This is a genomic window from Acinetobacter sp. 797_lipA, assembly GCF_058243025.1.
In genome coordinates this window covers 2997062-3053821 of the sequence record NZ_JBZAYQ010000001.1, presented here as the reverse complement: position 1 = coordinate 3053821, position 56760 = coordinate 2997062, and the positions used below count along the sequence as shown (strand labels likewise).

Genomic DNA, 56760 nt, shown 5'->3' with positions numbered 1-56760 from the left:
AAATTATTCTCCGTTTATTTATTTTGCCGTTTCGCCCGAAACGCGTTGCCCATGCTTATGAGATGGTGTGGGGCAGTGATTCTCCAATGCGAGAAATTTTGCTGACTCAAGTGGCCGCGTTACAACAGCAGTTGATTTTGCAATACCCCGAGTTTGAGCTGAATATCGTCCCTGCGATGACCTATGGCAATCCAGGCATTCAGCCCTTGCTTGCTGAGTTGAGTCAAAAGCCGCAAGATCATATTGTCCTTTTTCCTTTGTTTCCGCAGTACTCTGCAACATCTAGCGCGCCTTTATATGATGCTTTCGCGAAGTGGATTCCAAAGCAGCGTAATTTGCCGGGGCTGAGCATTATTCGTGATTATTATCAGCACCCTTTATACATTCAGGCTTTGGCGCAAAGTGTGCGTGATTTCCGTGCTGAACATGGGGGGGCTGAAAAGCTGTTAATGTCTTTCCATGGTATTCCACAGCCCTATGCCGATAAAGGTGATCCCTATGCCGACCGTTGCCGTATCACAGGACAGTTGGTGGCAGCCGAATTAGGACTGGCGGAGAATCAATGGGCAATCAGTTTCCAGTCCCGCTTTGGGAAACAAGAGTGGGTGAAACCCTATACCGATGCCTTATTGACCGAATGGGCAGAGCAAGGAGTGAAATCGGTGCAAATTATGAGTCCTGCATTTTCAGCGGATTGCTTAGAAACTTTAGAGGAACTGGCGATTCAGAATGCTGAATTGTTTTTGTCTCAAGGTGGAGAGCGGTATCAATATATTCCAGCCTTGAACAGCCGCGGAGATCATTTGCAATTGCTCAATACGCTGGTTCAAGCTAATCTTGATGCCTTAAAACAGACATTAGCCAGCAAAATGAATTGAGGTTGACACTCTATGTTGCAAGTTAAAATTGTGCCTGTAACGGCATTTCAACAGAACTGTTCCATTGTTTGGGACAGTGACAGTAAAGAAGCAATTTTAATTGATGCAGGTGGAGAACCTGAAAAACTTAAAGCAGAAATCGAAGCGTTGGGTTTGACGGTAAAAGCGCTGTGGCTGACGCACGGGCATTTAGATCATGCTGGAGCAGTCGGGGCATTAAAAAAACTGTGGGATGTCCCTGTGATTGGCCCACATAAAGAAGATGCCTTTTGGTTGGATATGATCCAAGAAATCTCGCAGCGTTATGGTTTTCCTATTCCTGAAAAAGTGGATGTCACGACATGGCTTGAAGGTGGCGAAGTCCTTAAACTGGGCAATGAAGAGTTTGAAGTGCGTTTTGCCCCTGGACATACTCCGGGCCATGTGATGTTTTATAACAAAAACTATGGTTTGCTTTGGACCGGCGACGTGTTGTTTAAAGGCTCAATTGGTCGTACCGACTTTCCACGTGGCAATCATCAGCAGCTGATTGACTCTATTCAGCGTGAATGCTTTAGCTTACCTGATGAGACGCAGTTTATTTCAGGACATGGGCCAATCAGTACGATTGGTTTTGAAAAACAACATAATCCCTTTGTGGCAGGGAAAGCAGGCTAAGCGCTTTGTGGTCTTATTGGAAAATAAAAAAAGTCAGCAGCTGCTGACTTTTTTATTTGCGAAATGGATTATGCAAAATGTGTTGGGTTTCTAGAGCCAATACGATGGAGAATAAGACCACTAATAGTCCAACCGAGAGGATCAACAGATCTTGCATATAGATGCCAAAACTGAATAGACAGATCGCAAGTAAAACGCCAATTAAAACAATAGTCTTACTCAGGATGTTCATCTTATCCCCCTTTAGGATGTTGTTTTTGTCACTTGATCATGCTGTGAGCATGTACCAATTTTTGGGGGAGTATAGTCGACGAATTATCCTTTTAAGTGAATATTAAGATCTTAAATAATGGACAATTTCTCTTAAAATATGAAAAATATCATGAAATTAAACATATTATTCTTCTGAGTTTTCTGCTTGCGGTGCATCTTGCGTTGGGAGGCGATATTCATCATTGGCCCATGCACCTAAGTCGATCAGTTTGCAGCGTTCAGAACAAAAAGGACGAAAGGCGTTGTCTTCCCATTGACTCATTTCTCCACAACGGGGACAAGGGAAAGTGTGTGGCATGATCGACTCCAGATAAAATTTTCGGATTGAAATAGGCAAAAACGTTGGCAGTTGTTAGACTGATGCGGTTTTTTTCTTAGTTTGATCTGATTATGCCGATTCGTCAATTTCAAGCCCAGCGTATGCATGCGCCTCGTGATTTTCAAATGATCAGTCCTGATCCACTGTGTGTGGAAATTGGGGCGGGCAAGGGTAAACATGCTCTATTGTTTACGGCCCATCATCCTGAGAAAAAGCTGATTGCGGTTGAGCGAACCCGTGAAAAGTTTGTGGCGATGCAGAAACAACATAGCTTAGAAGGTCAGCAGAATTTACAGCTGGTACATGCCGATGCTTTACCGTGGGTGGTACATGCCTTGCAACCGCAGCAGGTTGAACAGTTCTTTATTCTTTATCCCAATCCTGAACCGCATAATCCTGCACAGCGCTGGTTGAATATGCCGTTTTTTGAGTTTCTGATATCACGTTTACAAGTGGGCGGACAAATTACTTTAGCCAGTAATATTCCAGAATATATCGAAGAAGCACAGCAACAGTTGATTGAGGTGTGGAAGTTACCATTTGTGAAAGAGCGCATTGCTGATAGCTCAGCGCGCACGCATTTTGAAATTAAATATTTAGAACGTGGTGAGTTGTGCCAACAGTTAATCATCACTAAACCTGAAGGTTATCGCACGCGCTTTGATGCGTTTCAGGCTTTGCAAGGTCAGAATCCGCAGTCGCAATCTTCGGATCAAGCTGAATAAATCATGCCGAAGCGTATTGCAATTATTGGGGCGGGCCCAGCCGGTTTGATGGCAGCAGAAGTATTGAGTCAATATGATGTTCAGGTCGATGTATTTGAGCAAAAACCGTCTGCTGCACGTAAGTTCCTGATGGCGGGTAAAACAGGACTGAATATCTCTCATGCAGAACCTGTAGAGCAGTTTATTGGTCGCTATGATCAAGCCGAATGGTTGGCACCTTGGATTCGTAAGTGGGATGCTACATGGATTCAAGTATGGATGAAAGATTTAGGCATTGAGTCCTATGTCGGAACGTCTGGGCGTATTTTTCCGATTGAAATGAAAGCCGCACCTTTATTACGAGCATGGTTGAAACGCTTGGTTGAGTCAGGCGTCAAGTTTTACTATCGTCATCAATGCCTCAGCCTCAAAGAACATACACTTGAAATTAAGTCTTTGCTTAGCGATCAAGTGCACAACCAGAACTATGATGCCATCGTCTTGGCTTGCGGAGCGGTGTCATGGTCTCAGCTCGGTAGTGATGGCGCATGGCAAAACTGGTTGGAGGCCGATGAAATTGAGCCTTTTCAAGCCAGCAATGCTGGGGTAGAACATGAATGGTCTACCTATATGCAACCCGTCTTTGGGCAGCCACTGAAACGTATCGCGGCATGGGTAGGCGATACGGAAAAAAGTATGGGCGATATCGTCATCACCCATTATGGCCTAGAAAGTGGTTTAGTCTATAAGCAAGGTCGAGCGCTGCGTGCGCAGCAAAAACAGCTCCAACCTTTAGTGTTAACGCTTGATTTACTGCCAGATGTCACTGTCCAAGAATTGGCTGTACGCCTGAAACCCACAAAAAAACAGTCGTTAAGTAATGTTTGGCGTAAAGCTGGTTTAGATGCAGCTAAGGCGAGTTTAGTGCGAGAGTTAGTTGTAAAAGAACACTGGAATCACCCTGAACAATTGGCTCAGCAGATTAAGCAACTCCAGATTCCTTTAACTGGTTTTCGTCCGATTGAAGAAGCCATTAGTTGTGCTGGCGGTGTGCGCCGTGAAGGCCTAAGCTCGCAGCTACAATTAAAATCCAATCCCGCCGTTTTTTTATGTGGGGAAATGTTGGACTGGGATGCACCCACAGGAGGCTACTTACTCACCGCATGTTTTGCAACAGGACGGGCCGCAGGTGAGGGTGTGATGCAGTATTTGAATGTGGCAAAAAAAACGCCATAAGCGATGCAACTGAAAATCAGCTGTGCTAATTTGAATAAAAAATTCAAGGAGCATCATCATGTCGGATCTTCAGCAGTATGTGGGCAGCTGCCTATGCGGTGCAGTGACTTATCAAATTGATGGGCCGATTGGCGATATTATTCAATGCCATTGTCAAAAATGTCGCAAGGCCAATGGAACGGCATATGCAACCAATGCACCGATTGCTAAGGCGGATTTTAAACTGACCTCTGGTCAGGACGTTGTGAAAAAATATGCGTCGAGTGCAGGCACAGAGCGCTGTTTCTGTGGCAACTGTGGTTCACCTCTTGTCAGTATTAAAGCTGACACCCCTGAGTTTTACCGTTTGCGGATCGGCACTTTAGATACCCCGTTACAGCAAAAGCCGACGCAGCATATTTTTGTGGCGTCTCAAGCCGAGTGGGACAACATTTGTGATGCATTACCACAATATGCTGAACGCCCATAGTTAGAATAGATATAAATAAAAGGGATCATCGGATCCCTTTTCTTTGTCTGCGATTGAGTTAGTAGCCTGTCGACATCGTATCTTGAGCTTTAGGATACTGCGACTGCCAGTGTTCAAGCTGCTCTTGGGCATGAATGAGCTCACCGAGACCTTTCACGTTATCATATGGTGCTGCGGTTTTATCTTGGATGATTTTGGCTTGGTTATCCCAATATTGGTACATCAGAGTTTGAATGTAGCGCCCTTGTTCTGTTTTTAAATCCAGCTCTTTCAGCATATTCAGTGCAGACTGAATATTGTCTTGTTGACGTGTTTTTGCAAATTCATCCGTGAGCGTGCCTGCCTCACGCATTTTCATCAGTTCATCTTCCATTTCATCACTCATGCTGCTAAAGCGCTGGTCATAGTCGACCAAGAGCGCAATATCGTGTGGATCATTGGCTGTTTTTGCAAAACTTTTGATAGGTTCAGAGCTGAGTTCTTGCAGAATTTTATCATCGCTTGAAAGCGTGTCTTGCTCAGCACGTTCATTGGCTTTGTTACAGCCTGTGAGGATTAAGCTGCCACCTAAAAGAAGCGGCAGTAGAACCTGTTTTAATGAAAGAGTATGTGGGTTCATATCGGTGTCCTATTATTCTGCTATTTTTTGAAAGTGATAGGCATAGGTGATGTAAGGAAAACTGATTTCGTCTTGTGGCTGTTTGCCCGTGTACTGCTGCACAATTTGCTCAAACTGATGTTTTAAATCCTGCTGTTGCGCCTTAGGCATTGCGGCAATAAAGCTGGTCGAAAGGAGACGTTTTGAGACCACTTGTTCTACTGTACCTGTTTGCTGCTGTGCAAACTGATGCAGGCTTTTGAGCTGAAATAAGTGTTGATGTTCAAAGACTTTTTGCCATAGCCCACTATGATAACGTGGAGTCTCTCCTTCTAAAGGAGCGAGTCGTTCTGCGAGTGCATTGACCCAGTCGACTTGAGTGTCGCGTTGGTTCCAGACTAAGCCCAAATGTCCTTGCGGTTTTAGGACACGGTGAATTTCCTTTAAACTGTCCATGTTGGCAAACCAGTGGAAGGCCTGCGCAGATAAAACTGCATCGATACTTTGCGATGGTAGGGGAATATGGTCACTAAAGGCTTGTAATGTTTCCACCTGTGGGTAAGCCAGTTTGAGCTGAGCTAACATTTCGGTAACAGGTTCGATGGCAGTGAGCTGTCCACTATGTGGAATCAGATAAGGCAGAAACTTTCCTGTACCCGAGGCAAGATCAATCACACGTGAATTTGCGTTTAAATGCAGTTGCTCGGTGAGCCAAGCATGGATCTCTTCTGGATAACTTGGACGCACTTGTTGATAAAGTTCAGCAGCTGCGCTAAACCCGTGTTGTGCTGCAGGATGGAGTAATTGTGTCATATTTTGCGCTTTTTTATCTGCTCTGCATCTATAAAATAACACATTTGGTTCGATGAAATCGCTTATGCTGTATGGAACGAACATGACCTCACTTTATAGGAATGAAATCTCTCAGCATGGACATGGCGAAACAAATTATTTTTGAAGACGAACAGATTCGTGTCATTTTTTTACAGGGTTCATCGGACGAACTTATTTTCTCTTTTGGCGACCTGATTACCCGTGCCAAGGGAACGTCGATCAATGCAGAAAAGTCGCTAGCCAAGTTTGGCTTTAATGTGGTTGGCATTATGCCGAAACAGAAGTCATGGTTTCCAGAGTCTTCGATGTTGGCGATGTTAGAGGCAATTCGCGCTTGGATTGCCCCTTTTCAAACCCGCATTGCCTATGCAGGGTCGATGGGCGGCTATGCAGCGATTAAATACTCTAAACTGCTTGGTTTTAAGCGCGTAGTAGCTTTGGTGCCGCAGTATTCGATTGACCCAGAACAGGTGACGGATAACCGCTATAACATGTTCTATCAGCCTGAGCTGAACCATGACATGCAGGTTCAGCCGAAAGATGTCTCGGCAGAGTGTGAATACATTGTTATTTATGACCCTTACTGCCCTGAAGACCGTGCGCATTATGAAAAATTACAAACGGTCGTACCGAATCTGAATACCCTGAACTTACCTTTTACAGGGCATGATGCGATTGCGGTTTTGGCCAGTTCCGATTTGCTCCATGATTTTTTACGTCATGAGTTTGATGCGCCGTATTTTTATAAAAAAATTCGTGAAGTGAAAAAGAACAGCAAGTTTTACTACCGTAAAGTGATCGAAAACTTGTTGCCGCGTCATCGCTTTTCTTTGGGGCGAATTCTGAAAAATAATGAGCTTGAGTTAGACGGTCAATTTTTTGATGCCAAACTAAAACAAAGCATTATTCGCGAGTTACTCAGCAATCGACAAGTGAGCCAGACGGATCTGTTGAAATTGGGCATTCAGGTCAATTTACCGCAAGAAAATAGCTGTCAGTTGATGGATAGTTTTGGACATGGTTTGGTGTTCAATATGATCAGTCAAAAGATTGAAAGCTATGCACCAGATGCCATTGCACTGAATCATAAGTTTCTGCTGCCGATTTTTGCCAAGGGTAATGGACTGGTCCACATTTATTATAATGACATGCGCTATACCGTGGTAATGAATGACCGTCAGATGATGAAGTTGGTGCATGAACAAGCCGAATTGAGTGCTGGAATGCATCCATTGTTAATGAAAAAATACAGTGACTATTATCTGATTAGTTATAAGCAGTTTAACTTTAGCTGTGATGAATATGGTGGCTTTGATTTGGTCGAGGATATTCCAGAAACAGCGCAGTTTTTGGTGTCAAGCGATGCTGAATCAGATGTGTTTCTATGATGCATTTATGTGATTTATTCATATAGGGCTTTGGTCTAAGGCTAAGCGCTTGTTTTCCGTCCTATTTGGTTTAATATGAAAGTATTGTTTATCTTTTAAACAATACGGATAAAGATCAAATAGGGTGGAAGCAATGCAAAGACATTGGTCGGCTGTATTTATAACATTACTGTTTATTTCAACATCACAAAGCGTACTGGCACAAAGTTTAGACCCAGCTTATCTGACATTCGGTGGTGGCCTCATTCTCCTGCTAATCCTAACGTTTTATGTGATTAAACAGATCAGTATTTCTATTCGTATTCATCGTAATAAGCCCGTTAAATAGCGGGCTTTTTCTGTGTGTTGCGGCTATTTTTAAGTGGTGAAGACAGTGTTTACATTGAAAAGTAGGGCTGAGTTAGTTTAAATAAGCGCTCTATCATTATGCAGAACAACTGGACGTGAGCAATGAAAGCCGTATTTTTAGATTATGCATCCTTAGATAAAAATGATTTGGACTTTCAAGCACTGCATACTGTTTTTGATGAACTGATCCTTTACCCAAGTACCGATGCTGAGACACTTGTCGCCCGTGTAATAGATGCAGATGTGATTATTAGCAACAAAGTAATGGTAGATGCCGATACCCTAAAACAATGCCCTCAGTTAAAGTTGATTTTAATCTCGGCCACAGGCACCAATAATATCGATTTGCAGCAAGCCAAAGCGCAAGGTGTTGTGGTGTGTAATTGTCAGGGTTATGGCACGGCAGCGGTGGCACAGCACACTTTGATGTTGATGCTTAACCTTGCAACCTCATGCTTGCAATATGACCGTGCGGTGCAGCAGGGTGAATGGAATAGAGCTTCTCAGTTTTGTCTATTAGACTACCCAATTATCGAACTTTCCGGCAAGACATTGGGCATTTTAGGTTATGGCGAATTGGGGCAGGCAGTGGCTAAACTCGCTGAAGCATTTGGTATGCAGGTTTTAGTGGGCAATTTGCCGAACCGTCCACATGCTGACTCAACACGAGTAGGCTTTAATGACTTACTGGTACAATCAGATTTTGTCAGTCTGCATTGTCCATTAACCGATGACACGCGTGACCTGATTGATGCTCAAGCTTTCGCAAAAATGAAAAAAAGTGCCTTTTTAATTAATTGTGCACGGGGTGGAATTGTCAATGAAGCAGCTTTGGCAGATGCGTTAAAACAGGGTCAGATTGCGGGCGCAGCAACTGATGTGTTGACCGTTGAGCCACCCAAAGAGGGTAATGTTTTATTGGAGGCTCGTCTGCCGAATTTAATCATCACACCACACAACGCGTGGGGCAGTGTCGACGCACGTCAGCGCATGGTGCAGCAGTTGCTGGAAAATGCTCAAGCTTTTCAAGCAGGGCAGCCAATCCGTCTGGTGAATTAAAGCAAATAATGACAACTAAAAAGCCCATCAATTGATGGGTTTTTTTGATATTAAAGCTTAGTCACTTTAATTTCTTCTTCTACTTGAGCAGGTGTAAAGGAAGACGGTGCTTGGGTAATCGTGGGTTCATTCATTGTTTGGGGTGCGGCAGGCTGTGCAGATGAGACTGAAGGCGCTTGAACCGCAGGAGCATCTACGGGTGCTGATGACGGTTGACTCAAGCTGCCTTGGTAAATGGGGGCAGGTTGATCGGTTTGACCAGTAATCACTTGCTTGGTTTCATGCAGCTTTTTATTCACATTTTGGGTGACTTGCTGTCCTGTTTCTTTGGCTTGTTCTGCGGTGTTGTTGGTGATGGTTTTTGCACTGTCCAAAGCTTGGTGTGCAGAAGGGCGAATTTTTTGGATGCCTTTTTCTGTAGCAGTCCCGACTTTTTCCGCCGTGTTAATCACACCTTCTTGAGTTTTATAAGCCCAAACGTGAAAGATGTTGGGGTTTTTACCATAAGGCGTAATTGGCTTTTGCGTTTGCTGAGTGGTGGTTTCTGTTTGTGCCCATACACCTGCTGTTGTCATTAAAAGAGCGCAGAAGAGTGTTGTTTTCATCATGTTCATAGAGCAGTGTACCTCTTGGGCTATCGTGCATAAATCAGCGTTTTAGCATAAAGCCTCTTTGTGTGAATTTCATGTGCTTGGTTGTAAACAAGCGTAGTGTGCAAACGTATATAGCTAAAAAAGAGCCCAGCATGTGGACTCTTTCAACTCTGGAGGAGTTTAACTTCTACTTCGCGCCAACGGCAGCATCGGTCGATGAACCGACTTTGGCTTTAGCAACAGGTGTATCTAGTTCCACTTGGGCTTGCCCATTTACGTCTGCACGTTTGGGCTGACCACTGACAGCCTGCTTAGTTTCCTGCCATTTTTGTTTGGTCGCTTGTTGGCCTTGTTTCGCTTTATCCGCTATATAGTGACCACTTTTTTTGGTGTTATGCTCAACAGAGTGTTTTACCTCACCTGCCTTATCTTTTACGACAGCAGATTTTTCAGCTGAAAATTCTTTGGTGTCTTGCCATTTTTCTTTGCTGAATGCTTTGGTTTTGTCGACACCATGCTCAACCGTTTCACCTGTCGCATGCGCGGCATGTTTGACATCATGTTTTAAGTTTTGCAATACACTTGGCTGCGAGGTTTGAACTTGAACATTGGCCGATGTATTGGCTGCGGTATTTGCAAATAGGGAAGTGGAAGCTAAAAGTGCAGTGGTTAAAGCCGAAGCGGTGAGTGTCTTTGTTAAAACTTTCATCTTTGATTTTCTACCTCTTATGACAGAACCCGATGAGGAGTTCAGAACAGCAGTCATCATAGACAGAAATTAGCTCAAAAATAGCGTTTGATATGAAAGTCGCACAATGCGGCAACAGCGCATGAACAATGGGCTGAAAATTGTGTCGTTCAGTTAATTCATTAAAATTATGTAAGTTTATGCGTGGTCGTTGTTTTAAATGTAACAAGTATGAAGACTGGTGTTGAAATAAAAGATATGAAACAGAAGGTGTTTGAGAGAGAAGTCATCACTGATGTTGCACCAGTGATGACGATTTGCTTAGTTACATTGCGCTAAGGCTTCTTTTGCAAAGTGATTACGTAGTGCGAGGAAGTTTTTCTGTACTTCTGCATCGTGTAATTCAAATTTGGTTGCTGTGCTTGTGCCATCGAGTGCAAAGGTTGCTGAGCCACCTGTGATGAGGGTGTAGTCACGGAACGCCCACTGTTCTACGACTTTGCCTGCTTTGAGGTTGCCAGTAAATTCGATGACGCATTTGTCTTCAAATTTGGTCAATTTTGCTTTGTTATTAGTTGTGTCCGGATAAACTTCAATGTCTTGGACTTCTTGTAATACACCCGCTGTCAACTGTGGAATCGTTGGTTGAGATGTACATGCTGTAATAGAAAGGGCAGCAAAAGTAGCGAAAAGTACAGTTTTTAATTTCATAAGGTTCGTTCTTGTTGCAAGTTGTTAGGTTGAGTATAGGGAAGCGAGTGCAAATTGGCTATAACAAATAGTCTAAATATTGTTTAGGGTAAAGGTGTTGAGGAGCTTGATTTATGACGTCCACTTTTTTTGTATTGGGTGTTGCAAGGAAGCTGATTGATCCGCCAATAATAAGTATGAAAATAAGAACAACCGCATGGCGTAAGCGAAAAAGTTTTAGGTCACGAATATAGATTAACTTTAAGTGTTCGAAAGCTAATTCTTTGGGTATATCTAAGTTTGTATCGTCTATTTCATTTTTATAGTCTTGAACTGATTTTTTGGAAAAATTATTACTCCTCCAAACAATGTTGAGTAAATTAAATTTGAATAAGCCAGCATTAAAATATAGACCTTTTTGATCTGTACTATCATTAATATGTTTACTAGGGTTATCTATAGCAGAAAGAGCAAAAAGTAAAATTAGGGCGGTCGCTAGCCAAATAACAAAGATAATTGCTGCTATCGCATGCTGCCACCAATATTCATTTAGTGTTAAAAATTTAAAAATTTCTCTTATTTGTGGAAAAGGAACAATGCAGCCAGCTAGTAATGCACCGATTTTAAAGTCGATTGCTCTTATGTTTTGTTGGGTGTCTTGAATGGCGGAGTGAAGAAATTCAAATTTATCCATTTTCTTGAACCCATTCATTCATTTTACTATTGATGGTATCTCCTTCATAACATTCATATGTAGTATTCCAATTTAACCAATCAATCTTTTTTTTATTTTCATCCGTTAAGTTATTATAAAAAGTTTGACTGTACAGAGTTCTTTTTGAATCCGATCGATTGGCTTTTGAACATAGATCTGCAGTCTCGCCAACAAGTTTTCCAATCCAAGTTACTTCATTGATTCCACTGCCACTATATCCTGCTTTAATCATTAATACATCTGCATCGTGACAAGCAATACCTGCTTTTATTTCAGAATAATTTTTCTTTCTTAGTTTGACATTTAGAGTATCGATAATGGATGCAGCTTTTGCCGCCGTACTGAAAATACTATCAATATCACTTTTTTTGGGACTGTTAAAAACACCCCATACACAATCGCCTTCGATATAAATTTCTCTTAATCTTGTATTACCATTAAGAACAGCAATTAGTTCTGAAATATAGCTTCTATATATTTTAGCAGTTACAGGACGAGTATGTTTTTTTGAAAACTCCTTAGAGCCTCTCATATCGATAAATATGGCTGAGCAAAAAATGTAATAGCCATTAGGGCTTGTTGAGAATTAACAAAGGCTACTGATTAATTTATAATAGTACTATGGATAGATACATACTTACTGATGCCCAATGGGCAAAAATGGAACCTTTTTGCCTAGGTAAAGTGACCGATCGAGGTCGTAGTGGAAAAGATAATCGATTATTTTTAGAAGCAGTCCTATGGATTGCCCGTACAGGCAGTCCATGGCGTGATCTACCTCCTCATTTTGGTAAATGGAATACCGTCTTTAAAAGATACCGTGATTGGGTGAAAGCTGGTGTATTTGAAACTATTTTTGCATCTGTAAATGAAGATGTTGATTTGGAATACGCCATGATTGATGGAACGATTGTTAAAGTTCATCGACATGGGCAAGGTGCAAAAGGGGGACTTTCAAACAGTCTATAGGTAAATCTCGAGGTGGAATGACCTGTAAAATTCTTGTCTTAGTGGATAGTCTAGGCAACCTTATTAAATTTCGATTAATGCCTGGTCAATATCACGATTTAGTAGAAACCAAACCTTTAATTGAAGATGTTGATTTTCAAGCATTACTGGCTGATAAAGCATTTGATGCAGATTGGCTCATCCAAGAACTCAATGAACGTAAAGTGAAAGTGGTGATCCCACCTAAATCTAATCGAAAAGTAATGAGAGCATTTGATACGATTATGTATAAATGGCGTCATCTCATTGAAAACTATTTCTGTAAGTTAAAAGAATTTAAACGTATAGCGATGCGTAGTTGTAAAACAGATACGAGTTTTGAAGCCATGATTCAATTGTGCGCGAGTTTAATTAACTCTCGGTAATTCTCAACAGACCCTAGTAAAAGTTAGATTATCACGACTAGGGATTTCTTTTTTATCTTCATAATTATTATCAGAAGAATTTAGAATTTCATCTATTCGGTCTCGACTTTTTTCAAAATCATATGCTTTATAATTATCTTGCATTATATTTCTCTTAAACAAAAACCCCACTATTTCTAGCAGGGTTTTGATTTTATTTCAAATATTTAGCTTAATGTTGCAACACTGAAATATCCGCAACACTTGTAAACAAATCACGTAACTGAGCTAGTAAACGTAAACGGTTTGCTTTCAGTTCAGCATCATCTGCCATGACCATCACACCTTCAAAGAAAGCATCAATCGGCGCACGAAGTGCAGCTAACTTAGAAAGCGCAGCGGTATAGTCTTTCGCAGCTAAAAGCGGTTGAACCACAGGCAGGATATTTTGAATCTCTGCATAAAGTGCTTTTTCAGCATCTTCAACTAACTTAGCTTCAACAATTTCACCAGTAGGTGCAGCTTCTTTCGCCAAGATATTCGCAACACGCTTATTCGCAGCAGCCAAAGCTGCAGCTTCAGGCAGGCTACGGAAATGATTTACCGCAGTCACACGCTTATCAAAATCAAGTGGTGATTTTGGAGAAAGTGCTTGAACCGCTTGAATCACATCAACAGCAACGCCTTGGTCTTCATATTTCGCACGGTAACGACCTTCAAGGAATGCAACAGCATCCGCCAAAGTCTTGTCATGGTCTTTCAATACATCGCCATAAGCATCCAAAGCAAGCTTGATTAGTTCTTCAATTGAGACATCAAGATTGTTTTCAGTCACTAAACGCAAAATACCAATCGCAGAACGACGTAAAGCAAACGGGTCTTTAGAACCAGTCGGCGCTTGACCAATACCGAAAATACCTGTCAGCGTATCTAAACGATCCGCAAGGGCAATCGTTGTACCTGTCTTGGTTTGCGGTAAAACATCACCAGCAAATTTAGGTAAATATTGCTCACCTAAAGCTTCCGCAACTTCATCATTCTCGCCTTCAATACGTGCATAGTAAGTGCCAGCAATCCCTTGAAGTTCAGGGAATTCACCAACTAATTCAGAAGTTAAATCACACTTTGCAAGAAGTGCTGCTTTTTCAGCATCGGCAGGATTTGCACCTGTGATTGCAGATAAAGCCACAGCCAATTTAGCAATACGTTCAGATTTATTCCAAAGCGTACCTAACTGTGCTTGGAAAACCATATTGGCTAATTTTTCTTTACGAGATGCAAGCGGTTGTTTTTGATCTTGTAAGAAGAAGAATTCAGCATCAGACAAACGAGGACGTACAACTTTCTCATTCCCTTCAATGATTTGAGTTGGATCTTTAGACTCAATATTTGAAACAGTAATGAAATAAGGTTGAAGTTTATTGTCAGCATTCACCAAACAGAAATACTTTTGGTTGTCCTGCATCGTGGTAATTAAAGCTTCTTGAGGCACAGCAAGGAAGCGTTCTTCAAAGCTGGCACGAAGCGCAACAGGCCATTCAACCAATGCGGTGACTTCATCACGTAAATCAGTAGGAACGATCGCAATCGCATTCACTTCATCAGCAAGCGCTTTGACTTGTTGATCAATGATCGCTTGGCGTTCTTCAAAATTTGCTACAACTTTTGCAGCACGAAGCACATCTAAGTAAGCATTTGCATTGGCTAAATTAATTGCTTCAGGTGCATGGAAACGATGACCATAAGTCACATTACCTGCTTTATGATCCTGAATGGTTGCATCAACAACATCATTGTCTTTTAACAACACAACCCATTTTACAGGACGAACGAATTCAGTACGGCTTGCCGCAGAACGCATGCGTTTTGCAATTGGAAGGTTATCCAAAGCAGTTTGTAAAATTTGTGGCAGTAAAACATCAAGGCTTTGACCTTTGACATCTTTTAAATAACAAACTTTTTCAACTTTACCTGCTTGGAAAGTAGAAACCTGATCAACCGTAATACCCTGACCACGCATAAAGCCTTCTAGGGCTTTGGTTGGTTTGCCTTCTGCATCATAAGCTGCTTGAATAGCAGGGCCGTCAAAGCGTTTTTGTGTGTCTGCTTGCGCACCATCTACATTGATGATTTTCAATGCCAAACGACGAGGCGCTGCATAAGCTTCGATAAAATCAAAAGCCAAACCTGCATCATTTAAACCTTTTACAGTTTCAGCTTGTAATGCATCACGTAAAGTTTTTAAGCTTTTTGGGGGAAGTTCTTCACAGCCAAGTTCAAATAAAACGGTATGTTTAGACATTATTTGTTCTCCGCTGATTTTTCTGCTTGAGCCGCTTCAGCTTCAACCTGAGCTTTCAATTGAGCTAAAACTTCATCACGTAAATGTGGTTCTGCCATTGGGAAACCAAGCTTGGCACGTGCAGCCACATAACTTTGCGCAATAGAACGTGCCAAAGTACGTACACGTAAAATATAACGTTGACGTTCAGTCACAGAAATCGCACCACGTGCATCGAGCAAGTTAAAGCTGTGTGATGCTTTAATCACTTGTTCGTAGGCAGGAAGTGGAAGTTCAGCTTCCATTAAACGAGTTGCTTCAGCTTCATAGAAATCGAATAATTTAAACATTTTTTCAACGTTGGCATATTCAAAGTTATAGGTCGATTGCTCAACTTCGTTTTGATGGAATACATCGCCATAAGTCACTGTACCAAACTGACCTTTGGTCCAAACAAGATCGTAAACTGAATCGACACCTTGTAGGTACATGGCTAAACGTTCAAGACCGTAAGTGATTTCACCTGTTACTGGGTAACATTCAACACCACCAACTTGTTGGAAGTAAGTAAACTGAGTCACTTCCATACCGTTGAGCCAAACCTCCCAACCTAAGCCCCATGCGCCGAGTGTTGGAGATTCCCAGTTGTCTTCTACGAAACGAATGTCGTGAGTGAGGGTGTCGATACCAATCGCTTCTAAGGAGTCTAGGTAAAGTTGTTGGATATTATCTGGGTTTGGTTTCAGTACCACTTGGAACTGGTAGTAGTGCTGTAAACGGTTTGGGTTTTCACCGTAACGGCCGTCTTTAGGGCGGCGTGATGGTTGAACGTATGCTGCGTTCCACGTTTCAGGCCCAAGTGCGCGTAAGAATGTTGCAGTGTGGAATGTACCTGCTCCCATTTCCATATCGTAAGGTTGTAAAATGACACAACCTTGTTCAGCCCAGTAGTTTTGTAAGGCAAGAATTAAGCCTTGGAATGTATCAATATGCGATATGGCGCGACTCATGCAGCATCCATTATAAATATAAGAAAAAATTGGTTCTAAGTATAAGGATTTTGCAGAGGAGTGGCAAAGGCTCTATTTATTTTTCAGCACTTAATTTTATGTTCGCTAAAATGGCTTAGTACGACCTGCACACAGTAAGTCGCGATGAATTTCGCATAAACATTCACAATGCCAACCATAATGAATATCTTTGCATATTTGGTGGGAAATGTTTTTTGAGTATGTCAATGTTTCTAAATGAGTATGAAGATCATGGGCTAACATAACAAAATGGGTCTCGGGATAAGGCCATTTGGCATGATTGTCAAAGTGGGAAACTGAATTTCCAAGTGATAATTCAAGTGTTAATAATTCATTTAAGCAGTCGCAGATTTCAAGTTTTTCAGTCATGTTCTATACTTTTCATAAATTATCCAATGATAAGGTGATGATGTACGGTGCAGTAAGCATCTGTATGCCAATTAGAATGTATATCTCGATTAACCTGTGCTTGAACATTTGGGTGTTGGGGGAAATTAAGATTTTTTAAATGCAGAGATTGTTTTAGATAAATCAAATGACTTTCTTCTTTAGGCCACTGTCCATGAGCATCGTAACCAGAGATGTTGTTGCCTTGTTTCACTTCAAATTGAATCAGGGCAATTAAGCATTCACATAAGCCTAAAGTTTCAAGGTGATCTTCATATTTGAATTTTCTCAAGACATCTGCCTTTCTTCTTATAAAAATGAAACTATTGCGCTAAATATAGACTTTGCTGATAACAATTGAAATAACAAAATTGATATCTCTAAGATGTAAAATAGATGCATCTTATTGCTGAGACCGCGTATAATTTTGCACTGGTTAAGTGCGTAAAAGTAGAAGGGCGGCTGTGTTTCATATGCAACTTGAATGGTTAAATACCTTAAAACCGAATTTTAAAGTGTTACCGCTAAAGGAAAGAATGCTCTGTGGTTTAGGTGCATTGTTGGGATTAGCACTGTCTTCACTCATGAGTTGGTGGCTTTTGGGTGGGATCAATGCATGGTATATCGCCCCGATGGGTGCGTCCTCGGTGTTGCTTTTTGCTGTACCAGCCAGTCCCTTGGCTCAGCCGTGGAATATTGTGATTGGGAATACGATTGCAGCCGTAATTGGGGTGACCTGCGCACTCTATATTTCCAACTTAACAGAAGCATTTAGTGTTGCTGTGGCTTTGTCGATTATTTTGATGATGACGACAGATTCTTTGCATCCACCGAGTGGTGCTGTGGCGATTACGGCAGTGTTGGGTGGTGAGACGGTACACGAGTTAGGGTATCAGTTTGTGTTTTATCCTGTTCTACTCAACTCGATCCTGCTTCTCGTGATTGCGATTGTGTTCAACCGATTGCTCGGGAAACAATACCCAACTGTGGCGCAAGTCAATACGCGTAGCGCCGACCCGACCCCCACACAGAAGGTCACCATTCAACCTGAAGATATTCATCAAGTTTTAGCCCAAGAAACGCAGTTACTCGACATCAGTGAATATGATTTACAAAAACTGATTTTAAAAGCCCAAGCGCAGGCCGATACTCGCTTTCATATAGACATACGCTGTCGGGACATTATGAGTAAAGATGTCCTGTGTTTATATGAAGATGAAGACATTCAAGTCGCTGTGGAAAAATTTAAACAGGTCAATTTGATGAGTTTACCTGTGTTAAATCGAGCTGAACACGTATGCGGCACCTTGGCTTTATATGAAGTGGTGGAGTGGTTCCAAAAGGCAACGGATTTGCGTACCTCTTGGCAAGATCAAGTCAAGCACATTATGAAACGTCAGGTGGTCACGGTACAGCCGGATCAAGAACTACAAGATTTGATCCCGTACTTTGTTGAACGTTCTTTTAACTATATTCCCGTGGTTGAAAACAAGGCTTTGGTCGGCATCATTAGCCGTGCCGATATGATTGCAGCGTTGTATCGTCTGTTACAACATCGTTAAGTCATGTGAGTGTCGAAGGTAAAAAAAAGCTACGACACTTTGGGGGAAGTTGTCGTAGCATAAAAAGAAACTTTTTTGAGACGAAAGATGTGCGCTTATGGGTTGCGATGATCTGGATTAACGGTACGCATCGTATTGCTATAACCAGATCGAGTCTGTGGAGAATGCTCAATTTGGTCTTTTTGTTTCGGCATCACCAACCAAAGAATCAGGTAAACCAAAATTCCGGGAAATGCTGCACTTAACAGTGAAATGGTGATGAAAACAATACGAAGTAAATTTGCGTTCCAACCAAAACGTTCAGCAATACCACCCATCACACCAGCAATCATGTTTGAGCGGTTTGAGCGATATAAACCAACATTGGCCATCTAGGTCTCCTTAAAAATTAAAATCTGAGTGGCTTTATGCACTCATAGTTTAAAAATGGAGATGGAATTACATTTTTAAAGGTGACGAAGTCGATTAAAAAGTAAAGTTATGTAAAGAGATAAAAGCTGGGGCTTTGATCGGGATTAAAATGTGCTCTATTTGGCGTTGAGCCAGCTGCTTAAAGTCAGCAAGTCATTTGAATCCGAGAAAACACCAAGGGTCAGGATGAAAAATTCGTGATGGTTATGGAGATTAATCACGTGCAGGAAGTGAGTGTGGAATGAAGTTGAAACGAAAGCATCAGGGCTTGATTGGCGCATTACTGCAAGGAGCAGTGGGGTTAATCGGTGTATCGTTAGCTGGCTGTGATGGTGGGCTCTCGGAGGCGTCACAACAACATGAAAATAGCACGGTAGAGGACGCGGCTGTTTCGCCTGAGTCGGGGAGGAAGCTGACTGAGGTGGCAGGACGGGCAACCATGCAAGATGATTCGGAGTATGCACCTCGTACGCTGGATATTCGTGAACAGCAGTTCATTGGGCGTTATCGCACACAAATTCAATGTGATGGTTATTTTTTCCCTTGTGAAACGGGGAAGGCTGATTTTATTCTCAATTTTTTACCTGATGGTACGGTGCATCGCAGCATTGTGCGTTTGGGGAAGGTCTTTTCGGAAAAACAGCGCCCTGGCTTTTCAAACTTAAGTTATCGCCGTGATACATGGACCATGAATAAAGAGCGAACAGAGTTGATTGTCCATCGTAAAGAGGGGATTAATTTTTATTATCGCGTGGTGGATTCGCAAACGCTGCAAATGGATTTAGATAAAAGTAATAATCTAGATACCACTAACCAAAAATTGTATGCGCGAGGTTTTCCGAAATTAGAGCGTGCGTATACGTTAAAGCGTGAGCCTAATTCATAGTTAAAATGGAATTGGGTAAAGCAATAAAATACGACTGAAGAATAATAATAGTGAAGAAATGAACAGCGTGCGAATTTTATGACTTAAATAGCGTGTCGCTAAATAAATGTCATATCAATGCAATTAAAGAGGATTTAAATAAATGGTGGGTCGTCCGCGATTCGAACGCGGGACCAACGGATTAAAAGTCCGCTGCTCTACCAGCTGAGCTAACGACCCTGAGCAAGGTGTGCGAAAGAGTATTCGCTGAAAGTTTAAAAAAGAAATTTTTAAAGCATTCGAACCTGAGCAGGTTTGTAAAATTAGATTTTACAAGAAAGATGGTGGGTCGTCCGCGATTCGAACGCGGGACCAACGGATTAAAAGTCCGCTGCTCTACCAGCTGAGCTAACGACCCATCAAGGGTATCAAAGGAATGGTGGGTCGTCCGCGATTCGAACGCGGGACCAACGGATTAAAAGTCCGCTGCTCTACCAGCTGAGCTAACGACCCATATCATTTGATGGAGCGTATTGTAGCAAGATATGCATCGAGCGCAAGTAAAAAATCGCAAACTTGTTGATGTTTGATTATAAATACAACAAATTTGCGATTAGGTAGCTAAAAAACAAGCAATTCGAGTTTAGAAGCGATATTGATACGCTTGAATGTTATCAAAGACTTGTTGCGTTAAATCTGCATATGCACTGCTGTTGGGTAACAGGACCAGCAAACGTTCATCCGTTTTTTTCGGGTCAAAGGCTTGTGCTTTTAGCTTGTTCTTTTGGTATTTAAATGTTCCTGTAGTTTCAACTTGCTTTTGTACGCGTAAGAAAACGGGTACAGCATAGGCAGGGAGGCATTTTTTAAAGCTCACGAGCATTTGAGCTAAATCCTGCTCATTCAGTTCAGCGCCATCTGCCAGTGTAATCGCAGCCATTCCCGCACGACCATTGGTGTTCGGAATTTCAACACCATATACTACAGCTTCGGTGATTTTGTCATATTCACTAACCATGTTTTCAACTTCAGTCGTGGACACATTTTCGCCTTTCCAGCGGAAGGTATCGCCTAAGCGGTCGACGAATTGGGCATGACGAAAGCCAATGTCGCGGACTAGGTCCCCTGTGTTGAAATAAGCATCGCCGGATTTGAAGACATCTTTAAGAATCACTGATTTATTTTTTTCAGGGTCGGTATAGCCATCAAAAGGGGAGCGGCGGGTAATTTTACCAATCAATAAGCCAACTTCGCCTTTTTTGACTTTGATACAGCCGCCCTTGGCATCATAAACAGGCGCATTTTTTTCTTTATCAAACTGGATAATGGCATAAGGCGTAGGTGAAAAGCCGACAGTGTTGTCAAAGTTGAATACATTGCTAAAACCGACATTGCCTTCACTCGATGCATAAAGCTCTAAAATTTCTTCAATACCAAACCGCTGTTTGAATTTGTCCCAAATATTCGGACGCATGCCATTGCCGATCATTTTGGTGACACGGTGGCCTTTTTCTAACGTTGAAGGTGATGCATCCATGAGGTAGCGACATAACTCACCGACATAGCCAATGGCAGAGGCATCGAACTTTTGCACATCTTTCCAAAAAGCAGAAGTGGAGTATTTACGGCGTAAAGCCAAGGTGCCCGCACCCGCAATCACGCCACACCAACACACCACAATGCCTGTTGCATGGTACAGCGGCAAGGTGACATACATCACATCGTCTTTACCGAGGTTCAGCACGTGCCCGTAGGTTCCATAAGCCAACGTCCAGCGGCTATGCGTGAAAATAACGGCTTTAGGCAAACCGGTTGTGCCTGAGGTATAAATATAAAATAAGCCATCTTTACCCAGCACACTGTGTGTGGTTGGTGTATTGAATTTGGCAAAGGCATCAATTTTTTCAGCAAGATTACTAAAACCTTGTGGTGCAAGGCCTGCATCTTTTTGGGTTTCTTGGTCAGCAAACCAATAGAAACGATCCGCAGAGAGATTTAAATCATGACGGATTTCATCAACTGCGGCACGGCATTCTTCACCCACGATGACTGCAATGGGTTTGACCAGATTAATACTATGCGCCAGCACTTTACCGACTTGCGAGGTATTGATTAAAGCCGCAGTAACGCCGATTTTGGCAAGTGCAATCACGGTTGCAACCAATTCAGGACGGTTTTCAATCATCACTGTGATGACATCACCCTTTTTTGCCCCGATGGATAAAAAATAATGCCCGATTTGGTTTGCCCATTCGTTGAGGGCTTGATAGCTAAATTTTTGATCTTCAAAAAGCAAGGCCATACCGTGAGGGTTGCGCTTCACTGCTTTTTCAAAAGCAATCCCGAGGCCTGCTGGGGTGTTTGGGGTACGTAAATATGCTTGCTTTAATCCACTGAGTAAGTTGGGAACTTTACTGATGAATTGAGGAAGTTTTGCTGCAACGTCAGTAATACCAATGAGGTCATGTGATGGGTGTTGGCTCATATGAATCCTAATTATTTTATGCAATCCAATGCGTTTGAATAGTGCTCAGTTTCTACACTTGTTCTTTTAATCGTTTCGGTCTAGTGCAATCAACCTAATCTGACGAAAATAACAAAAAAACCTAGCCACTGACATGACTAGGTTTTTAAAATTTACAACTCTAGGGCGAATTACGACTCAGTCGGGCTCGCTTTTTTCGGTGGACGACCACGTGGACGACGTGGGCGAACTGGCTTGTCCGAGTCTGATTTATCCGACTCGTCCGCAGCTGTTTCCGCTACAGTTTCAGTGGCTTCTACTTTTTCAGCTTGCTTTGATGCTCTAGGCGCTTTGGCTTGAACCGGAGCAACAACAACTTCCACTTCTTCAACCGCAGCTACATCAGCCATGCTTTTCACTTCACTGCTTTCAACGGCAATAGGCGCTTCGCTTTCTGTTACAAGAGCAGGCTCGTTTTCCTCTGGAGTTACAGCAGGCGCAGCTTCAGCAGCAGGCGTTTCTGCAACAACCGCTGTTTCAGGCGCTGACGATTCAGCAACAGGTGTTGTTTCGCGCGCTTGTTTGGCTTGTTCAGCAGCCAGTTTAGCTAAACGACGACGCTCACGCGGGTCATTTGCAACACGTTGTTCAGACACAGGTGCAGGCGGTATCAGGTCCAATACTGGAACTGGCTCTGCTTCAGGCTGCGCTTTTGTGATTTCAACATCACGGGTGACCGGTTTTTTCTCTGCTTCAACAGCAGGCGTTGTCACAGTTTTGCTTAACGTTGCTGCATACTCTTCAGTAAATTTCTGAAGGGCACGGTTGAAGGTTGGAATTAAACCAAACTGCTCAATCAGCACTGAACAGTCTTCACCATAGACATGGCGAATCAAGCTGCTGATGGTGTACTGACCTAAAGTTGGCACCTGTGAAGGTGTGAGTTTAGGTGTTTCAGTTTGCTGTGTGTGTGCAGCGCGTTGTTGGCGACGGCGTTGGCGTGGATCATTGCTGGCACGTTTTACGCTTTCACGTGGTTTTTGCTCTGCTTGTTGTTCAGCAGGTGCTGCTACAACTTCAGTTGCTTTCTCCTGTACCACTTTCTCAGCTTTTACTTCAACTTCTGCTTTCGCAACAGCCGCTTGCTGAGGCTTGGTTTCGGTTGCAGTGTGTGCAGGCGGAGTTAATGCCATGATTTCACTTTGCGCTTGATCGACATTGACCACATGGGCTGTTGTGATCATTTCTTGACGCGGCGCTTCAATCAACTCAACTTTAACTTGAGGTTCTTGAACCACAGCTGGCGCTGCTTCAGTCGCTTGCTCATTCAGTACACTTGGGTCGCGATGGCGATTTGGGCGTTCTGGACGAGGTTGGTTACGGCGGTCACGACGTGGCATTGCATTTTGCTGTTCGTTTTGAACATCAGTGTTTTGCTGTTGCTCACCGTGTTGGCGACGTGATGAACGCTTGTTTTCACGCGGTTCTTGACGTTGCTGTTCACTGCGCTCTGGACGGTCTTGACGTTGTTGTTCACCGCGCTCAGTACGCTGTTCATGACGGTCTTGGCGTTGTGATTCATTGCGTTCAGGACGTTGTTCATAACGATCTTGGCGCTGTTGATCTTGACGAGAGACCTGCACAATTTCTTCATGAACTTGGTTGTCATGTTGCGCATTTTGCTCACGTGACTCTTTGTGCTTATTAGGGCGCTTTTTATTGTGGCGTGTACCACGTTCCTCTTTCTCTACATGCTTATCTTCACGGTGTTCAGATTTTGCATGAACAGGTGCAGAGCTCATGTAGACATTATTGCTTGGCGCGACAGGTGCCACAGCAGGCGTGCCAACTTGACCAAACTGACCACGGCTCACTGCACCACCATTTACCATTTGCTCAATGGCAGCAGCAGCATTATTTGCAGAGCGTGATTGATCGACAGTCGCGGCTTGTTTTTGTACAAACAAGTTCTCTAACCATGCACATGGGCTGCTTGAAGGTGCAGTCTGAGCAGGGGCTTGTTGCGCAACTTGTTGTTGTGGCGCGTTGTTACGAGGTTTTTTGTTGCTTTTTTCTTGTTGTACAGGCGCAGGAGCGGCATGTTGATGCACATGATCTGCACCATCTAAATGCCATTCTGATGACTCGTAACCCAACTCTTTTTCGCTTGAACGTGTTGCTTCTGTGCGTTCATAGCTGGTTGGTGCAAAGCCTTCAGGGTTATACGAAATTTCGTAATGTGGTGTTTCTAAGTGTGGGTGCGGAAGTACAGTCACACGAACACCTGAAGTTTGTTCGAGGTAAACCAATGTGTGACGCTTTTCATTCAATAAGAATGCTGCAATTTCAACTGGAACCTGTACTTGAACTTCACCATGACGTTCACGCAGCGCAATTTCTTCTACTTTACGCATGATTGAAAGCGATAATGAACGCAAGTCACGGACCATACCTGTGCCATGACAGCGTGGGCAGACATAACCTGTTGCTTCTTCAAGCGAAGGGCGTAGACGTTGACGGCTCATTTCCATCAAGCCAAAACGAGACAATTGACCGAATTGGATACGGGCACGGTCGCTTTGTGTAGCTTCGCGAAGTTTCGCCTCCACCATACGTTGGTTGCGGTCTTTGGTCATGTCGATAAAGTCGATTACTACCAACCCACCAATGTCACGTAAACGTAGTTGACGTGCAATTTCTTCTGCCGCTTCAAGGTTAGTATTGAGCGCTGTATCTTCAACGTCGCTACCACGGGTTGATTTTGCAGAGTTAATGTCAATTGACACTAATGCTTCGGTTTGGTCAATAACGATTGAACCGCCTGAAGGAAGTTTAACTTCACGTTCATAAGCTGTTTGAATTTGGCTTTCAATACCAAAATGCGCAAATAACGGCTCATTTAGCGTATAGGTTTTTAGCTTGTCGATTTGACGAGGCATGACTGCTTTTACGAAGTTATAGGCTTCGTTATAGGCTTGCTCTGAATCAATTAAGATTTCAGCAACATCATCACGTAAATAATCACGAATCGCACGCGTCACTACGCCCGCTTCTTGGTGAACCAACATTGGTGATGGACCAGAACTTGCTGTGTTTTGGATTTGCGCCCAAAGATCCAGTAAGTGCTGTAGGTCAAGTTGTAACTCTTCTTGAGAACGGCCAATACCCGCAGTACGTACAATCACGCTCATGCCACGAGGTACATTTAATGACGCCAACATTTCTTTCAATTCTTCACGTACTGAACCTGAAATTTGACGGCTAATACCACCACCTTTCGGGTTGTTTGGCATGAGTACCAAATAGCGACCAGCTAAAGAAATGAAGGTAGAAAGGGCAGCGCCTTTGTTGCCACGTTCTTCTTTTTCAACTTGAACCAAAAGCTCTGTGCCTTCAGTAATCAATTCGCGAATGTTTGAAGTTTGGCGTGGGTCTGCTTGGTAATATGAATTTGCGATTTCACGCATAGACAAGAAGCCTTGACGTCCCGCACCATATTCAACAAAGACGGCTTCTAAAGAAGGCTCAACGCGAGTCACGTGACCTTTATAGATATTGGATTTTTTTTGTTCACGGGTACGATTCTCTAAGTCAAAATCGTAAAGACGCTGCCCAGTGACAAGTGCAACGCGAATCTCTTCTGCATGTGTTGCATTAATCAACATACGTTTCATGGGTGTAACACCTAATAGTGATACACAGCAAACTATCGCTAAACACGTAGCGAACATCAAACATCACGGACCAATTTTACTCAGATCTCAAATAAACCAATTGTGGTCTGAGTTTTATTACCTGCCTTTTTGATCGGCTTCGGTTTTGATTCACATATTGATGATGGCAATACGGCTTCAATCTTTAAACGATTAAAGTCTCCTGCGCGTTTCACTGGCGGACAAGCGGTGCATTGGATGTAAGTAACTTTCACTGTCACATTTGCTCGAAGAGCAACCCTTCTTTTTGGATAGGGTGTCTTGATACGGAATTATCATCGTACCTTTACAACTGAACAGATCCATATGCATCAACGCTGTGGCCTGAATACGACATCAGGGAGCGACTAATCTGATGTATATCAGTTTACGTTTAAAAACCAACCTTCGTTGGTCACATATTTTTTTGGGCAAACTGATTTATGTGCAGATGCACAATTAAACCTAACAGTTTGCTGTTTTGCCGATATAATAAGCCTTCGGCGTCGGCATAATTCTTTTGGGACCGTTCCAAGCTGAGTTGAGTTATTTTCTTAACTATTCAATTTAAAATTGAAATGATTAAGCTTTTGACTCACTTATGGTGGTATCCGTGCGCTGACTATATCAAACCTTGTACCATCTGCCTATGGGCTAAGCTAGTCTTTCTTGTGTAAAGCATAGCCTAAGTGGTCATTTTTTATTCAAATTCCGTATTTTTTAGGTCGCAGTAACTGTATGAATTCTACCCAACAATGGCAAAACGTGACGTGGTTTGAAGTGGACGAGCATCAAGCAGGGCAACGGATTGATAACTTTTTATTTAGCCGTTTAAAAGGTGTGCCTAAAAGTCGTATTTATCGCCTGATTCGTGAAGGTCAGGTTCGCGTGAATAAAAAGCGTATAAAAGCAGAAACTAAGCTGTCTATTGGTGACCAAATTCGTGTGGCCCCGATTCGCTATGAACAAAAAGATGAAAATGCGGCGCCTGTTTCTGACAAAGTAGCACAGAGTTTACTCAGCCGTGTGGTGTATGAAGATGAGGGCTTGATGGTTGTCAATAAGCCATCGGGCATTGCCGTACATGGCGGAAGTGGCGTGGCTTATGGTCTGATTGAAGGCTTACGTGCGGCAACAGGTAAAAAATACTTAGAACTGATTCATCGTATTGACCGTGATACCTCAGGTTTGGTGATGATTTCTAAAAAACGTAGTGTGTTAAAAAGTTTGCAAGACATGTTGCGTGAACACAAAATTAAGAAAACTTACGCCGCTGTTGTCAAAGGTGTGGTGAGTTTAGACAAGCAGTTAATTGATGCACCTTTGCACCGTTATGAACTGGCCAATGGTGAACGTCGTGTGCGTGTGTCGAGTGAAGGTAAAGAGTCTAAAACACAGTGGAATGTGGCTGAGCGCTTTATGCATGCAACCTTAGTTTATGCATCGCCACTTTCAGGGCGTACCCATCAAATTCGTGTGCATGGTTTAAGCATTGGTCATCCACTGGTCGGGGACGATAAATATGGTCATGAAACAGAATATAAAGGACCGAAACCGCGTCGTTTATGTCTGCATGCAATGCGTTTAGACATCCCAGGTTATGCGCCAATTGAAGCGCCGTTACCTGAAGATATGCAGAGTATTGTGGCGCAGCTAAGAGCACAGAAGAAGGACTAAATCTTTTCCCTTTCATTTTGGGAGAAGTGATAAAGCCATGATTTTTGTTGGTTGTGATTAATTCAAAAGGATGCTGTATTGGTCATCGTTACTTTTCAAAGATGAAAAGTAACAAAAATCTTTTGTTGAGCTGATGGAACGTCCTGAACGCGCTTTAAGCACTGATTTAAAGCGAAATGCAAGTCAGCTCAACGGTGACATCCTTGTCGCCATTGTGTAGCAAATGCATCGTGTAAATTGACTTTATAAAAGTAAATATTGGAACCCCAGAATGAACAAACCTGTAGAACTGATTATCTTTGATTGGGATGGGACATTATTTGATTCAGTGGGGCAGATTGTGGCGAGTTTAATGTTTGCCGCGCAGCAATTTGCACAGCCTTTAACTGCTGATGCAGCAAAAAGTATTATTGGTTTAGGTTTGCCAGAAGTCGCGCAGCGATTATTTCCTCAAGTGCCTGAGTTACATACTGAGATTTTGCAATGCTATGCCGAGCATTATGTGGCGAACTCGAAAGGTGATGTCTGGTTCGACGGCGTAGCCGATATGTTGAATGGCTTACGTGAAACGGGTTTACAGTTGGCGGTGGCGACAGGTAAAAGTCGTAAAGGCTTAGATCGAGTATTAGCGCAAACACAGAGCCAAGCACTATTTGTGACAACGCGTGCTGCCAGTGAGACCAAATCTAAACCGCATCCTTTGATGTTGGAAGAGATTTTAGCTGAAACGGGTGTGTCTGCGGAAAGCGCGATTATGGTCGGTGATACCAGTTATGACCTAGAAATGGCGCGTAATATTGCCATGCCGAGAATCGGGGTGAGCTATGGGGTGCACACACCTGAAACGCTCAGACAATATCAACCTTTAGCCATCGCGGATGATGTGCCGAGCTTGCATCAGCATTTATTGCAATATGTTGACTTTAAACAAGTGATTTAACTTGAGTCGTCTAAATATATAGCCTGTGGAAGATGGTCAGAGTGAGTCTGACTGTTTTGGGTCGATCATCTTTAAAGCTTTTGTCTTTAGTATGTTTTAAGGCGAATGAACGTTTCATTTAACTTTTGGATTTGTAATTTGAAAAAGCTCTGATTGGGGCTTTTTTTGTGATGTTGTCGTCGAAAGGACTTCAATCATCGTTTTTATATTGGATGGTTGTCATTTGACAGGATGACCAAGAAATGAAAAACAGGGTACTTATAGCGTAATAAAACCTGCTGCGACATTGATGCTAATGGCGAGAATCGAGGTATTAAAACCATAAGCTAAAATAATGTGCAGAATATTGAGAATACGCATCGAACGCGAAGTAATAGAAACATCCGCGGTTTGCGCAGAAGTACCAATCACATAACTAAAATATAAAAAGTCGGGATAGGTCGGTTGAGCTGTTTTGGGAAAGTCTAAGCCTGCATCTTGTTGGTCTGCGAGGGCCAGATAATAATCATGCGCATAATGAATGGCAAATACGGTATGCATAAAGAACCATGCGCTAATAATGGTGAGTAAGGACAGCGCTAAGTGCCCATATTTGATGGTTGGGTCATTCGGAAGATGAGTCAACTCTAATACAATCGCAATTAAGCACATGAGCAAAGTCATGATCACCAACAGTAGAATGATCCATTTGCTGGCATCTTGCTGCTGTGCATGTTGCAGAATGTGCCGATGGTCAACAGACCACAGGGTGGTCATGGTTTTGACTAAATAACTTGAGACGGCAATATTCCAACTGATCAATAAATTTGTCGACCAAGACCAGTCGGTAAATGTATTCAGCAGCGTATAAAAAACAGCAGTCAGCAAAAAACTAATGAAAAAGAAGGGGCGAAATTTCATTGCTGTTTTTAAACGCTGCAAAGTGGGCATTGGCATAATTTTCTCCTTCTTCGTTTTATTTTTTTTTGTGCAGCTCTAAAGTCGCAAGATCTACTTCAGTACCAGTCTGTGTTTGGACTTCAGTTGTAGGGAAACTGAAAAAAGCCAGTTTTTCTTAGCCTATCCTAGCTTAAAAAGAATGCAAAATGAAAAAGCGAGATGTCATCGACATCACTGAAAAACAAAAGGGTAAAAATACGCTTGTCTTACAGCGTATAGTTCCATGAGAAAGGTGCGTAACTATTTATTTTATTCAGAAAATAGTGGCGCGCCGAATGAGATGAGTAATGAGGACTCACTGCGGATTTATTCGCGGTTAATATCCAAATAAAATACCCGAGTCAGTAATTCTAAAAATTTAGTCACTACCAATGAGCTGTTATTTTTACGATAGTTCACATACAGATCCAAATACGGCAGCTCAACCTCAAGTGGACGAATTACCGTGTTGTTCATGCTAAGTGGCGCAACATAACCGGGTAAAATTGTACAGCCGAGCCCTAAGCCAATCGCATTGATATTGAATAGAATATTGTCCGCTTTTTGCACAATGTTGAATTCGACATTATGAGCTTTGGCAAAGTCTAAAATCGTCTGGTGTAAAGTCTGTGACTGCTCGGCTGCGGGAATAATAAAATCAATGCTATTTAATGCTTTAACCGGAATTCGCTCGTATTGGGCCAAAGGATGGTCTTTTGGCAACAGGAAAATGAGTGGTTCACGCAGTACAAACTGGCTTTCAATTTCATCACTATGGACATTATTTCGCGTAAAGCTAATGTCCAACTCCCCTTTTTTCAGCAAACGTAGTTGCTCAGTATTGTTCATACTGAATAACTCAATTTTTAACTCTGGGTTTTGTACTCGTAAATTGGGCAGTACATAAGGAAAGATTTTCATTTCCGCCACAGGGACAAAACCAATGCGGAGCATCTGCTGTTTGGCCTGTGACACTTGGCGTGCCATAGCGACCGCTTTGTCTGCCTGAGCCAAGGTGAGACGTGCTTGTTCAAGGAAAACAGCGCCTTCTTCCGTGAGTTCAACTTTTCGCTTGGTTCGATACAATAACTGCACACCGACATCTTCTTCAAGGTCTTTGATTTGCTGACTTAATGAAGGTTGAGCAGTATAAAGTTTCAGTGCTGCTTTACTAAAGTTCAGTTCTTCAGCAACAGTAATGAAATAGCGAAGGTGTCTAAGTTCCATATAAATAACCCACTGACTAATCCAAAAAATGTCTTACCATGACTGCGATAAAGTATAATCGATAAACAATGATGCCGTGAAGATGATTCAATTATTTAGAAAATAAATGATCTTGGGTTGAGTCTTAAGACTTTTCTATACGAAATAACTTTTTTAATAATTGCTAAAAGGTATTAATTAAATATTGAAAATAGTTCATACCAATCACCTGAAAATCAGGGGAGGTGAACTACATAAAAATACAGTTGCGTTTTGCCGAAATTGGATATGATAAAAACATAAATATAATTTAATTGAACATACGGGCTAAAAATCGATATGGCAGATTCAAATAAACTGGTGGTCTATGCCGCGCTGTTGGGGAATTTAGCCATTGCGCTGGTAAAATTTATTGCGGCTTATTTGACCAACAGCTCTGCCATGTTGAGTGAAGCCATTCACTCTGTTGTGGATACCTTAAACGAAATTTTACTGTTATATGGACTGAAGAAGTCGAATAAACCCGCCAATTTTAATCATCCTTTTGGCTACGGGAGAGAGCTATATTTTTGGGCCTTCATTGTATCTCTTATGGTCTTTGCCTTAGGGGCATTGGTGTCTATGTACAATGGGATCATGCACATTTTGCATCCTGAACCCATTTTAAACCCGACCATCAATTATGTTGTACTTGGCTTTGCATTTGTAAGTGAAGGTATTTCATGGTGTGTTGCTCTGAAAGTGTTTCGTAAGGCGAAAGGTCAGCAAGGTTATTTTGAGGCCTTTCGTCGCAGTAAAGACCCCACCACGTTTACAGTTTTGTTTGAAGACTCTGCTGCATTAATTGGTCTGTTGATTGCTTTTCTTGGTATTTATTTGGCACATCGTTTAAATATGCCTGCACTGGATGGGGTGGCATCTATTCTGATTGGGCTGGTTCTGGCGGTATCTGCTTTTCTACTGGCACGAGAAACCAAAGGTTTATTGCTTGGTGAAACCGCGGACCTGCATGTACGGCAAAATATTTTAAAAATTGCCCAAGATGATGAAGGCGTATTGTCGGCCAACGGCTTACTGACCGAACAAATGGGTGCCAAACAGGTTTTGGCCTCATTGAGCGTGGAGTTTGAAGATCACCTGACTACCGATGAGATAGAAGCGTGTGTCAATCGAATTGAAGCAAAAATTAAACAAAATCATCCTGAGATTGTGGCACTCTTTGTGAAGCCGCAATCAAAAAAAGTGTGGTTAGAGCGAATGCAAGGACGCTTGGAATAGGTTAAGGTAGAGGTCAGTTTTCAAAACTGGTCCTGTTACTGGTGTATTGCAATAAAGATAACGACGTTAAATGAAGCCAAAATCAACTGAACTCCATTATCAAATTCCGACTGAAAATACCATGTCCCATACATGGCGGCAGCCCGAATTTCAGTTCCTACACTCCGACCATTATAACGGGACTCGCTTTGTCAATTCGGTTCGTCGACCTGAGGGCCGTAGTCGAGGCGACTTGCTAAAATGGCTGATTAAGCGTAAATCTTCGACATGGAATGTGGATTTGGCACAAGAGTATGCACACTTTCATGCCGATAAAAAAAGCCTGCCGCAAGATCGGCCCCATGCCGATTTAAAGGATTGGCAGGTGTGGTTTGTGGGTCATGCCACGGTATTACTTCAAATTGGGCCCTATAACTTATTGACCGATCCTGTATGGGCGGAACATGTCAGCCCGAAGCAAGGGCGGGGACCTCGCCGTGTTATGCCTGCTGGCATAGCCTTGGAAGATTTACCGACCATTCATGCGGTGCTCTTGAGCCACAACCACTATGACCATATGGATATTGCCAGTCTGAACTGGTTGTATGAGCGTTTCGCCATGCCCATTTACACAGGGCTAGGCAATGGATGGTATTTACCCAAGCACTTACAAGTATTGGAAATGGATTGGTGGCAGTCGGCGCGTCTGCATGATTTAAAACTGGTCTATACCCCAGCACAGCATGGTTCTGGCCGTGGGCTGCGTGATCAAAACCGTGCGTTATGGGGTGGGTTTAATATTCACTGTGGCGCTGACTATGCTTATTTTGCGGGCGATACGGGCTATTCACCGCACTTTAAAGAGCTGCATCAGCGTTTTGGCGCACCGCGAATTGCATTACTGCCCATCGGGGCGTATGAACCGCGTGAGCTGATGCGCTATATGCATATGAATCCGCAAGATGCCTTTCAAGCGCATAAAGACCTGCATGCCAAATGCTCGATGGCTATTCACTATCGCACTTTTCAGCTGACTGATGAAAGCCGAGAACAGCCTGAAATTGACTTAAAAGTGGCAATGAAAAATAGCTCGAAGCTGATGAATCCGTTTGTTTGCTTAAGAGAAGGTCGACGTTTAAGCGTGTAATGAACGCTTTAAGTATAAGATCAGGTGATGGCTGGCAAAACAGTCATCACCAAAATATCTTTCAAAAAATCTAAAAACCGAAAGTATGCCTCTTTTTTGTTTAATTTTTACTCAATTTGAGCCGCGCTCATTGCTGGTAAGGCTTGTCTAAGTTTTAATCGATAAATTCAATTGAAAATGTCCATCAACCTCGTATAAAAAGCCTTTCTTTTTGCTGTGTTTTCATCGGATCTTATCTTGTTGAAAAGTTAAAACTCTTTCTTTCTTAAATATTTACATAGAAGAATCCGATTGTTTTTATTCTTAAAACTCGCTTTAGATTGTCATCAAAAGGGGCTATGTTAGAACAGTAATAATTACTTTAAACGGTTCATGATAATCATAATTTGATGATCAAATTTGGAGCTCGACATGACACAGAATATGCAAGCATCAGGTTGTCCATTTCACCAGAAAGATGGTGGACAAACGAGTTTAGCCAGCACCAATAATTCTGATTGGTGGCCGAATGCGCTCAATCTCGACATCCTGTCGCAACACGATAAAAAAACCAACCCGATGGATCCTGATTTTGACTATGCAGCTGCATTCAAATCATTGGATTTAGAAGCGGTGAAACAAGATCTCCGTGAACTCATCAACAGCAGCCAAGAATGGTGGCCATCTGACTATGGTAGTTACATTGGGATGTTTGTACGTACCGCATGGCACTTGGCGGGTTCTTACCGTAAACAAGATGGACGTGGCGGCGCTAACACAGGGAACCAACGTTTTGCACCCCTCAACAGTTGGCCTGATAACGTCAACACCGATAAAGGCCGTCGCCTACTATGGCCAATCAAACGTAAATATGGCAACAAAATTTCATGGGGCGATTTAATCGTTCTTGCTGGGACTGTAGCTTATGAAGAAGCAGGCCTGAAAACCTTTGGCTTTGGTGGTGGTCGTCTAGATATTTGGGCACCCGAAAAAGACATTTACTGGGGTGAAGAGCGTCAATGGCTGGCACCAACGGCAAACCGTTATGCCAATGACCAAGACCGTAAATCGCTTGAAAATCCATTAGCTGCGGTACAAATGGGATTAATCTACGTCAATCCAGAAGGGGTTGATGGCGTCCAAGATCCACTTCGTACTGCACAAGACATGCGTGTCACTTTTGACCGTATGGGAATGGATGATGAAGAAACTGTAGCACTCACTGCGGGTGGTCACACCGTAGGTAAAGCGCACGGAAATGGTAAAGCCGAAAACTTAGGGGCAGATGTCGAAGGCGCAGACGTGGAGTTCCAAGGTCTCGGTTGGCATAACTCAGAAGGTACAGGCAATGGCGCGAACACCATGGTCAGTGGTTTAGAAGGGGCTTGGACCACACACCCGACCAAATGGGATAACGAATTTTTCTATCTGCTGTTCACTTATGAATGGGAAAAAACCACCAGTCCTGCGGGTGCGAAACAATGGGAACCGATTAACATCAAAGAGGAAGATAAACCTGTTGATGCACATAACCCGAATGTACGCCGCAACCCAATGATGACCGATGCCGATATGGCGCTGAAAATGGACCCTGAATACCGTAAAATTTCAGAGCGTTTTTATGCAGATCCAGCTTACTTGTCTGAAGTGTTTGCGCGTGCTTGGTACAAGCTCACTCACCGTGACATGGGACCAAAATCTCGCTATTTAGGTGCAGATGTACCGAATGATGATCTGATTTGGCAAGACCCAATTCCATCGGTCGATTATGTTTTGTCTGAAGCTGAAATTGAAGACTTAAAAGCGAAGTTGCTAAATAGCGGTTTAACTTCGGTTGAATTGATTAATACTGCTTGGGATAGTGCGCGGACTTTCCGTGGTTCCGACTACCGCGGTGGCGCCAATGGGGCGCGTATTCGTCTTGCACCACAAAAAGACTGGGTGGGCAATGAGCCTGAGCGTTTAGCCAAAGTTTTGGCGAAGCTTGAAGAAATTCAGGCGAGTCTGGCGAAAAAAGTCAGCATTGCTGATTTGATTGTATTGGGCGGTACGGCAGCGGTTGAAAAAGCGGCGCATGCTGCGGGTGTGAATATCAAAGTTCCGTTCCTTGCAGGACGAGGTGATGCGACTCAAGAGCAAACAGATGTCTATTCTTTTGAAGATTTACTCCCTAAGCATGATGGTTTCCGTAACTGGGTCAAAGAAGATTACAGTGTACAACCTGAAGAAATGTTGTTAGACCGCGCACAATTACTCGGTTTGACTGCGCCTGAAATGACGGTTCTCGTCGGTGGTATGCGTGTGCTTGGTACTAACTATGCAGGTACAGCAGAAGGCGTGTTGACGGCTCGCGTAGGGGTATTGAGCAATGACTTCTTTGTGAACTTAACGGATATGAAATATAACTGGAAACCCGTGGGTAAAAACCGTTATGAAATTGTAGACCGTGCGACAGGGGCAACCCAATGGACGGCGACACGTGCCGACTTAGTTTTTGGTTCGAACTCGATTTTACGTTCATATGCAGAAGTTTATGCGCAAGATGACAACAAAGAGAAGTTTGTAAAAGACTTTGTTGCAGCTTGGGTGAAAGTAATGAATGCTGACCGTTTTGACGTCAAGTAGTTTAATTGAAATAAAAAACCGTCCTTTAGGACGGTTTTTTAGATTGCAATATATTGATATTATTAAATTTTGTATGGCGTGAATTATGTTAATTTTAAAGTGGATTAATGCGATAGGAGTTATTCACATGTGCTTTTTCCAGCCTCTACCTGTTTAATACTAATACCGCTGTTATTTTCTAAAATACAAATTTGAGAGTTAAATGACTTATTAATAGTGCTTAAAGTAATTGTATAAGCTAAATTTTTTTCTAACTTATCTAATGGGATAGCTATACAATTTTTTTCACTAATAGGTAAGTCTGTTTTTGAGTAAGATTTTTCATATTCACTTTGATATTCTTTAGAAAAGTCAATTTTTGCAAAATGAACTAGAAAATTATCTTTTCCATAATCTTTAGATTCATTCGTGAAAAGACATAAATTATCATTAATAATTTTTGTATTAAGATCTCGACTCTGCTGATTACAACCTATAAGCACCATTGCTACAAAACTATATATTATTTTTTTCATAATCACGATTTCGGTAATAAATTTTTATTTGAGGGGTTAAGTAAAAAATCTCTTAATATTTTCTCAACATAGCCTAATAATTGTAAACTTTTTTGATGATGATCCCGTTTGGGATTAACTTTTTGTAAATAACAAGCATCAAACCAAAACTCAATAATTCTACCTTGTTGTTCAAAGTTAAAATCTTGAAATTTTTTATTTAAATCTCGACCTCCTAAGTCCGTGTCATAGGCTTCTAACTCATTGTCCGAGTCAACAGAATTGACCTCCGAAGTATATCCTCCTTTACATAATTGTTTTATCCCAAGCCAACCAGTTGATGTCCCCATTTGATATTGCCAAACATGTACCATTTCATGAATAAACCAATGACGGTTTTCACCTGTAGCTTTGCTATAGTCAGGTGTTTTTAAGTAATCATCTTTCGGTAAATAGATTTCCCCAGCAGGCGTCATGGCATTACCTGTTTTTGTATGTATTAAGCCACCTAAATGTATCCAGACCTTAGAGTAATCAATTGCATCTTTAAAAATCAGGCGAGACATAGCTATTTCACCAGAAGTTAACAGTCTTTTACTTCCGACTTTAATAATAGTAGCAGCTTGATTTTTCATCTCTGCATCTATTTTTTGTAATTTAGAAGTTATACTCTTTAAAACAGTATTTTTAGGATTTCCTCTGCCTGTTACTCTATTCGCCATGTTCATGATCCTCTAAAATTATTCTTATTTCTAGTTCTTCTTCTGTTTCACTAGTAATAAAATGAGTAAACCTGATGTGTGCTGAAAAAACAGGAGGTTTTAACTTGGTAAACTAAACACACTCATCAGGAGTTTACCATGAGCAAGAAACACAAGACTTACACCACAGAATTTAAAGCTGAAGCCATCAAATTAATTGAAGCCAATCAAGGCAATGTCTCGGAAACAGCCAGACAACTTAGCATTTCAATGCAAACTCTTTCAAATTGGAATACCAAAGCAAAGGCTGGAACTTTAGCAGGTACAAAACAGTATTCACCTGATCTAAACGCTCTACTCGAAGAAAATAAAAAACTCAAACAACAGCTCAAAATAGCTGAAATGGAACGTGAATTTTTAAAAAAGGCAGCAGCGTACTTTGCCAAAGAAAGTCAGTAAGGTACGCCTATATGAAACAAAAAAGATATTCTTTTCCAATTACCTTAATGGCTCGATTACTTCATGTTTCAGTTTCATGTTTTTATGATTGGCTCAAGAGAGGCGTGAGCAAAAGAACGATTCAACGAAATCAACAGACGATATTGGTGAAAATAGCCCATGAGGAGACAAAGCAGAGTTATGGTTATATTCGATTAACCAAATACTTACAAGCTCAGGGCATAAAAATGAGTATGTACGCTGTACGTCAGATAAAAGCGCTGAACCACCTGTATTGTAAGCGACACAAGCGTTTTAAAAGGACTACGAATAGTGACCATAATCGAGCGATCTATGAAAACCTGCTGGAGCAACAATTCTCAATGACTAGACCAAATCAAGCATGGTCAAGTGATATTACGTACATATGGACTGTTGAAGGATGGCTGTACTTAGCAGCGGTAAAAGACCTTTACACGAAGCAAGTGGTTGGCTATAGCTTAAATGAGCGCATGACAGCACAGCTTGTTTGTAATGCGCTAAATATGGCTATTCACAATCAAAAACCAACCAAAGAACTGATTGTGCATTCAGACAGAGGAAGTCAATATTGCAGCCATGAATATCGAAATATACTTGAGCAATATGGTTTTCAAGGTTCAATGAGCAAGCGCGGAGACTGTTACGATAATGCACCGATTGAAAGCTTTTGGGGAATACTGAAAAATGAGTTAGTGCATCATTACAACTATCAAACCAGAGAAGAAGCCAAAGCAGATATTATAAAATACATTGAGTTATTTTATAATCATCGAAGAATTCAAAAGGGTTTGGGTTTTAAGACACCAAATCAAATGGCCGAAGACTTTTATAAGTTGGCTGCCTAGAATCTCCCAAGGGAAAGTCTCCTGATAATTCAGCGTATATCAACCCTTCTTTATCCGTTTTACCGTGGAAAGTTTCACCATTCATATATATTTCATAACATACATTAGCTAAAGGTTCTCCTGTTAACTCATCCTGTAGTACAAATTTTTTTCCGTATTTAAAATTAGGTTCAGCTACAAAACTATTAGTATTATTAGATACAATTTTTGGACTACTAGTCCCACTACTCATCACAGCTAAATCAGAAATTTTTAAATATTTTGATCCACAACTAGAGGTATCACCAACAGCAACAATGCTTTTTCCACCCACGACCATAAAACCTTGATTAGAAGCTATTGCACGTGATTGAACTTTACATTTAGGACAAAAATGAGTCATACCATCAAGATGTACTGCCTTACCTTCGACTAAAAAAGATGAGTCACCTAAAACAATGATTCAACCATGATCTGTTTTACAACCTACTGTGATTAATGCTTTCATTTATTTTTTATAATTTTTTAACGATATTGTTATTCAACCATAAGAATTAAACGATACAAAATTCCAAGGAATACCCTGAAATATTGATTCCATTTTAGATAATAGGGCTTATATGAACCTAATTTAAATATTATTTTATATATCAGTAATTTATAATTTAAAGGTAAGCACAGAAAATCATGGGAAAGCAATTTTTAGACAAATAGTATTTTTTGTAAGCAGTTTAGTTATGTTTTGCCAATCAAAAAGGATCTTTAAGTTAAAAAAAGCTATTTTTATTCAAACTTAAGTTTTCCTAAACTTTGAAGAATATCTCCTTCCAACATTACCCACTCCTCAAACTCAGGCTCGACCAACAAAGTCTGCGACACAAAGCCATAACACACCCGCTGTACATTTAAACTGATTCGCTTGAGTTGCACTTCATCTTCAATATAAGGCTCAAGGATGCTGCGCCACATCTGCACCATCATTTCATAACTCTTTCGATAGCTTTCAATGTTTGAAACCTGCCGTTCCAGTAGAAAAGTCTGTGCCCAGAGAAACTGTCGAGCCTGAATCTGCTCAAGCTGAAAGTGAATAATTTGCTGTAAATAGTCCTCAAAACTCAATTTTGTGGATAACTCCATCAGGCTTTGTGCATAACTTTTTAGCTGCTCCGCATTAGTTTTCACATGCTGGTGAATGGTCAATGCAACCAAATCTTCCTTCTTTGAAAAGTACTCATAAAAGGTACCCAAACCGACACCCGCCACATCGGTAATTTCCCGAATGGTAATTTCGTGCGCATGGCGCTCATGCAAAAGCCGAACAAAACTTTCTTGCAAAGCTTCTTGGGTGAGCTTGGCTCGCGACTGGCGCGGTCTACGGCGGACTTGGATCTCAGGATTCTTCATAGCACAAAGCTGAACATGGCAGACACAATTTTTCTCTATACTGAAATGAAAAGCACAGCATAACAAGAGCAAAGTGATATGAATACCGCATGGATGACCCATCAAATCAGCAATCAATTTGATGAACTGGAAAATTACAACTTGTTTGAAACCGATACCGTTTTAAAAGAAATTCTCACTCGTTATGGTAGTCAGGATCAGGCAAGACTCACAGAGATGGGCAAAGTTGTTGGTTCAGCGGAATATTATGACTATGCTGAGCTCGCCAATAGGCATACGCCTATTTTACACGCCTTCGATGCGCGCGGACGCCGTAAAGACTTTATCGAGTTTCATCCTGCATGGCATAAATGGATGGGGTTAAATCGTCAGTTCGATACTCATGCACATCCGTTTAATCATCCCAATTCATCCTCAAAATGGGTCGAGTGGGCAGCGCGTTTTTATTTGGCAGGGCAAGTGGAATGCGGAAACTTATGTCCAAATTCGATGACCTTAGGCAGTATTCCACTGATTCAACGCGAACCTGAACTGTGGGCCAAAATCGGCGATAAGTTACTTTCAACCGAATATGATGAACGTGATGTGCCGATCAGTCAAAAAAAATCGATTTGGCTGGGCATGGGCATGACCGAAAAGCAAGGTGGTTCAGATGTGCGTGCCAATGAAACCATGGCTGTACCAATCGCAGAGTCGGGGCGCGGACAAGCTTATTTACTCACAGGACACAAATGGTTTTTTTCTGCACCGATGTGTGATGCACATTTGGTGGTGGCAAAGACGGAACAAGATGGTTTGGCGTGTTTCTTTGTGCCGCGCTGGCTAGAGGATGGCACCAAGAATCCAATTCATGTGCAACGCTTAAAAGAAAAAGTCGGCAACCGAAGTAACTCTAGCTCCGAAGTCGAATTTAAAGAGGCGTGGGGCATTATGATTGGGGAGGCGGGACGCGGTATTCCAACCATCATTGAAATGGCGAACTATACCCGTTTGACCTGTTCGGTGGGCAGTACTGCCATGCTTAGACAGGCCTTGGTGCAATGTATTGCCTATACCCGTCAGCGCAAAGCTTTTGGCAAACATTTAGCGCAGCAACCTTTGATGCAAGCGGTACTGGCAGATTTAGCCTTAGAAACGGAAGCGGCGATGCAGTTGAGTTTCCATTTGGCCCATTGCTATGAGGTAGATGATGCGCTGTCTGTGGCGTGGAAACGCATTATGACCCCAGCTTCGAAGTTCTGGATATGTAAACGTACTGTGGAACTCACAGGGGAGATGATGGAAGTCTTTGGTGGCAATGGCTATGTCGACAACGGCATCATGGCGCGTATTTTTAAAGAAGCGCCAGTCAATACCATTTGGGAAGGCTCAGGCAATGTCATGTGTTTGGATGTGCTGCGTGCTATCAGCCGTGATGTAGAGTCGATTGAAATCCTGTTTCAAGATTTGGCTACCACGGCTATGCAAGATGAACAGTTGAAACAAGAGCTGCAAAATCTATTTCAGTTGTTCCAACAGACACCTGAAGAACTACAATTTATGGGGCGCAGTTTGGTCAGCCGTTTAGTGATTTTGGCACAAGCAGTCCTGCTGAAACGGCATGCACCAGACTATGTGGCTGATGGCTTTATTCAAAGCCGTTATAGTCCATTTCATGGTCGGGTTGTCGGGATGCTTGAGATGAAACAACCCGACGTAGAACGACTACTGCATAGAGCATTTGTAGCTTAAAGCTCTTTATTGTACGGAAAGCTTTTGTGCTTCATCTTGTTCGAGTTTGATGTTGGGGCTGTCTTCAGCCTGAATAATATCAATCGGAATAAAGCGGACTTGAACAATGCTTGGGTTATCGTTCAAGTCTGGCAATAGCTTTTGATTGAGTGCTGCAATTTGCGCTGGGCTAGGCGGAATATCTCCACGGATAGAGACACGGACTAAAGTGAAATCATCTCTTTTATCGTATTGGATGGTATCAATAATATTATTGGCATGGTTCAGCTCAGTGCTAATGGTCGCCTCGGTACTGCTTTCGTACAGCCGTGTATTGAGCAGCGCATAAAAGTTGAGTGAGAGATAAATCCCTAAAAGTGCCAAGAACATTAGGCTAACAGCATTACGTTTGAGAAACTCTTTGACACTACTCTGCACTTCTTCGGTGGAACCCCGTCTAAAGCCTGCAATCCAAAGGACTAAAGATGAGCTAATCTGAATGGCGAAGATGTTGGTCACTGCCAGTAAAAATGCATTGGCTGAGTTTTTCCATTCCATATGTGCAAATAAAATCCCGCTGGCCACCAAGGGCGGAACTAAGGCTGTCGCAACGGCGACGCCCACTACGGCCACAGACAGGCGAGGGGATACTGAGGCAAAAGCACCTGCGGCACCCCCTGCTAAAGCAATCATCAAATCCAAAATGGTTGGCTGCGTGCGCGATAAAATTTCATTGGTCATAGGTAGGTCATAGTTCACCAGCCCTAAAATGATCCCAATGCTATAAATCATGGCAACGCCAAGTAACAAGGTCGACAACGCGGTTTTAAACAGCAGCCATCGGTTATCAATTAAAGCCAAGGCAATGCCTGAAATCGGCCCCAGCATCATGGCAACCAACATCGCGCCAATCACCACCGCAGCAGAGTTGGACAGCAGTCCATAGCCTGCAATAACGGCAGCCAAGGCATTCATAATAAAAAAGGTTTTGCTTGGCAGTGCATCCGCTTGGATGTTTAATCGGACTTTTTGGTGGTCAATTTTTTTGGAGTTTTCGCGCAAGGCCTGCTTATAACGAATTTTTTCTTTTAGAAACTCATACTTTTCTTGGTCTGGCGTATCTTTGACCACAATGGTTGCATCTTTGTCTTTTCCGAGTGGCATGGCGATGCTCTTATTTTGTCTGTGATTAAGATTTAATCTAGCGCTTTTATCAAGGGAAGCAAACAAAAAAATGGTGAGAAATAATATGATTCACGCTTCAATTTAGAATATGTGCTAATCACTTTCTTTTTATTGAAGCGAGGCTTCTCGATTTTGTTGAACATCATTCATTAACAAGGACTTTTTAGCACCGAGCAGGACAGATTTTCTTGAAATCGCGAGGCCATTCAGAAAAAGACAGATCAATTACAGATGTTTAGCTGACCCTAGAGCATATTCTTGTTAGAACAAGACGCTACGATTGGAAATAATATTTTTCATCACCATGGTAGAGATGAGACGTTGCACATTTGGCAGTGCTGACAAGTGCTCATCATAGAGTTTTTGATAACTTTCTAAGTCATAGGTCACGACATGCAGCAAATAGTCGGGGTCACCAAAAAGTCGCTGCGCTTTCACAATTTGAGGAATCTTAAGAATCGCGTCTTCAAGACTTTGTACCGAATCTTTATCGCCATTTTTGAGCGTCACAAAAACAATGGTGGAGAAATTCAAGCCAAGCTGGGAGATATCCAACTGTGCGCGATAGCCTTTGATAATACCTGTATCTTCTAAGGCTTTGACTCTACGGTGACAGGGAGAGAGGCTAAGCCCTACCTTATGCGCCAACTCCGTAACAGATAAACGACCATCGGCTTGTAGTTCAGCAAGAATCTTCTTATCAATTTTATCCATGTGGAAGAATCTCCCCTTTTTAGGCGTTATTGCACAAATATTTGAAAGCACATTTTAGAGCCTAAAGGATATCCTTTCAAAATTATTTGATACAGATCATGTTTTGATTGGATTAAACCTCAAAAACGATGATGAATAAGAGAGGAAAGGGATGTCACTGAATATTTTGATTGCATTTTGGGGTGTTTCTATCCTGTTTGTGATGACACCAGGTATAGATTGGGCCTATGCCATTTCATCCGGGATACAGGGCAAAAGAGTCTTGCCTGCGGTAACCGGGTTATTAACAGGGCATTTGATGGCGGCACTGATTGTTGCAGCGGGTGTGGGCACATTGGTGACCAGTCAGCCCGTATTGCTTCAAGTGCTCACGGGTGCTGGGGCTGTTTATTTGCTGTGGATGGGGCTGAGCCTGTCGATGCGTCCTGCGAGTATTAGCAGCGATCAGGTTGCCATTGCATCTTCAAAGTCATGGTACATTCGAGGCGTTTATTTAAGTGGCTTAAACCCGAAAGTTCTGCTGCTATTTTTAGCTTTATTGCCGCCCTTTATCGACCCGCGAGCGGCTTGGTCACCCACGTCACAAATTGTTTTATTGGCGGGGATTCACCTCATGAGTTGTGCGGCTGTTTATTTCTTGGTTGGATTTAGTGCGCAGAAAGTTTTGGGCACACGTCCGCAGGCAGCTAGAGTGGTCAGTCGAGTGTCAGGGGCATTGATGATGTTGATGGCGATGATTTTATTGTTAGAACAGTTTTATGTCTAAGCGATATTTTAAGCATATGGATCAAAGGCAGTGCAAAATATAGCATTGCCTTAACCTGTAATTGAATTGAAAAATAGTGCATGAGCTGGGGATATAGGTTCAGCCAAAATGGCTTGTAATACGTTCAAAAAGGCGTAAAATTTCTACCGCATCATCAGTGAGATGATCACATCAATAAGGTGAAAAAAATGGCAAAGAAGAAAGCTGAGCCAAAAGTTGTGATTCACAACTTCGTGGCTAAACATATGCATGAAGTTAACCAAAGCCAAGTTTTTGTAGACCGAAAGAAAAATGCAAAACGAGGCTATGATAAGCATAAAAAAGGGAGATATTCAGATGATTATCTCCCTTTTTTAATGCCTCTTCTTTGGGCTTAAGACTCTTAAGCCGTCACAATCCGCGTTGCAGATTTGACCATGTCGGCTAAACCATGGGTTTTAAAATAATATTCCATCTGACTTTTCACGATGAGTGGATTACTCATTTTCAACGCTCGATCTAACAATTCGACCGCATCCGTCATTGGGATATGACAAATGGCTTTGCGTACACGCAGAATGTTACTTGAGCTCATTGATAGGGTATTGAAGCCCATCGCCATCAGTAAGATCGCAGACAAAGGATCACCCGCCATTTCCCCACAAATACTGACCGGTTTGTTGTACTTATGACACTCTTTGACTAAGCGGGTGAGTGCACGTAAAACCGCAGGGTGGAAATGAGAGTAGACATTGGCGACACGTGGATTATTACGGTCGACGGCCAGTAAGTATTGCGTTAGGTCGTTTGAACCCACCGAGAAAAAGTCAACCAACTCGGCAAACTCTTCAATCTGCAATAAGACACTTGGTACTTCGACCATGATCCCGATTTTGGGTTTGGTGATTTTGACCTGTTCTTCTTCTTGTACCGCGACCCAGTCACGCTCCAGTAAATACAACGCTTCTTCTACTTCACTGACACTGGTTACCATCGGCAGTAGAATGTGTAGGTTGTTGAGACCAATACTGGCTTTGAGCATGGCACGAATTTGCGAAGAAAAAATTTCAGGGTGGTCGAGCGTAAAGCGAATGCCGCGCCAGCCCAATGCTGAGTTTTCTTCCTCAATTGAAAAATAAGGCAAGTCCTTATCTGCACCGATATCGAGGGTACGCATCACCACAGGTTTGTTGGCGAAGTGACTCAACTGTTGACGATAAATCGCACGCTGTTCTTCTTCACCCGGGAAGCGATCACGTAGCATGAACGGAATTTCAGAGCGATATAGACCAACGCCTTTGGCACCGCGTTGTACACCACGGACCACATCAATCATCAAGCCAGTATTGACGAACAGTTTGACTGCGACACCATCAGGGGTGATGGCATCTTTAGTTTCATACTGTTTTAAATCTTTGGCAATCAGTTCTTCTTCTTTTTGAATTTCTTTATAGCGACTACGTAAACGGCGAGGTGGATTAATGAACACACGCCCTTGGTGCGCATCGACTATCATTTCCACATCATCGAGGGTATTAATTGGCAGTTCAGTGACACCAACAACGGTTGGAATACCGAGTGCGCGCGCTACAATCACCATATGCGAGTTCATGGCGCCTTCGGTAGTTACGATGGCTGCAATTTTATCGACTGGCAGTTCAACCAAGGCTGCGGTTGAGATTTCTTCTCCAATCAGAATACTTTCATCGGTAAGTTCACGGTGGCTGGAGTCGGCTTCTTGCAAATAGGCCAAAATCCGTCGCCCGAGATCTTTTAAGTCCGCGGCACGTTCACGGAGATAGTCATCTTCCATCTGTTCAAACAGATCGATGTGATTATCGATGACGATACGCACCGCACCTTGTGCCCAGTTACCATCACGAATTTGTTCTTTAATTTCCGCTGGCAGCGCATTTTCATCCAACATGCGTAAGAACACGCTAAACAAGGCGCGCTCTTCCGCCATGAGGGCATCTTGCATTTTGTCATCAAGTGATTTGATTTCATCACGCACTGAGGTCAGGGCACGATCAAGCAGTTCTAATTCCTCACTGATGTCATCGGCTTCACGGTCAGGGACAGCCGCCAAATCCGCAGGGGGATAGAGAATGACGGCACGCCCTAATGCAATTCCACCTGAACCCGGGACACCTTGGAAGGTTTTATAGGCAGGTAGATTGCTGGGTTTACGAAATACATCGATATTGCCCACCGCATGCGCATGCGCAATGACCCCTGAAAGCTGAGCACAGAGCGTGACGAGGAATGATTCCGCAGCTTCACTAAAGTCTTGCGACTCTTTGTTTTGCACCACGAGCACGCCCATGACTTTACGGCGGTACATGACCGGTACACCGAGAAACGAGTTATAAATTTCCTCACCTGTTTCAGGTAAGTACATAAAACGTTCATGTTTCGGTGCATTGTCAAGGTTGACGATTTCTTCACGTTGCCCCACCAGACCGACCAAGCCTTCACTGGTATGCAGTGAAACATGGCCGACCGAATCGGGGTTCAAACCTTTCGATGCCATCAACAAATAACGTTGATTGCGTTCGTCGAGTAAATAGATGGAGCAAACATCAACATGCATGGCTTCCGCCACATGGTTGACCATAATGTCGAGTGATTCATGCAAACTGGTGGACGCATTGATTTCTTGTACAATGCGTCGAAGGGTATCCAGTTGCATATTCGACATCGCGTCTACTCCAAAAATAATGTGCGTCCAACTTATTTATAACAAGAGATCCTTAAAAAATCTGTAGGACGTCTAGATTTTTTAAGGCTTTTTTTGAGGGAGCTGATTGCACAGCTCCACCATCGCTTTGCGGTATACATCGCGTTTAAAATTCACAACTTGCCCCAGCGGGTACCAATAACTGACCCACTGCCATTGGTCAAACTCAGGCGGATCAGACAAATTCAAACGAATGTTCTGAGCGGGAGCAGTGAGTTTGAGTAAAAACCACTTTTGTTTTTGTCCAATACATACGGGATCGGAATCTGTACGAATGTATCGGTGCGGCAAACGATAACGCAGCCAACCTTTAGTTTGCGCTACAATTTGGACGTGTTCGGGCAGTAAGCCAACTTCTTCTCTCAGCTCACGATAAAGTGCCTGTTCAGGGGTTTCTCCATATTGGATACCTCCTTGTGGAAATTGCCAAGCATTGTGTCCAATGCGTTTTGCCCATAAAACTTGTCCAAACTCGTTTGCCAAAATGATCCCGACATTGGGTCGGAAACCTTCCGAATCGATCATTTGGCTACCTAAATATTGTGTAATTTATGACTTTGCGATCGGGGATTTTTATTTCTGTATCCAACTCGAAAAAAGCAAAGTTTAAAAATGTTAAAATTGCTATGATCTTAACGAATTTCTATCGACTAGCGGAGATAGATTTACAAATTTTTTCTTAAATTTCAGTTTTTACGAGTATTTTCATGAAATTGGCGCTATTTGATCTCGATCACACCTTGTTAAACACTGATTCAGATCATTCTTGGGGAGAGTTTTTGGTGAATGAAGGCTTGGTCGACCCAGTTCGCCATCGCGCCATGAACGATAAATTTTATGAAGACTACAAAGCAGGGCAGCTCGACCCGATTGCCTATAATGAATTTGTGTTTGAATTTTTGACTCAACATGACAATGCCTACCTCACTGAACTGCATGAGCTGTTCATGCACAAAGTGATTCGCCCGCAAATGCGTCCTGAAGGTTTTGCAGCCATTGAAAAACACCGCGATGCTGGACATGTTTTGGTTGGCATTACCGCAACCTCTGATTTTATTACGGCACCGATTTTTCGTGAATTTGGGATTAGTGAAATTATTGCGACCAATGCTGAAGTGGTTGAGGGTAAATACACGGGCAAAGTGATCAATACACCATGCTATCAAAAAGGCAAATTGACGCGTTTAGATCAATGGCTTGCAGGGCGTGATGTTAGCGAGTCTTGGGCGTATTCAGATTCCATCAATGATCGCTTTTTACTGGAATACGCTGACCATGCCATTGCCGTCAATCCAGATGACCGCCTAGAAGCATTGGCTAAAGAGCAGGCATGGGAAATCCAAGACTGGTCGATTTAAGTATCTGTCTTTAGTTGTTTGAAAAGGCTGCTTTCGGGCAGTCTTTTTTATTTGAAAGGCATCGATGTCAAAAATGAAAAGTGCGTAAAGCGATAATAAAATATCGGGCTATAGGTGGGCTGATCTTGGCAAATTAACCAAATATGCTATGTTGAACCTTGGCTAAAACTATTTTGACTATGAAAAATTAGAACATAAGCGTGGAGAAAAATATGAGTGTACGACCAAGAATGACCCACCTGTTTGAGCAACTCGGTTTAGATGCGAGTGAAGAGGCCATCGCCTTGTTTATTGTAACGCATCAGCTCAATGCACAAACCACGATTGTTGACGCAGAGTATTGGACTGAAGCGCAACGTCAGTTTTTGGCAGAAAAAATTAAATCGGACGGTGAATGGGCCATTATTGTAGACCAGTTGAATGAATCCCTGCATGAAGATTCACTGATCCAAAAATAAGTAGAACTCAAAGAGGCTGAGCATCGAAGCTTTGCCTCTCTTGATAAAAATAAGATAAAAGTAGAAATTTATGTCTCTCGATCATCAAGCTTTTCCTGACTCTACGTCTTTAGACTCTGTAGCTTCAGTTAATCAATTGGAACAAGATCGTGCCCTGTTTATAGGTGTGAAATATGAGTCTTACTATCAAGCTCAATTTGAAAAAATCACGCCAAGGAAACAATATGCAGGTTTTAATATTGCCGCCTTTTTCTTAGGTGTGGTCTGGTTATTTTATCGAAAAATCTACAGTTATGGCTTTATGGCCATTGGTTTGATTGTGGTCATAGGGATGGTTGAAATACTTTTGGGGATTGAAAGTTCTGGTGCAAATATTGGCTTGGCCGTAGCATTTGGAATGTTTGGGAAGACCTCGTATAAGCATCATGTCGATCAGCAGATTGCCAAAATTCGCCAATTTGGAAATAGCAACGTCAATACGGAATTAGAAAATCGTGGGGGTACAAATATCGTAGCAGGTTCGATCTTGCTGGTGATTTGGCTTGGGCTGGTTGCACTGGCTATTAGTGCTTCTTAATTCGCTCGCGCAAAATAAAAAACCATCCTTGTGGATGGTTTTTTAATGCCTGTAAAGCTTAGTTCATCATTGCAATCAGTTCTTGCACCGCACGAGATTGGGTTCTGCCCGGATGCCAAACCATACCGAGTTGACGGTTCATTTCGAACTTCACATTCAACTGCTGTAGGTCTTGGTTAATCATCGTTTTTGGAAGCACTGACCAGCCCAGTCCAATCGATGCCAACATACGAATCGATTCGAGTGGATTATTGCTCATGGTGATTTTAGGTTTCAGCCCTTGTTTTTCAAACTCTGCCAAGGTGATTTGGCTGGTATAGGTTTGTGATGCAGGCAATAAACTTGGGTATTGAATCAGGTCTTCGAGTTGTAAGTTTTGCATTTGTGCCAGCGGATGAAACGGTGCTGCTACAAAAACCAAAGGATCTTCCCAAATGGTGACGTATTGCAAACGTTCATCGAGTTTAGGCGGTAGGGTTAAAAATGCCAATTCCAAATCACCCGCCAGTACTTTTTCATGCGCTTGCTCGGAGTCAACAAAGTGCACATCTAATGTGACATTTGGAAAGCTTTGCACATAGCTACGTAAATGGCTCGGCAAGTGATGCAAACCAATATGGTGACTGGTGCCAATTTTGAGTTTGCCTTGGACCATGCCTTGTTCATGACTCAAGGTATGATGAATGTCACCCAGTTCATTGAGCCAGTTTTTAACTTTAGGCAGCAGTGAATGCGCGGCATGTGTGGCTTGTACACCACGACCCGCAGACTCAAACAGTTTCACACCAAAATATTCTTCTAAACTATGAATACGTTTGGTTACAGCAGGTTGCGTAATGAAGAGCTGATCTGCGGCTAAAGAAATAGAGCCGGTTTCCATGACTTTTACAAAAGCTTCGAAGGCTGCAAGATTCATAAGGATAATCTAGTTATGAAAGTATAATTAAATTATAAAATAATTTTATATGAATTGCGATCTTTAAAATTAATAGTAGGTTATTTGGTCTGGACTGAAATAAAAAAAAATCACTTGATGTGATCTTTGGAGAGTTGAGAGGGTGCTTGATATAAAGGCTTAAGCGGGAATATTTTCTTCGGTGGTACGGTTCTTTTTCTCCCAAATACGTTCATGGAAAAAGAATGCGAAGGCTTGAACGGTTGGTTCTAATAAGCTGAGGGTGACCGCCATCCATAAGTTACCTGTGACAAAGTAAGCCACAATCATGGCCACAGTAATGTGCATGATGTAATAGCTTAGGGTTTTTTTGAATATGCGCTGATTGTTCGCTACAAATTTCTGAATGTTCGCCATGATAAATACCCTCTCAATAATGTCTTTCACTTGTAAATAGTAATTATTATCATTAATAAAGTCAAAATGAAATTTTGATTGCTCATGATTGGGTTTTTGAATGTAAGGTGACGTAGTCGATTGTTTGGAATGTTTGACTTGAGAAAACAAACTTCTGTAGATTTTACTCTTTAGCTTATGAATAGGTCGCTTTCTTTTTATTCAGATCAATGAAGAGAGCCTTAAAAAGTATTGGTCTAACTAGGGAAGATAAACCTTGCATGGCTGAGCAGGGAAATATACTGTGAGGCCTACAACAAGTTGATAAATAGGCGTATAGGGCTTGAATTAAAACCAGCGGTGAGAGCTTGTCATCAAAGGGATTGAAACAAAGAGGTATGAATTTAAAATAATTCCAAAAAGTTTCTAAATTAATAAAAATGATAAATTAGATTTATGTGAAATCGTCGCTATAATCGATTTTAATGAAAGAATTACCCAGTCCAGTGGAGTCAATCGACATGGCAGGCGAAAACCAACAAGCAAAAACATTGTATGACAAATTGTGGGATGACCACTTAGTAAAACAACGCGACGATGGCTCGGCTTTACTCTATATCGACCGTCATTTATTACATGAAGTGACTTCTCCGCAAGCCTTTGAAGGTTTACAACTTGCGGGTCGTAAACCATGGCGTTTAAGTGCGAATGTAGCAACCCCTGATCATAACGTTCCAACATCGACCAAAGAGCGTTCAGAGGGAATAGCAGGTATTGAAGATGATACTTCACGTATCCAAGTTCAAACCTTAGACGACAACTGTAAAACCTTTAATGTGGTGCAGTTCGACATTAATGATGTCCGTCAAGGTATTGCTCACGTGGTCGGGCCTGAGCAAGGTTTGACTTTACCGGGTATGACTGTGGTCTGTGGAGACTCTCATACGGCAACACATGGTGCATTCGGCTGTTTGGCGCACGGGATTGGTACATCTGAAGTGGAGCATGTATTGGCAACCCAATGCTTGGTTCAAAAGAAGATGAAAAACATGTTGGTGCGTGTTGATGGTCAATTGGGTCAGGGCGTAACACCGAAAGACGTGGTTTTAGCCATCATCGGTAAAATTGGTACTGCAGGCGGTACAGGTCATGCCATCGAGTTTGGTGGTCAAGTGTTCCGTGATATGTCGATTGAAGGTCGTATGACGGTGTGTAATATGGCGATTGAAGGCGGTGCACGTGTAGGTATGGTTGCTGTCGATGACAAAACCATTGCCTATGTCAAAGACCGTCCATATGCACCACAAGGCGCACAGTGGGATGCTGCTGTTGCATATTGGAATACCTTACATTCGGATGCAGACGCGCATTTTGACACAGTAGTTGTATTGCAAGGTGAAGAGATTGAGCCACAAGTGTCTTGGGGTACATCGCCTGAAATGGTGATTCCAGTGACTCAAGCTGTACCAACTTTAGAACAAGCCAAAGATGAAGTGCAACGCAATGATTGGACGCGTGCTTATAACTACATGGGTTTAACCGCAGGTCAGGCGTTGGCAGATATTCAGTTAGACCGTGTCTTTATTGGTTCATGTACCAACTCGCGCATTGAAGATATTCGTGCCGCAGCAGAAGTGGCTAAAGGCAAAAAAGTGGCAAGTACCATTAAACAAGCCATGGTGGTTCCAGGGTCTGGTTTAGTCAAAGCTCAAGCAGAAGCTGAAGGCTTAGACAAAGTTTTGATTGAAGCAGGTTTTGAATGGCGTGAGCCAGGTTGTTCAATGTGTTTAGCAATGAATGCAGACAAATTACAACCTGGTGAGCACTGTGCATCGACCTCTAACCGTAACTTCGAAGGTCGTCAGGGCAATGGCGGTCGTACGCACTTGGTGAGTCCAGCAATGGCAGCCGCAGCAGCGATTGCAGGTCACTTTGTCGATGTGCGTTCATTTTAATTCGGGCTTGGGAGCATAGACATGAAAAAATATACCGTTGAACAGGGTATCGTTGCACCTTTAGACCGTGCCAATGTCGATACAGACTTGATCATTCCAAAACAGTTTTTGAAATCCATTAAGCGCACGGGTTTTGGTGAAAACTTATTTGATGAGTTGCGTTATTTAGATGAAGGTTTTTTAGGACAAGACAATTCTAAACGTCCTAAAAACCCTGATTTTGCATTGAATCAGCCACGTTACCAAGGGGCCAGTATCTTAATTTCTCGGGCGAACTTTGGTTGTGGCTCAAGCCGCGAACATGCGCCGTGGGCATTGGAAGAATATGGTTTCCGTACTGTGATTGCACCCAGCTATGCCGACATTTTCTTTAATAATAGTTTCAAAAATGGCATGTTACCTGTGATTTTGTCTGAAGAAATTGTTGACCAACTTTTCAAAGAGTGTGCAGCAACAGAAGGCTATCAGTTGACGATTGATTTGGATGCGCAAGAAGTGCGTACACCATCGGGTGAAGCCTTCACATTTGAAGTCGATCCGTTTCGTAAGCACTGTTTGTTAAATGGTTTGGATGATATTGGGTTAACTTTACAGGTTGCAGATGACATCAAAGCCTATGAAGAAAAGACCAAAGCATCTCGTCCGTGGGTGTTTGCTGAAATTCATGCTTAATTGAAAATTCGATGCATCTAGTGCTTGGGTCCATCTCTTGTTAATATCGAGCAAAAGAATTTTAAACGTTTTGCTACTGGTAAAGGTTGGGCTTGAACAATGGTGACGAGTTACAGTCGTATCGCTCTACTGGCGTTGGTGGGAACATTAACTGCCTGCCAAAGTATGAATACGGCAAGCATAAAGCGGATTCAGGATACCCCAGCGAGTAAAAATAATGCGCAGCTTTACTGTACCGGTACGGTGAATTGCGAATTTGAACGATGGAATCAGATCAAAATTGTGAATGCAGACAATCATCGCGTCAGCCGTGAGGCAATTCGCGAGAAGGTCGTGCGTCTAAAACGAGATGATTTGAATGAAGCGAATGCCTTGTTTCTGTCAGTGCCAGCGGGGCAACATGAACTGGTGATTCGCTTCTATCCTGTTTCGGTCGATCGCGCTGAAACGCTGCATGTGATTCATCGTTTTAAGCCTGCGGAACGCTACACCTTTAGAATGTTCCGTGCACGCAGTCGACATCAGGGAAGCTTGTTGAATATGTCTGCACCTGACCCTTTGTGTGTCGATTTAAAGCAAAACCAAAGAACAATTCGTCGTTTTTGCAAACCTTACAATGTCTTAAATGGCTTGGGCGAGTTTGTAGAACAAAAACTTTAATCGTGTGAGTCAGAACTCACCAACAATGGAATATTTCATGTCTAAACATATTTTGATTTTGGCTGGTGACGGCATTGGTCCTGAAATTGTAAAAGCCGCAGAGCAGGTACTTACACGAGTCAATGATCAATTCAATTTAGGTTTAACGTGGGAACAGGGCCTACTCGGTGGGGCTGCCATTGATGCGCACGGTTCACCTTATCCAGATGTGACTGCAGTACAAGCCAAAAATGCAGACGCGATTTTACTTGGTGCAGTGGGTGGTCCGAAATGGGATAACATTGAGCGTTCGATCCGTCCAGAGCGTGGTTTGTTAAAAATTCGTAGTGAATTGAATTTATTCGCGAACTTACGTCCAGCTATTTTGTATCCGCAATTGGCAGATGCATCAAGCTTAAAGCCTGAGATTGTAGCGGGTCTTGATATTCTTATTGTTCGTGAATTAACAGGCGGGATTTACTTCGGTCAGCCACGGGGTATTCGTGAACTTGAGAATGGTGAAAAACAAGGTTTTAACACCGACGTTTATGCTGAGTCTGAAATTAAGCGTATTGCGAAAGTGGCTTTTGAAATGGCTGGTTTACGTGGCGGAAAAGTCTGTTCTGTTGATAAAGCCAACGTCCTTGAAGTGACTGAACTTTGGAAGCAAACCGTAACGGCGATGAAAGAAGCTGACTATCCAAACATTAACTTGTCGCATATGTATGTTGATAATGCTGCAATGCAGTTGGTGCGCGCGCCTAAACAGTTTGATGTGATTGTGACAGGTAACTTATTTGGTGACATCTTGTCTGATGAAGCCGCGATGTTGACAGGTTCAATTGGGATGTTGCCATCAGCATCCTTAGATGAAAATGCGAAAGGGATGTATGAGCCATGTCATGGTTCGGCGCCCGATATCGCAGGACAAAATATTGCCAACCCATTAGCCACTATTCTTTCGGTAGCTATGATGTTGCGTTATACCTTCCGTGAAGAAGCTGCTGCTCAAGCGATTGAAGATGCAGTAGGCAATGTCCTAGATCAAGGCTTGCGTACCGCTGATATCATGTCTGAAGGCATGAGCAAAGTGGGTACTGCGGAAATGGGGCAGGCGGTTGTGGCTGCACTGAACTAAGCCAAAACAATTTGAAAACGCAGCCATCCGCTGCGTTTTTTTATGCCCAAAATTTAATAACCTTTGCAGGCTTTGCCTCGATATTGAATTGATTGTGCAATATTATCTTTTAATAAAAAGTGGACTTGGCACTCTAACTGAACATCATAAAATGGTGTATGTGTGGGAATAGGAATCGCACCGACACTGCTGTCACTACGCATAGTGGGCATAGGGGTTGGAATTTGAATGCGCCTGACAATGGTGTAACTGAGTTGGTTTGGTGTTTGAATCGGCGCACCTAAAGTTTCATAACCGAGTTGACGTAAGTTGAGTTCGCGCCGAATGCTCGATACATCTTGGCCGATATATTGTTCTAAATAGTCTGGGAGCGCAATTTTAGCGGGTGAAACGACGGTCTGGTGTTGCGTTGGAGAACTGCCACAAGCTTGAAGCAGTAGAAAGCAGATGGAACTAAAGAAACTGACAATAAAGGGCTTCATGATCATCCCCTAAGCAGAGAAAGACCCTTTTAGTATTGTATATCTGAACGTTCGTTTGAGTATGCTTCGAGTAATTTGAGATAAACGGTATATAGATGGCTCAACATAACATAGCTGTTAACATGCTTTGCCGACGTAGTGAATAGATTCCACAAGATCATCATGCAGTCTGAACTCAATGTTGCATTTCATTTCAATATTCAGGCTACCGCTGTAAGGTGTTGGAATGGGCGCACCCATACTGACACTGGTTCCAAGATTGGGGGTTCCCATCGGAATAGGCATATTACGTAACAGAGTGTAGGTCAGTTTCTCTGGGGTATGTACAGGAGCACCGAGCACTTTATAGCCCATGCTATTGAGGTTGAGTTGATTTTGAACTTGATGTGACGATTGTCCGATATAGTGTTGTAAGGTTTGCTTGAGCTGCGTTTGGCTTGTTGTGGCACAAGCAACACATAGCATTGGGAACAGTAAAATAGCGAGCTTCGTTGAAGTCGTCTTCATTATTGTTTTGGCGTATTAGGTTGTTATCTCATTTAATTATAGTTTGATTGTTGGTTTAAATACAGTCGATGTATAACGTTTAGTCTGAGTGCAGACATTAAAAAAGCCACTTAAAAAGTGGCTTTTTCGCTTCGCTAAAACTTAGCGCGCACGATAAGTGATACGACCCTTAGACAAATCATAAGGTGTCATTTCTACTTTAACACTGTCGCCAGTCAAAATACGAATATAGTGTTTACGCATTTTACCAGAGATGTGAGCAATCACTTCATGACCGTTTTCTAAACGTACACGAAACATAGTATTAGGAAGCGTCTCGGTGACAACGCCTTCGAACTCGATGAGTTCCTCTTTATTGGCCATAGCCTACCTGAATGAATAAATTGGAAAGGCGCAAATTATAGTCAATTTTTTTGCATAAAACAAGGCGGAATGGGCGGTTGCCTGATCATCTGTCAGTAAAATAAGCGAACAAGAGGAATAAATATTTTCAACAAAAAAACTGTATAAGTTGTTGTCAGTTCGGTCAATCGCAGTTAATCTAATTTTAATGTTTTATGTATAAATGAAGAACATACAAGGAAGGTTCTAGCGTGGGTCAGCTAACGGATGCATCGGTTGTATTGCGATTAGGCTACCAAGCGATTCGTCGTTCAGGGTTGCCAACAGAAGAAATTTTAACAAAGGCTGGTGTTGCATTAAATCAGATGGAAACCAATGAGCGTACGCCTTTGAGCGCACAATACGCTTTTTGGGTGGCGGCAGAAGAGGTGAGTCGCGATCCAGATATCGGTCTACATTTGGGTGAAAATCTGCCTTTATATCGTGGCCAAGTGATTGAGCATTTGTTTATTTCATCCGAAAACTTTGGTGAGGGTTTGAAGCGCGCCTTGGCGTATCAGCGCTTGATCAGTGATGCCTTTCATGCCAAATTGGTGGTTGAAGATGATCGTTGTTATTTGACCAATGGAGAACAACCTTGGGCTGAAAATTTGGTCAATCGACATTTTTCTGAATGTGCGATGTCAGGTATTTTACGTTTCTTTAAATTTATTACTGAAGGGCGCTTTGAACCGATCTATATTGATTTTAACTTTAGTAAAGGCGCGTTTGATGATGAGTATTTCCGCGTATATGAGTGCCCTGTTAGTCTAGGACAAAAAGAAACTCGCTTATATTTTGACCCAAGTATTTTGGCTTATCCGTTGTGGCAGGCGGAACCTGAATTATTACAACTGCATGAGCAGTTAGCGATTGAAAAACTTCAAGAATTAGCCCGTTATGATTTGGTGGGTGAAGTACGTCGCGCGATAGGTTCAACCCTAGAAAGTGGCGAAACCACACTTGAAACAGTGGCTTCTCAGCTCAGTATTACCCCAAGGCGTTTACGCACACAGCTTAGTGAGGCGAATACCAGCTTCCAGCAAATTTTGTCTGATTATC

Annotated in this window: 58 protein-coding genes and 3 tRNA genes (2 of these 61 only partly in view); 28 read left to right on the top strand and 33 right to left on the bottom strand. The window is 42.4% G+C overall.

Features of this window, described 5'->3' with window-relative positions; all coding sequences use genetic code 11:
- Positions 1 to 878, top strand: partial view of a ferrochelatase gene (hemH, locus tag AC4CU2_RS15145; protein ID WP_279689842.1) — the 3' portion only. 145 nt of this gene lie to the left of the window's left edge; 878 of the gene's 1023 nt are visible here — the last part of the coding sequence; its start codon lies off the left edge, out of view; its stop codon occupies positions 876 to 878.
- A gap of 12 nt (positions 879 to 890) precedes the next feature.
- The gene (locus AC4CU2_RS15140; RefSeq protein ID WP_236769187.1) at positions 891 to 1535 is read left to right on the top strand and encodes an MBL fold metallo-hydrolase; all 645 of its coding nucleotides are present in this window, start codon (positions 891 to 893) and stop codon (positions 1533 to 1535) included.
- Positions 1536 to 1587: 52 nt separating this feature from the next.
- Here AC4CU2_RS15140 and AC4CU2_RS15135 read toward each other — a convergent pair whose 3' ends face one another.
- Both AC4CU2_RS15135 and AC4CU2_RS15130 read right to left on the bottom strand, forming a co-directional pair.
- Positions 1588 to 1767 carry a hypothetical protein gene (locus AC4CU2_RS15135; RefSeq protein ID WP_236769186.1) on the bottom strand — a complete coding sequence of 60 codons (180 nt, stop codon included), beginning with the start codon at positions 1765 to 1767 and terminating at the stop codon, positions 1588 to 1590.
- Positions 1768 to 1932: 165 nt separating this feature from the next.
- Entirely contained in the window at positions 1933 to 2106 is a 174-nt protein-coding gene (locus tag AC4CU2_RS15130) for a DNA gyrase inhibitor YacG (protein ID WP_004692619.1), read from the bottom strand.
- An 86-nt stretch (positions 2107 to 2192) separates the two neighbouring features.
- Here AC4CU2_RS15130 and AC4CU2_RS15125 point away from each other — a divergent pair, with 86 nt between their 5' ends.
- Genes AC4CU2_RS15125 through AC4CU2_RS15115 form a run of 3 tightly spaced genes read left to right on the top strand, consistent with a single transcriptional unit; the run spans position 2193 to position 4536 of the window.
- Positions 2193 to 2852 carry a class I SAM-dependent methyltransferase gene (locus tag AC4CU2_RS15125; protein ID WP_279689941.1) on the top strand — a complete coding sequence of 220 codons (660 nt, stop codon included), beginning with the start codon at positions 2193 to 2195 and terminating at the stop codon, positions 2850 to 2852.
- A 3-nt stretch (positions 2853 to 2855) separates the two neighbouring features.
- The gene (locus AC4CU2_RS15120; protein ID WP_279689839.1) at positions 2856 to 4067 is read left to right on the top strand and encodes a TIGR03862 family flavoprotein; all 1212 of its coding nucleotides are present in this window, start codon (positions 2856 to 2858) and stop codon (positions 4065 to 4067) included.
- Between the two features lie 58 nt (positions 4068 to 4125).
- On the top strand, positions 4126 to 4536 hold the full coding sequence (locus tag AC4CU2_RS15115; RefSeq protein ID WP_159152998.1) for a GFA family protein: 411 nt from the start codon (positions 4126 to 4128) through the stop codon (positions 4534 to 4536).
- A gap of 58 nt (positions 4537 to 4594) precedes the next feature.
- Here the strand turns inward: AC4CU2_RS15115 and AC4CU2_RS15110 are convergent, their stop codons facing one another.
- Together AC4CU2_RS15110 and AC4CU2_RS15105 are read right to left on the bottom strand one after the other, a co-directional pair.
- Complete coding sequence (locus AC4CU2_RS15110; protein WP_279689837.1) at positions 4595 to 5155, bottom strand: hypothetical protein; 561 nt, start codon at positions 5153 to 5155, stop codon at positions 4595 to 4597.
- A gap of 12 nt (positions 5156 to 5167) precedes the next feature.
- On the bottom strand, positions 5168 to 5947 hold the full coding sequence (locus AC4CU2_RS15105; protein ID WP_490769049.1) for a class I SAM-dependent methyltransferase: 780 nt from the start codon (positions 5945 to 5947) through the stop codon (positions 5168 to 5170).
- A 122-nt stretch (positions 5948 to 6069) separates the two neighbouring features.
- Here AC4CU2_RS15105 and AC4CU2_RS15100 point away from each other — a divergent pair, with 122 nt between their 5' ends.
- The 3 genes from AC4CU2_RS15100 (at position 6070) to AC4CU2_RS15090 (ending at position 8763) form a co-directional block, all read left to right on the top strand.
- Positions 6070 to 7356 carry a hypothetical protein gene (locus AC4CU2_RS15100; protein WP_490769048.1) on the top strand — a complete coding sequence of 429 codons (1287 nt, stop codon included), beginning with the start codon at positions 6070 to 6072 and terminating at the stop codon, positions 7354 to 7356.
- 133 nt (positions 7357 to 7489) lie between these two features.
- Positions 7490 to 7684: a hypothetical protein gene (locus AC4CU2_RS15095; protein WP_004692607.1), complete on the top strand. Its 195-nt coding sequence runs from the start codon at positions 7490 to 7492 to the stop codon at positions 7682 to 7684.
- Positions 7685 to 7806: 122 nt separating this feature from the next.
- Positions 7807 to 8763, top strand: coding sequence for a 2-hydroxyacid dehydrogenase (locus AC4CU2_RS15090; RefSeq protein WP_411369988.1), 957 nt, complete (start codon positions 7807 to 7809; stop codon positions 8761 to 8763).
- A 50-nt stretch (positions 8764 to 8813) separates the two neighbouring features.
- Here AC4CU2_RS15090 and AC4CU2_RS15085 read toward each other — a convergent pair whose 3' ends face one another.
- The 5 genes from AC4CU2_RS15085 to AC4CU2_RS15065 all read right to left on the bottom strand — a co-directional run bounded on the left by AC4CU2_RS15085 (position 8814) and on the right by AC4CU2_RS15065 (position 11981).
- The gene (locus AC4CU2_RS15085) at positions 8814 to 9377 is read right to left on the bottom strand and encodes a hypothetical protein (protein ID WP_411369987.1); all 564 of its coding nucleotides are present in this window, start codon (positions 9375 to 9377) and stop codon (positions 8814 to 8816) included.
- 166 nt (positions 9378 to 9543) lie between these two features.
- Positions 9544 to 10065, bottom strand: coding sequence for a hypothetical protein (locus AC4CU2_RS15080; protein ID WP_279044900.1), 522 nt, complete (start codon positions 10063 to 10065; stop codon positions 9544 to 9546).
- Positions 10066 to 10365: 300 nt separating this feature from the next.
- A complete protein-coding gene (locus AC4CU2_RS15075; RefSeq protein WP_004978867.1) occupies positions 10366 to 10755 on the bottom strand; it encodes a hypothetical protein in 390 nt (129 codons plus the stop codon).
- Positions 10756 to 10813: 58 nt separating this feature from the next.
- Positions 10814 to 11428: a hypothetical protein gene (locus AC4CU2_RS15070; protein ID WP_490769047.1), complete on the bottom strand. Its 615-nt coding sequence runs from the start codon at positions 11426 to 11428 to the stop codon at positions 10814 to 10816.
- Entirely contained in the window at positions 11421 to 11981 is a 561-nt protein-coding gene (locus tag AC4CU2_RS15065; protein ID WP_490769046.1) for an adenylate/guanylate cyclase domain-containing protein, read from the bottom strand. The genes AC4CU2_RS15070 and AC4CU2_RS15065 overlap by 8 nt, the downstream gene beginning before the upstream one ends.
- Positions 11982 to 12070: 89 nt before the next feature.
- Here AC4CU2_RS15065 and AC4CU2_RS15060 point away from each other — a divergent pair.
- Positions 12071 to 12822 (top strand): IS5 family transposase gene (locus tag AC4CU2_RS15060; protein WP_490768309.1). Its coding sequence is split into 2 segments (ribosomal slippage): positions 12071 to 12407 and positions 12407 to 12822, totalling 753 coding nucleotides; the frame shifts between segments, so codons are not numbered across the junction.
- Positions 12823 to 13033: 211 nt separating this feature from the next.
- On the opposite strand, the gene glyS is transcribed toward AC4CU2_RS15060, so the two are convergent.
- From glyS to AC4CU2_RS15045, 3 genes are all read right to left on the bottom strand, one after another.
- Positions 13034 to 15103 carry a glycine--tRNA ligase subunit beta gene (gene glyS / locus AC4CU2_RS15055; RefSeq protein ID WP_490769045.1) on the bottom strand — a complete coding sequence of 690 codons (2070 nt, stop codon included), beginning with the start codon at positions 15101 to 15103 and terminating at the stop codon, positions 13034 to 13036.
- Entirely contained in the window at positions 15103 to 16092 is a 990-nt protein-coding gene (gene glyQ, locus AC4CU2_RS15050; RefSeq protein WP_490769044.1) for a glycine--tRNA ligase subunit alpha, read from the bottom strand. The genes glyS and glyQ overlap by 1 nt, the downstream gene beginning before the upstream one ends.
- Positions 16093 to 16501: 409 nt before the next feature.
- Positions 16502 to 16792 carry a hypothetical protein gene (locus AC4CU2_RS15045; protein ID WP_490769043.1) on the bottom strand — a complete coding sequence of 97 codons (291 nt, stop codon included), beginning with the start codon at positions 16790 to 16792 and terminating at the stop codon, positions 16502 to 16504.
- A gap of 172 nt (positions 16793 to 16964) precedes the next feature.
- Between AC4CU2_RS15045 and AC4CU2_RS15040 the strand changes: the two genes are divergently transcribed.
- On the top strand, positions 16965 to 18062 hold the full coding sequence (locus AC4CU2_RS15040) for an HPP family protein (RefSeq protein ID WP_490769042.1): 1098 nt from the start codon (positions 16965 to 16967) through the stop codon (positions 18060 to 18062).
- Between the two features lie 95 nt (positions 18063 to 18157).
- Here AC4CU2_RS15040 and AC4CU2_RS15035 read toward each other — a convergent pair whose 3' ends face one another.
- Positions 18158 to 18433: a PspC domain-containing protein gene (locus AC4CU2_RS15035; RefSeq protein ID WP_078425258.1), complete on the bottom strand. Its 276-nt coding sequence runs from the start codon at positions 18431 to 18433 to the stop codon at positions 18158 to 18160.
- Between the two features lie 281 nt (positions 18434 to 18714).
- Here AC4CU2_RS15035 and AC4CU2_RS15030 point away from each other — a divergent pair, with 281 nt between their 5' ends.
- Entirely contained in the window at positions 18715 to 19359 is a 645-nt protein-coding gene (locus AC4CU2_RS15030) for a hypothetical protein (protein WP_490769041.1), read from the top strand.
- 143 nt (positions 19360 to 19502) lie between these two features.
- On the opposite strand, the gene AC4CU2_RS15025 is transcribed toward AC4CU2_RS15030, so the two are convergent.
- The 5 genes from AC4CU2_RS15025 to AC4CU2_RS15005 form a co-directional block, all read right to left on the bottom strand.
- Positions 19503 to 19578: transfer RNA gene (locus AC4CU2_RS15025), tRNA-Lys, on the bottom strand.
- Between the two features lie 102 nt (positions 19579 to 19680).
- Positions 19681 to 19756, bottom strand: a tRNA-Lys gene (locus AC4CU2_RS15020).
- Positions 19757 to 19775: 19 nt separating this feature from the next.
- Positions 19776 to 19851, bottom strand: a tRNA-Lys gene (locus tag AC4CU2_RS15015).
- Between the two features lie 130 nt (positions 19852 to 19981).
- Entirely contained in the window at positions 19982 to 21823 is a 1842-nt protein-coding gene (locus tag AC4CU2_RS15010; protein WP_490769040.1) for a long-chain-acyl-CoA synthetase, read from the bottom strand.
- A gap of 170 nt (positions 21824 to 21993) precedes the next feature.
- Positions 21994 to 25476 carry an Rne/Rng family ribonuclease gene (locus tag AC4CU2_RS15005; protein WP_490769039.1) on the bottom strand — a complete coding sequence of 1161 codons (3483 nt, stop codon included), beginning with the start codon at positions 25474 to 25476 and terminating at the stop codon, positions 21994 to 21996.
- Positions 25477 to 26232: 756 nt separating this feature from the next.
- Here AC4CU2_RS15005 and AC4CU2_RS15000 point away from each other — a divergent pair.
- Together AC4CU2_RS15000 and AC4CU2_RS14995 are read left to right on the top strand one after the other, a co-directional pair.
- Positions 26233 to 27171: an RluA family pseudouridine synthase gene (locus tag AC4CU2_RS15000; RefSeq protein ID WP_004692575.1), complete on the top strand. Its 939-nt coding sequence runs from the start codon at positions 26233 to 26235 to the stop codon at positions 27169 to 27171.
- Positions 27172 to 27442: 271 nt separating this feature from the next.
- On the top strand, positions 27443 to 28111 hold the full coding sequence (locus AC4CU2_RS14995; protein WP_490769038.1) for an HAD-IA family hydrolase: 669 nt from the start codon (positions 27443 to 27445) through the stop codon (positions 28109 to 28111).
- A gap of 258 nt (positions 28112 to 28369) precedes the next feature.
- Here AC4CU2_RS14995 and AC4CU2_RS14990 read toward each other — a convergent pair whose 3' ends face one another.
- Both AC4CU2_RS14990 and hcaR read right to left on the bottom strand, forming a co-directional pair.
- Entirely contained in the window at positions 28370 to 29047 is a 678-nt protein-coding gene (locus AC4CU2_RS14990) for a DUF1345 domain-containing protein (RefSeq protein WP_114392485.1), read from the bottom strand.
- Between the two features lie 309 nt (positions 29048 to 29356).
- Positions 29357 to 30256: a DNA-binding transcriptional regulator HcaR gene (gene hcaR / locus AC4CU2_RS14985; protein ID WP_490769037.1), complete on the bottom strand. Its 900-nt coding sequence runs from the start codon at positions 30254 to 30256 to the stop codon at positions 29357 to 29359.
- A gap of 318 nt (positions 30257 to 30574) precedes the next feature.
- Here hcaR and AC4CU2_RS14980 point away from each other — a divergent pair, with 318 nt between their 5' ends.
- The 3 genes from AC4CU2_RS14980 to katG all read left to right on the top strand — a co-directional run bounded on the left by AC4CU2_RS14980 (position 30575) and on the right by katG (position 35243).
- Positions 30575 to 31513 (top strand): cation diffusion facilitator family transporter, encoded by a 939-nt coding sequence (locus AC4CU2_RS14980; RefSeq protein WP_176537089.1) that lies wholly within the window; start codon positions 30575 to 30577, stop codon positions 31511 to 31513.
- 70 nt (positions 31514 to 31583) lie between these two features.
- Positions 31584 to 32639 carry an MBL fold metallo-hydrolase gene (locus tag AC4CU2_RS14975; protein WP_078425250.1) on the top strand — a complete coding sequence of 352 codons (1056 nt, stop codon included), beginning with the start codon at positions 31584 to 31586 and terminating at the stop codon, positions 32637 to 32639.
- A gap of 411 nt (positions 32640 to 33050) precedes the next feature.
- Positions 33051 to 35243 carry a catalase/peroxidase HPI gene (gene katG, locus AC4CU2_RS14970; protein ID WP_490769036.1) on the top strand — a complete coding sequence of 731 codons (2193 nt, stop codon included), beginning with the start codon at positions 33051 to 33053 and terminating at the stop codon, positions 35241 to 35243.
- Between the two features lie 119 nt (positions 35244 to 35362).
- On the opposite strand, the gene AC4CU2_RS14965 is transcribed toward katG, so the two are convergent.
- Positions 35363 to 35764 (bottom strand): NF045616 family extracytoplasmic (lipo)protein, encoded by a 402-nt coding sequence (locus AC4CU2_RS14965; RefSeq protein ID WP_335343051.1) that lies wholly within the window; start codon positions 35762 to 35764, stop codon positions 35363 to 35365.
- Positions 35761 to 36459 carry a zinc protease gene (locus tag AC4CU2_RS14960; protein WP_490769035.1) on the bottom strand — a complete coding sequence of 233 codons (699 nt, stop codon included), beginning with the start codon at positions 36457 to 36459 and terminating at the stop codon, positions 35761 to 35763. The genes AC4CU2_RS14965 and AC4CU2_RS14960 overlap by 4 nt, the downstream gene beginning before the upstream one ends.
- Before the next feature lie 138 nt (positions 36460 to 36597).
- On the opposite strand from AC4CU2_RS14960, the gene AC4CU2_RS14955 reads away from it, so the two are divergent.
- A protein-coding gene (locus AC4CU2_RS14955; RefSeq protein ID WP_107908576.1) for an IS3-like element ISAba22 family transposase occupies positions 36598 to 37763 on the top strand; the annotation gives its coding sequence in 2 pieces (ribosomal slippage) (positions 36598 to 36856 and positions 36856 to 37763; 1167 coding nt in all).
- On the opposite strand, the gene AC4CU2_RS14950 is transcribed toward AC4CU2_RS14955, so the two are convergent.
- On the bottom strand, positions 37714 to 38205 hold the full coding sequence (locus AC4CU2_RS14950; RefSeq protein WP_490769244.1) for a PAAR domain-containing protein: 492 nt from the start codon (positions 38203 to 38205) through the stop codon (positions 37714 to 37716). The genes AC4CU2_RS14955 and AC4CU2_RS14950 overlap by 50 nt on opposite strands.
- A gap of 320 nt (positions 38206 to 38525) precedes the next feature.
- Positions 38526 to 39146: a TetR/AcrR family transcriptional regulator gene (locus tag AC4CU2_RS14945; RefSeq protein ID WP_176537094.1), complete on the bottom strand. Its 621-nt coding sequence runs from the start codon at positions 39144 to 39146 to the stop codon at positions 38526 to 38528.
- Between the two features lie 78 nt (positions 39147 to 39224).
- Between AC4CU2_RS14945 and AC4CU2_RS14940 the strand changes: the two genes are divergently transcribed.
- Entirely contained in the window at positions 39225 to 40877 is a 1653-nt protein-coding gene (locus tag AC4CU2_RS14940; protein WP_490769034.1) for an acyl-CoA dehydrogenase family protein, read from the top strand.
- A 6-nt stretch (positions 40878 to 40883) separates the two neighbouring features.
- Here AC4CU2_RS14940 and AC4CU2_RS14935 read toward each other — a convergent pair whose 3' ends face one another.
- Both AC4CU2_RS14935 and AC4CU2_RS14930 read right to left on the bottom strand, forming a co-directional pair.
- On the bottom strand, positions 40884 to 42020 hold the full coding sequence (locus AC4CU2_RS14935) for a DUF389 domain-containing protein (RefSeq protein WP_490751902.1): 1137 nt from the start codon (positions 42018 to 42020) through the stop codon (positions 40884 to 40886).
- Positions 42021 to 42302: 282 nt separating this feature from the next.
- Entirely contained in the window at positions 42303 to 42755 is a 453-nt protein-coding gene (locus tag AC4CU2_RS14930; protein ID WP_490769033.1) for an Lrp/AsnC family transcriptional regulator, read from the bottom strand.
- Positions 42756 to 42906: 151 nt separating this feature from the next.
- On the opposite strand from AC4CU2_RS14930, the gene AC4CU2_RS14925 reads away from it, so the two are divergent.
- Positions 42907 to 43521 carry a LysE family translocator gene (locus AC4CU2_RS14925; RefSeq protein WP_490769032.1) on the top strand — a complete coding sequence of 205 codons (615 nt, stop codon included), beginning with the start codon at positions 42907 to 42909 and terminating at the stop codon, positions 43519 to 43521.
- Between the two features lie 188 nt (positions 43522 to 43709).
- Positions 43710 to 43898, top strand: a complete 189-nt coding sequence (locus AC4CU2_RS14920) for a DUF7230 family protein (protein ID WP_332481862.1) — start codon at positions 43710 to 43712, stop codon at positions 43896 to 43898.
- A 5-nt stretch (positions 43899 to 43903) separates the two neighbouring features.
- On the opposite strand, the gene ptsP is transcribed toward AC4CU2_RS14920, so the two are convergent.
- Both ptsP and AC4CU2_RS14910 read right to left on the bottom strand, forming a co-directional pair.
- Positions 43904 to 46201 carry a phosphoenolpyruvate--protein phosphotransferase gene (gene ptsP, locus AC4CU2_RS14915; RefSeq protein ID WP_151835511.1) on the bottom strand — a complete coding sequence of 766 codons (2298 nt, stop codon included), beginning with the start codon at positions 46199 to 46201 and terminating at the stop codon, positions 43904 to 43906.
- An 81-nt stretch (positions 46202 to 46282) separates the two neighbouring features.
- Positions 46283 to 46765 (bottom strand): RNA pyrophosphohydrolase, encoded by a 483-nt coding sequence (locus AC4CU2_RS14910; protein ID WP_004692547.1) that lies wholly within the window; start codon positions 46763 to 46765, stop codon positions 46283 to 46285.
- 182 nt (positions 46766 to 46947) lie between these two features.
- Between AC4CU2_RS14910 and AC4CU2_RS14905 the strand changes: the two genes are divergently transcribed.
- The 3 genes from AC4CU2_RS14905 to AC4CU2_RS14895 all read left to right on the top strand — a co-directional run bounded on the left by AC4CU2_RS14905 (position 46948) and on the right by AC4CU2_RS14895 (position 48633).
- The gene (locus tag AC4CU2_RS14905; RefSeq protein WP_125280798.1) at positions 46948 to 47598 is read left to right on the top strand and encodes an HAD family hydrolase; all 651 of its coding nucleotides are present in this window, start codon (positions 46948 to 46950) and stop codon (positions 47596 to 47598) included.
- A 212-nt stretch (positions 47599 to 47810) separates the two neighbouring features.
- Positions 47811 to 48056, top strand: coding sequence for a DUF2789 family protein (locus AC4CU2_RS14900; protein WP_004978928.1), 246 nt, complete (start codon positions 47811 to 47813; stop codon positions 48054 to 48056).
- A gap of 70 nt (positions 48057 to 48126) precedes the next feature.
- Positions 48127 to 48633, top strand: coding sequence for a DUF2628 domain-containing protein (locus AC4CU2_RS14895; RefSeq protein ID WP_490769031.1), 507 nt, complete (start codon positions 48127 to 48129; stop codon positions 48631 to 48633).
- A gap of 58 nt (positions 48634 to 48691) precedes the next feature.
- Here the strand turns inward: AC4CU2_RS14895 and AC4CU2_RS14890 are convergent, their stop codons facing one another.
- A complete protein-coding gene (locus AC4CU2_RS14890; RefSeq protein WP_004692542.1) occupies positions 48692 to 49549 on the bottom strand; it encodes a LysR family transcriptional regulator in 858 nt (285 codons plus the stop codon).
- A 159-nt stretch (positions 49550 to 49708) separates the two neighbouring features.
- Positions 49709 to 49945: a DUF2061 domain-containing protein gene (locus AC4CU2_RS14885; RefSeq protein ID WP_004692541.1), complete on the bottom strand. Its 237-nt coding sequence runs from the start codon at positions 49943 to 49945 to the stop codon at positions 49709 to 49711.
- A 500-nt stretch (positions 49946 to 50445) separates the two neighbouring features.
- On the opposite strand from AC4CU2_RS14885, the gene leuC reads away from it, so the two are divergent.
- From leuC to leuB, 4 genes are all read left to right on the top strand, one after another.
- Positions 50446 to 51879, top strand: a complete 1434-nt coding sequence (gene leuC, locus AC4CU2_RS14880) for a 3-isopropylmalate dehydratase large subunit (RefSeq protein ID WP_159153405.1) — start codon at positions 50446 to 50448, stop codon at positions 51877 to 51879.
- Between the two features lie 21 nt (positions 51880 to 51900).
- The gene (gene leuD, locus AC4CU2_RS14875; protein ID WP_004692538.1) at positions 51901 to 52551 is read left to right on the top strand and encodes a 3-isopropylmalate dehydratase small subunit; all 651 of its coding nucleotides are present in this window, start codon (positions 51901 to 51903) and stop codon (positions 52549 to 52551) included.
- A 99-nt stretch (positions 52552 to 52650) separates the two neighbouring features.
- Positions 52651 to 53211 (top strand): hypothetical protein, encoded by a 561-nt coding sequence (locus tag AC4CU2_RS14870; protein WP_005400864.1) that lies wholly within the window; start codon positions 52651 to 52653, stop codon positions 53209 to 53211.
- 37 nt (positions 53212 to 53248) lie between these two features.
- Positions 53249 to 54328, top strand: coding sequence for a 3-isopropylmalate dehydrogenase (gene leuB, locus AC4CU2_RS14865; protein WP_490769030.1), 1080 nt, complete (start codon positions 53249 to 53251; stop codon positions 54326 to 54328).
- 53 nt (positions 54329 to 54381) lie between these two features.
- On the opposite strand, the gene AC4CU2_RS14860 is transcribed toward leuB, so the two are convergent.
- The 3 genes from AC4CU2_RS14860 to infA form a co-directional block, all read right to left on the bottom strand.
- A complete protein-coding gene (locus AC4CU2_RS14860) occupies positions 54382 to 54810 on the bottom strand; it encodes a hypothetical protein (protein WP_126038329.1) in 429 nt (142 codons plus the stop codon).
- Positions 54811 to 54927: 117 nt separating this feature from the next.
- Complete coding sequence (locus AC4CU2_RS14855) at positions 54928 to 55317, bottom strand: hypothetical protein (RefSeq protein ID WP_490769029.1); 390 nt, start codon at positions 55315 to 55317, stop codon at positions 54928 to 54930.
- A gap of 141 nt (positions 55318 to 55458) precedes the next feature.
- Complete coding sequence (gene infA, locus AC4CU2_RS14850) at positions 55459 to 55680, bottom strand: translation initiation factor IF-1 (protein ID WP_004692529.1); 222 nt, start codon at positions 55678 to 55680, stop codon at positions 55459 to 55461.
- A gap of 230 nt (positions 55681 to 55910) precedes the next feature.
- Here infA and AC4CU2_RS14845 point away from each other — a divergent pair, with 230 nt between their 5' ends.
- Positions 55911 to 56760, top strand: the 5' portion of a protein-coding gene (locus AC4CU2_RS14845; protein ID WP_004692528.1) for an AraC family transcriptional regulator. Its footprint extends 158 nt past the window's final position; the window shows 850 of its 1008 coding nt (coding positions 1–850); the start codon lies at positions 55911 to 55913; its stop codon lies off the right edge, out of view.

Coding starts and splice junctions, on each gene's coding strand:
- infA (WP_004692529.1), bottom strand. CDS start 55,680: ATGGCCAATAAAGAGGAACTCATCGAGTTCGAAGGCGTTGTCACCGAG.
- glyS (WP_490769045.1), bottom strand. CDS start 15,103: ATGTCTAAACATACCGTTTTATTTGAACTTGGCTGTGAAGAACTTCCC.
- AC4CU2_RS15140 (WP_236769187.1), top strand. CDS start 891: ATGTTGCAAGTTAAAATTGTGCCTGTAACGGCATTTCAACAGAACTGT.
- AC4CU2_RS15095 (WP_004692607.1), top strand. CDS start 7,490: ATGCAAAGACATTGGTCGGCTGTATTTATAACATTACTGTTTATTTCA.
- AC4CU2_RS14945 (WP_176537094.1), bottom strand. CDS start 39,146: ATGAAGAATCCTGAGATCCAAGTCCGCCGTAGACCGCGCCAGTCGCGA.
- AC4CU2_RS15010 (WP_490769040.1), bottom strand. CDS start 21,823: ATGAGCCAACACCCATCACATGACCTCATTGGTATTACTGACGTTGCA.
- hcaR (WP_490769037.1), bottom strand. CDS start 30,256: ATGGAACTTAGACACCTTCGCTATTTCATTACTGTTGCTGAAGAACTG.
- AC4CU2_RS15070 (WP_490769047.1), bottom strand. CDS start 11,428: ATGGATAAATTTGAATTTCTTCACTCCGCCATTCAAGACACCCAACAA.
- AC4CU2_RS14860 (WP_126038329.1), bottom strand. CDS start 54,810: ATGAAGCCCTTTATTGTCAGTTTCTTTAGTTCCATCTGCTTTCTACTG.
- AC4CU2_RS14910 (WP_004692547.1), bottom strand. CDS start 46,765: ATGATCGATTCGGAAGGTTTCCGACCCAATGTCGGGATCATTTTGGCA.
- AC4CU2_RS15065 (WP_490769046.1), bottom strand. CDS start 11,981: ATGAGAGGCTCTAAGGAGTTTTCAAAAAAACATACTCGTCCTGTAACT.
- AC4CU2_RS15110 (WP_279689837.1), bottom strand. CDS start 5,155: ATGAACCCACATACTCTTTCATTAAAACAGGTTCTACTGCCGCTTCTT.
- AC4CU2_RS14940 (WP_490769034.1), top strand. CDS start 39,225: ATGAATACCGCATGGATGACCCATCAAATCAGCAATCAATTTGATGAA.
- AC4CU2_RS14890 (WP_004692542.1), bottom strand. CDS start 49,549: ATGAATCTTGCAGCCTTCGAAGCTTTTGTAAAAGTCATGGAAACCGGC.
- AC4CU2_RS15105 (WP_490769049.1), bottom strand. CDS start 5,947: ATGACACAATTACTCCATCCTGCAGCACAACACGGGTTTAGCGCAGCT.
- AC4CU2_RS14990 (WP_114392485.1), bottom strand. CDS start 29,047: ATGCCAATGCCCACTTTGCAGCGTTTAAAAACAGCAATGAAATTTCGC.
- ptsP (WP_151835511.1), bottom strand. CDS start 46,201: ATGTCGAATATGCAACTGGATACCCTTCGACGCATTGTACAAGAAATC.
- AC4CU2_RS15075 (WP_004978867.1), bottom strand. CDS start 10,755: ATGAAATTAAAAACTGTACTTTTCGCTACTTTTGCTGCCCTTTCTATT.
- AC4CU2_RS14920 (WP_332481862.1), top strand. CDS start 43,710: ATGGCAAAGAAGAAAGCTGAGCCAAAAGTTGTGATTCACAACTTCGTG.
- AC4CU2_RS14980 (WP_176537089.1), top strand. CDS start 30,575: ATGGCAGATTCAAATAAACTGGTGGTCTATGCCGCGCTGTTGGGGAAT.
- leuD (WP_004692538.1), top strand. CDS start 51,901: ATGAAAAAATATACCGTTGAACAGGGTATCGTTGCACCTTTAGACCGT.
- AC4CU2_RS15100 (WP_490769048.1), top strand. CDS start 6,070: ATGGCGAAACAAATTATTTTTGAAGACGAACAGATTCGTGTCATTTTT.
- AC4CU2_RS14870 (WP_005400864.1), top strand. CDS start 52,651: ATGGTGACGAGTTACAGTCGTATCGCTCTACTGGCGTTGGTGGGAACA.
- glyQ (WP_490769044.1), bottom strand. CDS start 16,092: ATGAGTCGCGCCATATCGCATATTGATACATTCCAAGGCTTAATTCTT.
- AC4CU2_RS15030 (WP_490769041.1), top strand. CDS start 18,715: ATGAAGTTGAAACGAAAGCATCAGGGCTTGATTGGCGCATTACTGCAA.
- leuC (WP_159153405.1), top strand. CDS start 50,446: ATGGCAGGCGAAAACCAACAAGCAAAAACATTGTATGACAAATTGTGG.
- AC4CU2_RS15000 (WP_004692575.1), top strand. CDS start 26,233: ATGAATTCTACCCAACAATGGCAAAACGTGACGTGGTTTGAAGTGGAC.
- AC4CU2_RS15090 (WP_411369988.1), top strand. CDS start 7,807: ATGAAAGCCGTATTTTTAGATTATGCATCCTTAGATAAAAATGATTTG.
- katG (WP_490769036.1), top strand. CDS start 33,051: ATGACACAGAATATGCAAGCATCAGGTTGTCCATTTCACCAGAAAGAT.
- AC4CU2_RS14935 (WP_490751902.1), bottom strand. CDS start 42,020: ATGCCACTCGGAAAAGACAAAGATGCAACCATTGTGGTCAAAGATACG.
- AC4CU2_RS15120 (WP_279689839.1), top strand. CDS start 2,856: ATGCCGAAGCGTATTGCAATTATTGGGGCGGGCCCAGCCGGTTTGATG.
- AC4CU2_RS15085 (WP_411369987.1), bottom strand. CDS start 9,377: ATGAACATGATGAAAACAACACTCTTCTGCGCTCTTTTAATGACAACA.
- AC4CU2_RS15130 (WP_004692619.1), bottom strand. CDS start 2,106: ATGCCACACACTTTCCCTTGTCCCCGTTGTGGAGAAATGAGTCAATGG.
- AC4CU2_RS15080 (WP_279044900.1), bottom strand. CDS start 10,065: ATGAAAGTTTTAACAAAGACACTCACCGCTTCGGCTTTAACCACTGCA.
- AC4CU2_RS14895 (WP_490769031.1), top strand. CDS start 48,127: ATGTCTCTCGATCATCAAGCTTTTCCTGACTCTACGTCTTTAGACTCT.
- AC4CU2_RS14925 (WP_490769032.1), top strand. CDS start 42,907: ATGTCACTGAATATTTTGATTGCATTTTGGGGTGTTTCTATCCTGTTT.
- AC4CU2_RS14855 (WP_490769029.1), bottom strand. CDS start 55,317: ATGAAGACGACTTCAACGAAGCTCGCTATTTTACTGTTCCCAATGCTA.
- AC4CU2_RS14930 (WP_490769033.1), bottom strand. CDS start 42,755: ATGGATAAAATTGATAAGAAGATTCTTGCTGAACTACAAGCCGATGGT.
- AC4CU2_RS15035 (WP_078425258.1), bottom strand. CDS start 18,433: ATGGCCAATGTTGGTTTATATCGCTCAAACCGCTCAAACATGATTGCT.
- AC4CU2_RS15005 (WP_490769039.1), bottom strand. CDS start 25,476: ATGAAACGTATGTTGATTAATGCAACACATGCAGAAGAGATTCGCGTT.
- leuB (WP_490769030.1), top strand. CDS start 53,249: ATGTCTAAACATATTTTGATTTTGGCTGGTGACGGCATTGGTCCTGAA.
- AC4CU2_RS15135 (WP_236769186.1), bottom strand. CDS start 1,767: ATGAACATCCTGAGTAAGACTATTGTTTTAATTGGCGTTTTACTTGCG.
- AC4CU2_RS14995 (WP_490769038.1), top strand. CDS start 27,443: ATGAACAAACCTGTAGAACTGATTATCTTTGATTGGGATGGGACATTA.
- AC4CU2_RS14960 (WP_490769035.1), bottom strand. CDS start 36,459: ATGGCGAATAGAGTAACAGGCAGAGGAAATCCTAAAAATACTGTTTTA.
- AC4CU2_RS15115 (WP_159152998.1), top strand. CDS start 4,126: ATGTCGGATCTTCAGCAGTATGTGGGCAGCTGCCTATGCGGTGCAGTG.
- AC4CU2_RS14900 (WP_004978928.1), top strand. CDS start 47,811: ATGAGTGTACGACCAAGAATGACCCACCTGTTTGAGCAACTCGGTTTA.
- AC4CU2_RS14975 (WP_078425250.1), top strand. CDS start 31,584: ATGAAGCCAAAATCAACTGAACTCCATTATCAAATTCCGACTGAAAAT.
- AC4CU2_RS14885 (WP_004692541.1), bottom strand. CDS start 49,945: ATGGCGAACATTCAGAAATTTGTAGCGAACAATCAGCGCATATTCAAA.
- AC4CU2_RS14905 (WP_125280798.1), top strand. CDS start 46,948: ATGAAATTGGCGCTATTTGATCTCGATCACACCTTGTTAAACACTGAT.